General features: G+C 59.4%; 52 protein-coding genes, 6 pseudogenes and 1 riboswitch (1 of these 59 running past the window's edge). Of the genes and pseudogenes, 24 read left to right on the top strand and 34 right to left on the bottom strand.

The features are described 5' to 3' along the window. Together JWS10_RS15485 and JWS10_RS15480 are read right to left on the bottom strand one after the other, a co-directional pair. A protein-coding gene (locus tag JWS10_RS15485) for a MarR family winged helix-turn-helix transcriptional regulator (protein ID WP_299508767.1) crosses the window boundary here: on the bottom strand, positions 1–376 show its 5' portion. The gene continues 65 nt to the left of window position 1, outside the view; only the first 376 of its 441 coding nucleotides appear in the window; it begins with the start codon at positions 374–376; its stop codon lies beyond the left edge, outside the window. A 183-nt stretch (positions 377–559) separates the two neighbouring features. Next, complete coding sequence (locus JWS10_RS15480) at positions 560–1531, bottom strand: zinc-binding dehydrogenase (protein ID WP_299508766.1); 972 nt, start codon at positions 1529–1531, stop codon at positions 560–562. Positions 1532–1794: 263 nt separating this feature from the next. Here JWS10_RS15480 and JWS10_RS15475 point away from each other — a divergent pair. Next, a pseudogene (locus JWS10_RS15475) lies at positions 1795–3334 on the top strand (IS3 family transposase). A gap of 160 nt (positions 3335–3494) precedes the next feature. On the opposite strand, the gene JWS10_RS15470 reads toward JWS10_RS15475, so the two are convergent. From JWS10_RS15470 to JWS10_RS15430, 9 genes are all read right to left on the bottom strand, one after another. Further along, positions 3495–3989: a DUF1097 domain-containing protein gene (locus JWS10_RS15470; protein ID WP_299508765.1), complete on the bottom strand. Its 495-nt coding sequence runs from the start codon at positions 3987–3989 to the stop codon at positions 3495–3497. Between the two features lie 206 nt (positions 3990–4195). After that, positions 4196–5239, bottom strand: coding sequence for an NAD(P)-dependent alcohol dehydrogenase (locus JWS10_RS15465; RefSeq protein WP_299508764.1), 1044 nt, complete (start codon positions 5237–5239; stop codon positions 4196–4198). A 35-nt stretch (positions 5240–5274) separates the two neighbouring features. Further along, the gene (locus JWS10_RS15460; protein WP_299508763.1) at positions 5275–6906 is read right to left on the bottom strand and encodes a molecular chaperone GroEL; all 1632 of its coding nucleotides are present in this window, start codon (positions 6904–6906) and stop codon (positions 5275–5277) included. A 51-nt stretch (positions 6907–6957) separates the two neighbouring features. Next, on the bottom strand, positions 6958–7779 hold the full coding sequence (locus JWS10_RS15455; RefSeq protein WP_299508762.1) for an iron-sulfur cluster assembly protein: 822 nt from the start codon (positions 7777–7779) through the stop codon (positions 6958–6960). A gap of 4 nt (positions 7780–7783) precedes the next feature. Further along, complete coding sequence (locus JWS10_RS15450; protein ID WP_299508761.1) at positions 7784–8809, bottom strand: amidohydrolase family protein; 1026 nt, start codon at positions 8807–8809, stop codon at positions 7784–7786. Positions 8810–8926: 117 nt separating this feature from the next. Then, complete coding sequence (locus JWS10_RS15445) at positions 8927–9295, bottom strand: MmoB/DmpM family protein (protein WP_299508760.1); 369 nt, start codon at positions 9293–9295, stop codon at positions 8927–8929. A 13-nt stretch (positions 9296–9308) separates the two neighbouring features. Further along, positions 9309–10367, bottom strand: a complete 1059-nt coding sequence (locus JWS10_RS15440) for an aromatic/alkene monooxygenase hydroxylase subunit beta (RefSeq protein ID WP_299508759.1) — start codon at positions 10365–10367, stop codon at positions 9309–9311. Positions 10368–10417: 50 nt separating this feature from the next. Further along, on the bottom strand, positions 10418–11482 hold the full coding sequence (locus tag JWS10_RS15435; RefSeq protein WP_299508758.1) for an NADH:ubiquinone reductase (Na(+)-transporting) subunit F: 1065 nt from the start codon (positions 11480–11482) through the stop codon (positions 10418–10420). 100 nt (positions 11483–11582) lie between these two features. Continuing rightward, positions 11583–13250: an aromatic/alkene/methane monooxygenase hydroxylase/oxygenase subunit alpha gene (locus JWS10_RS15430; protein ID WP_299508757.1), complete on the bottom strand. Its 1668-nt coding sequence runs from the start codon at positions 13248–13250 to the stop codon at positions 11583–11585. 370 nt (positions 13251–13620) lie between these two features. On the opposite strand from JWS10_RS15430, the gene JWS10_RS15425 reads away from it, so the two are divergent. The 6 genes from JWS10_RS15425 (at position 13621) to JWS10_RS15400 (ending at position 18855) form a co-directional block, all read left to right on the top strand. Then, positions 13621–13944 carry a hypothetical protein gene (locus JWS10_RS15425; protein WP_299508756.1) on the top strand — a complete coding sequence of 108 codons (324 nt, stop codon included), beginning with the start codon at positions 13621–13623 and terminating at the stop codon, positions 13942–13944. Between the two features lie 12 nt (positions 13945–13956). Continuing rightward, a complete protein-coding gene (locus JWS10_RS15420) occupies positions 13957–15063 on the top strand; it encodes a hypothetical protein (protein WP_299508755.1) in 1107 nt (368 codons plus the stop codon). Positions 15064–15087: 24 nt separating this feature from the next. Next, complete coding sequence (locus JWS10_RS15415) at positions 15088–15294, top strand: hypothetical protein (RefSeq protein WP_299508754.1); 207 nt, start codon at positions 15088–15090, stop codon at positions 15292–15294. A 140-nt stretch (positions 15295–15434) separates the two neighbouring features. Continuing rightward, a complete protein-coding gene (locus tag JWS10_RS15410) occupies positions 15435–15911 on the top strand; it encodes a hypothetical protein (RefSeq protein WP_299508753.1) in 477 nt (158 codons plus the stop codon). Positions 15912–16001: 90 nt separating this feature from the next. Continuing rightward, complete coding sequence (locus tag JWS10_RS15405) at positions 16002–17993, top strand: sigma 54-interacting transcriptional regulator (protein WP_299508752.1); 1992 nt, start codon at positions 16002–16004, stop codon at positions 17991–17993. A gap of 628 nt (positions 17994–18621) precedes the next feature. Next, on the top strand, positions 18622–18855 hold the full coding sequence (locus JWS10_RS15400) for a hypothetical protein (protein WP_299508751.1): 234 nt from the start codon (positions 18622–18624) through the stop codon (positions 18853–18855). Between the two features lie 102 nt (positions 18856–18957). On the opposite strand, the gene JWS10_RS15395 is transcribed toward JWS10_RS15400, so the two are convergent. Both JWS10_RS15395 and JWS10_RS15390 read right to left on the bottom strand, forming a co-directional pair. Beyond that, a complete protein-coding gene (locus JWS10_RS15395; RefSeq protein ID WP_299508750.1) occupies positions 18958–19164 on the bottom strand; it encodes a hypothetical protein in 207 nt (68 codons plus the stop codon). 165 nt (positions 19165–19329) lie between these two features. Continuing rightward, positions 19330–19554: a hypothetical protein gene (locus tag JWS10_RS15390; protein WP_299508749.1), complete on the bottom strand. Its 225-nt coding sequence runs from the start codon at positions 19552–19554 to the stop codon at positions 19330–19332. 578 nt (positions 19555–20132) lie between these two features. Between JWS10_RS15390 and JWS10_RS15385 the strand changes: the two genes are divergently transcribed. The 11 genes and pseudogenes from JWS10_RS15385 to JWS10_RS15335 form a co-directional block, all read left to right on the top strand. Continuing rightward, complete coding sequence (locus JWS10_RS15385; RefSeq protein WP_299508748.1) at positions 20133–20345, top strand: helix-turn-helix domain-containing protein; 213 nt, start codon at positions 20133–20135, stop codon at positions 20343–20345. Between the two features lie 158 nt (positions 20346–20503). After that, positions 20504–21247, top strand: a complete 744-nt coding sequence (locus JWS10_RS15380; protein WP_299508747.1) for a hypothetical protein — start codon at positions 20504–20506, stop codon at positions 21245–21247. A gap of 353 nt (positions 21248–21600) precedes the next feature. Continuing rightward, on the top strand, positions 21601–22149 hold the full coding sequence (locus JWS10_RS15375) for a site-specific integrase (protein ID WP_299508746.1): 549 nt from the start codon (positions 21601–21603) through the stop codon (positions 22147–22149). Further along, a complete protein-coding gene (locus JWS10_RS15370; RefSeq protein WP_299508745.1) occupies positions 22139–22414 on the top strand; it encodes a hypothetical protein in 276 nt (91 codons plus the stop codon). The genes JWS10_RS15375 and JWS10_RS15370 overlap by 11 nt, the downstream gene beginning before the upstream one ends. A gap of 49 nt (positions 22415–22463) precedes the next feature. Continuing rightward, positions 22464–22718 (top strand): annotated as a pseudogene (locus JWS10_RS15365) (transposase); the annotation flags it as partial. A gap of 229 nt (positions 22719–22947) precedes the next feature. After that, entirely contained in the window at positions 22948–24309 is a 1362-nt protein-coding gene (locus JWS10_RS15360; protein ID WP_299508744.1) for an IS110 family transposase, read from the top strand. 3 nt (positions 24310–24312) lie between these two features. Further along, positions 24313–25221 (top strand): annotated as a pseudogene (locus JWS10_RS15355) (IS3 family transposase); the annotation flags it as partial. 23 nt (positions 25222–25244) lie between these two features. Continuing rightward, positions 25245–26090, top strand: coding sequence for a tyrosine-type recombinase/integrase (locus JWS10_RS15350; RefSeq protein ID WP_299508743.1), 846 nt, complete (start codon positions 25245–25247; stop codon positions 26088–26090). A gap of 8 nt (positions 26091–26098) precedes the next feature. Then, positions 26099–27760, top strand: a complete 1662-nt coding sequence (locus tag JWS10_RS15345) for a recombinase family protein (protein WP_299508742.1) — start codon at positions 26099–26101, stop codon at positions 27758–27760. Between the two features lie 180 nt (positions 27761–27940). Beyond that, positions 27941–28957 carry a site-specific integrase gene (locus tag JWS10_RS15340; RefSeq protein WP_299508741.1) on the top strand — a complete coding sequence of 339 codons (1017 nt, stop codon included), beginning with the start codon at positions 27941–27943 and terminating at the stop codon, positions 28955–28957. 351 nt (positions 28958–29308) lie between these two features. Continuing rightward, positions 29309–29734: pseudogene (locus tag JWS10_RS15335) on the top strand (class I SAM-dependent methyltransferase); the annotation flags it as partial. Positions 29735–29958: 224 nt separating this feature from the next. On the opposite strand, the gene JWS10_RS15330 reads toward JWS10_RS15335, so the two are convergent. From JWS10_RS15330 to thiC, 12 genes are all read right to left on the bottom strand, one after another. Then, entirely contained in the window at positions 29959–31611 is a 1653-nt protein-coding gene (locus JWS10_RS15330; RefSeq protein ID WP_299508740.1) for a LysR substrate-binding domain-containing protein, read from the bottom strand. Positions 31612–31936: 325 nt separating this feature from the next. Next, complete coding sequence (queF, locus tag JWS10_RS15325) at positions 31937–32398, bottom strand: preQ(1) synthase (RefSeq protein ID WP_299508739.1); 462 nt, start codon at positions 32396–32398, stop codon at positions 31937–31939. 17 nt (positions 32399–32415) lie between these two features. Further along, a complete protein-coding gene (gene queE, locus JWS10_RS15320; protein WP_299508738.1) occupies positions 32416–33150 on the bottom strand; it encodes a 7-carboxy-7-deazaguanine synthase QueE in 735 nt (244 codons plus the stop codon). Beyond that, positions 33147–33503, bottom strand: coding sequence for a 6-pyruvoyl tetrahydropterin synthase family protein (locus JWS10_RS15315; protein ID WP_299508737.1), 357 nt, complete (start codon positions 33501–33503; stop codon positions 33147–33149). Before JWS10_RS15315 ends, queE begins: the two co-directional genes overlap by 4 nt. After that, positions 33503–34201 carry a 7-cyano-7-deazaguanine synthase QueC gene (queC, locus tag JWS10_RS15310; protein WP_299508736.1) on the bottom strand — a complete coding sequence of 233 codons (699 nt, stop codon included), beginning with the start codon at positions 34199–34201 and terminating at the stop codon, positions 33503–33505. The genes JWS10_RS15315 and queC overlap by 1 nt, the downstream gene beginning before the upstream one ends. 108 nt (positions 34202–34309) lie before the next feature. After that, on the bottom strand, positions 34310–35008 hold the full coding sequence (locus JWS10_RS15305) for a hydroxymethylpyrimidine/phosphomethylpyrimidine kinase (protein WP_299508735.1): 699 nt from the start codon (positions 35006–35008) through the stop codon (positions 34310–34312). After that, complete coding sequence (locus JWS10_RS15300; RefSeq protein ID WP_299508734.1) at positions 35005–35955, bottom strand: HesA/MoeB/ThiF family protein; 951 nt, start codon at positions 35953–35955, stop codon at positions 35005–35007. Before JWS10_RS15300 ends, JWS10_RS15305 begins: the two co-directional genes overlap by 4 nt. Next, the gene (locus tag JWS10_RS15295; protein WP_299508733.1) at positions 35952–36554 is read right to left on the bottom strand and encodes a thiamine phosphate synthase; all 603 of its coding nucleotides are present in this window, start codon (positions 36552–36554) and stop codon (positions 35952–35954) included. The genes JWS10_RS15300 and JWS10_RS15295 overlap by 4 nt, the downstream gene beginning before the upstream one ends. Beyond that, the gene (locus tag JWS10_RS15290; RefSeq protein WP_299508732.1) at positions 36551–37336 is read right to left on the bottom strand and encodes a thiazole synthase; all 786 of its coding nucleotides are present in this window, start codon (positions 37334–37336) and stop codon (positions 36551–36553) included. Before JWS10_RS15290 ends, JWS10_RS15295 begins: the two co-directional genes overlap by 4 nt. Position 37337: 1 nt before the next feature. Beyond that, on the bottom strand, positions 37338–37535 hold the full coding sequence (gene thiS / locus JWS10_RS15285; RefSeq protein ID WP_299508731.1) for a sulfur carrier protein ThiS: 198 nt from the start codon (positions 37533–37535) through the stop codon (positions 37338–37340). Continuing rightward, on the bottom strand, positions 37525–38487 hold the full coding sequence (locus tag JWS10_RS15280) for an FAD-dependent oxidoreductase (protein ID WP_299508730.1): 963 nt from the start codon (positions 38485–38487) through the stop codon (positions 37525–37527). The genes thiS and JWS10_RS15280 overlap by 11 nt, the downstream gene beginning before the upstream one ends. Continuing rightward, entirely contained in the window at positions 38484–40325 is a 1842-nt protein-coding gene (thiC, locus tag JWS10_RS15275; protein WP_299508729.1) for a phosphomethylpyrimidine synthase ThiC, read from the bottom strand. Before thiC ends, JWS10_RS15280 begins: the two co-directional genes overlap by 4 nt. Positions 40326–40406: 81 nt before the next feature. Further along, positions 40407–40544, bottom strand: a riboswitch (TPP riboswitch). 145 nt (positions 40545–40689) lie between these two features. On the opposite strand from thiC, the gene bioB reads away from it, so the two are divergent. The 6 genes from bioB to JWS10_RS15245 are packed head-to-tail and all read left to right on the top strand — an operon-like array spanning position 40690 to position 46118. Continuing rightward, positions 40690–41673 carry a biotin synthase BioB gene (gene bioB / locus JWS10_RS15270; protein WP_366943548.1) on the top strand — a complete coding sequence of 328 codons (984 nt, stop codon included), beginning with the start codon at positions 40690–40692 and terminating at the stop codon, positions 41671–41673. Further along, positions 41670–42794 carry an 8-amino-7-oxononanoate synthase gene (locus JWS10_RS15265; protein ID WP_299508727.1) on the top strand — a complete coding sequence of 375 codons (1125 nt, stop codon included), beginning with the start codon at positions 41670–41672 and terminating at the stop codon, positions 42792–42794. The genes bioB and JWS10_RS15265 overlap by 4 nt, the downstream gene beginning before the upstream one ends. After that, entirely contained in the window at positions 42791–43420 is a 630-nt protein-coding gene (gene bioD / locus JWS10_RS15260; protein ID WP_299508726.1) for a dethiobiotin synthase, read from the top strand. Before JWS10_RS15265 ends, bioD begins: the two co-directional genes overlap by 4 nt. Continuing rightward, the gene (bioA, locus tag JWS10_RS15255) at positions 43417–44700 is read left to right on the top strand and encodes an adenosylmethionine--8-amino-7-oxononanoate transaminase (RefSeq protein ID WP_299508725.1); all 1284 of its coding nucleotides are present in this window, start codon (positions 43417–43419) and stop codon (positions 44698–44700) included. The genes bioD and bioA overlap by 4 nt, the downstream gene beginning before the upstream one ends. A gap of 6 nt (positions 44701–44706) precedes the next feature. Further along, positions 44707–45330, top strand: coding sequence for a pimeloyl-ACP methyl esterase BioG family protein (locus JWS10_RS15250; RefSeq protein WP_299508724.1), 624 nt, complete (start codon positions 44707–44709; stop codon positions 45328–45330). Beyond that, entirely contained in the window at positions 45327–46118 is a 792-nt protein-coding gene (locus tag JWS10_RS15245) for a methyltransferase domain-containing protein (protein WP_299508723.1), read from the top strand. Before JWS10_RS15250 ends, JWS10_RS15245 begins: the two co-directional genes overlap by 4 nt. Here JWS10_RS15245 and JWS10_RS15240 read toward each other — a convergent pair. The 9 genes and pseudogenes from JWS10_RS15240 to JWS10_RS15200 form a co-directional block, all read right to left on the bottom strand. Next, entirely contained in the window at positions 46115–46726 is a 612-nt protein-coding gene (locus JWS10_RS15240; protein WP_299508722.1) for a GntR family transcriptional regulator, read from the bottom strand. The two genes, JWS10_RS15245 and JWS10_RS15240, sit on opposite strands and share 4 nt — an antisense overlap. A gap of 325 nt (positions 46727–47051) precedes the next feature. Continuing rightward, positions 47052–49799, bottom strand: a pseudogene (locus JWS10_RS15235) (CusA/CzcA family heavy metal efflux RND transporter). Then, positions 49796–50119, bottom strand: a complete 324-nt coding sequence (locus JWS10_RS15230) for an efflux RND transporter permease subunit (protein WP_299508721.1) — start codon at positions 50117–50119, stop codon at positions 49796–49798. The pseudogene JWS10_RS15235 and the gene JWS10_RS15230 overlap by 4 nt, the downstream one beginning before the upstream one ends. Positions 50120–50180: 61 nt before the next feature. After that, a pseudogene (locus JWS10_RS21270) lies at positions 50181–50827 on the bottom strand (efflux RND transporter periplasmic adaptor subunit). A 566-nt stretch (positions 50828–51393) separates the two neighbouring features. Further along, positions 51394–51795 (bottom strand): FixH family protein, encoded by a 402-nt coding sequence (locus tag JWS10_RS15220; RefSeq protein ID WP_299508719.1) that lies wholly within the window; start codon positions 51793–51795, stop codon positions 51394–51396. 121 nt (positions 51796–51916) lie between these two features. Continuing rightward, on the bottom strand, positions 51917–52246 hold the full coding sequence (locus JWS10_RS15215; protein ID WP_299508718.1) for a hypothetical protein: 330 nt from the start codon (positions 52244–52246) through the stop codon (positions 51917–51919). A 410-nt stretch (positions 52247–52656) separates the two neighbouring features. Continuing rightward, the gene (terL, locus tag JWS10_RS15210) at positions 52657–54117 is read right to left on the bottom strand and encodes a phage terminase large subunit (RefSeq protein WP_299508717.1); all 1461 of its coding nucleotides are present in this window, start codon (positions 54115–54117) and stop codon (positions 52657–52659) included. Next, complete coding sequence (locus JWS10_RS15205) at positions 54114–54551, bottom strand: DUF5681 domain-containing protein (RefSeq protein ID WP_299508716.1); 438 nt, start codon at positions 54549–54551, stop codon at positions 54114–54116. Before JWS10_RS15205 ends, terL begins: the two co-directional genes overlap by 4 nt. Further along, entirely contained in the window at positions 54538–55983 is a 1446-nt protein-coding gene (locus JWS10_RS15200) for a site-specific DNA-methyltransferase (RefSeq protein WP_299508715.1), read from the bottom strand. Before JWS10_RS15200 ends, JWS10_RS15205 begins: the two co-directional genes overlap by 14 nt. Between the last annotated feature and the right edge of the window lie 474 nt (positions 55984–56457).

The following is a 56457-nucleotide window of genomic DNA, read 5'->3' as shown; positions in this document are numbered from 1 at the left end:
CCATCTTGCATGCGCTTTTGATCTGGCCTGCAACGTTCCAAACCTCCTCTTTGATCGCCTCGCCGGTCGGCGTCAGATTGATGATGACCCGGCGCTCATCACTTGGATCTCGAAGGCGGCTGATCATGCCGCAGACTTCGAGACGCTTGAGGAGTGGCGTAATCGTGCCGGTATCCATACCAAGGCTTGTCCCCAGGTCGCCCACATAACGAGGGGTTCCGGCATAAAGCTCAAGCATGACAAGATATTGTGGAAAAGTGAGCCCGAGCGGGTCGAGGAAAGGTTTGTGCATACGCGCTACCCGACCTGCGACGCCATAAATGGCGAAGGGCAACTGCGTAGCCAAGCGATGGGCACTGATGATTTTGTTCGGCATGGAGTCCTTATTGCCATTGTGGCATAACTCGTTGGCAATTGTCTCGTGAGCAAGTTACTAGAGAGGAAACTTCGCGTCAAGCAGACCCTAGCGATAGTGAGCCATTCGAAAAATGCATGTCTCAGGCCCAAGTGGAGATGTAGGCTGGGACAAGCTGCAGGCGCTTGTCCTAGATAGAATCAATCACGCGCCGCGAATGGCCACCTTCCCCTTGCGACCGGGTTCCGCGCTTGCCCGGGCCGCTTCTGCCACGTGCTCGATGTCATAAGCCGCCTCAATAGGAAAAATAAGCTTCTGCGCAGCCGCCGCCTGAAGGAGTTCGCCAATGAATTGGCCGATGCGCTCCGGCGTTACGTGAGGCTTGGCGCCCCAAAAGCCCTTGACCGTGATGCCGCGGAACAGCAGATCCTGCGCTGCAATCTTGAGCGGCTGCTCCGTCATTGCGCCGAAACTCACCAAGACCGCATCATTGCTCGCAACCTTGAGCACCTGAGCAGCACCGTCGCCACCCAGCGAGTCTACTGCGCGAAGTACCGGCGCGCCACCGGTTAGCTCTTTGGCCTTGTCTGCCCATCCCTCAACGTCAGTCGCTATAACCTTGTCGATCCCGAGCGCTCTCAGCTCCGCCACTGCTTCCTTGCGACGCACTAGCCCAAGCACTTTGATGCCGCGTTCGGCGCCAAAGCGCGCGACGAGCTTGCCGACGAGACCGTTGGCGGCGTTCTGGACTATCCAGTCGCCCGGCTTCACATCCAGCGTGTCGAGCAATACCTTGGCACTCAACGGCATAGCAATCAGCTGGCAGGCCGTTTCGTCACTGACACAGTCCGGTACCGGCACCAGCCCAGCTGCATCGGCAAGATAAAACGTCGCCCAGGTCTGGCTGGCGCCACCGGCGACCCTCTGCCCGACCACAAGGTTATCGACGCCTTCGCCCAGAGCCTCAACCACGCCAACGGCCTCGGTACCTGGAAATGCAGGCAAATCCGGCATTGATCCATATTGACCGGCGATGATCATTAGGTCGTGGTTGTGCACGGGCGACAGAACCATCCTGACCAGAACTTGACCCTGGCTAGGTGTTGGCGTGTCAGCTTCTTCGCTGGAAAGAACATCTTGGGGCGATCCAAATTGAGAATGTGTGGCGCGTTGCATGCGAGCTCCTGAAATCAGCAGGCGGCTAACATGGACCTTAACGCTCGATTGCACAATACCTATTTGGCGAGTATCTAGTAAACCAGTTAGTGAGCGAGTCGAGAGGAAGTCCAGTGAGAAAAATGAAGGCATTGCGCGCAGATTCATTTGGCAAGCCAAGAGACGTTCTGAAGCTGGTGGACGTTGACATCTGTCAAATGGCGCGCAAAACTAACCCCCCGTGGGGGTGCTGACGAAAAGTTAGACTATCTGGGAGATAGTTCATGTATTCCTACGAAGAGCGCATGCGCGCAGTGGAGTTGTATATAAAGCTCGGCAAGCGCGCGGGCACGATTTACCAGCTGGGTTACCCCAGTAAGAACGCTCTGAAGGGCTGCTGCCGTGAATATGAGTGTCGGCAGGATTTGCGGTCAGGATTTGCGCCACGGCCCCCTAAATTCTCTGAAGCACAAAAGCAGATCTCGTTGCAGCACTTTGCCGCTCATGGTCGTTGCATTTCGTGGACGATGCGGGCCATAGGCTTCCCTGGCCGGGCAACGTTGACGGCCTGGGTGCGCGACGCTTTTCGCGAAACCAAACGGTTACGGTCGGTGCCCGTGGCCGTGGAACATACTCTGACGCTGTGAAGCAGGCCGGAGTGGTCGGACTCTATAGTCGCCGAGAAAGTGCACCGACTTTGGCCGAAAAGTTCGGGGTCAGCAGGCCAACGCTGTATAACTGGAAAAATCAGTTACTTAGCCCGGAGGCTCCTGCCACCATGAAACGCAAGAACACTGCTCCTTCAGTATCTGCGCCAGAGCGCGAAAAATTGGAGAGCCAGCTCGAAACCCTGCAGCGCGACATCCGCCAGCTTCAGATCGAGCATGATCTGCTGAAGAAGGCGAATGAACTGATAAAAAAGGATCTTGGCGCCGATCTGCAGTCCCTGAGCAATCGGGAAAAGACCATGCTGATCGACGCCCTGAAAAATCTTCATAAGGTCTCGGAGCTACTGGCCCGGTTACGCCTCGCTTGCAGCTCATACTTTTACCACCGCGCCCGTATCGCCCTAGAAGACAAGTATCTTGCCGTTCGGCGCGCCATGGCGGACATCTTCGCAAGAAACCATTGCCGTTACGGCTACCGTCGGCTGAGAGCCTCTCTGACACGGCAATCTATCTCAATCTCGGAAAATGTTGTGCAGCGCCTGATGAAGCAAGAGGCATTGGTCATCTCAAAGCCGAAACGGCGGCGTTACAGCTCATACCTCGGCGAGGTTAGTCCGGCGCCTGAGAATATCATCAATCGAGAGTTCCAGGCTACCGCTCCGAATGAGAAATGGCTGACCGACATCACCGAATTCCACATCCGAGCGGGTAAAGTTTATCTTTCGCCCATCATCGACTGCTTCGACGGCCTCGTCATCAGCTGGGCAATAGGGTCCAAACCTGATGCCGATTTAGTAAACACGATGCTCGATGCGGCGATCGAGACGATCGTGAACAGCGGCGAGCAGCCCATTATCCTTAGCGACCGCGGAGCCCATTATCGCTGGCCAGGCTGGCTTAAAAGGGTCAGTGAAGCAAAGCTCGTCCGCTCCATGTCAAGAAAGGCCTGTTCGCAAGACAATGCGGCTTGCGAAGGCTTCTTCGGGCGCCTGAAGACGGAGTTTTTCTATCCTCGGGATTGGCGGGCTTCACGGCTGAACAGTTCATCAATGAGGTTGATGGCTACATCCGCTGGTATAACGAAACACGTATCAAGATGTCTCTTGGCGGCCGGAGCCCTATCGAATACCGTAAAAGCCTTGGCCTTACTACGTAAACAAGTCAAACTTTTTGTCCGCACCTTCCCGTCATAGCGTGGATCAGTTTTTACATTGCTGTTGCTCCGCGACGCCGGGTGTTGACTGAGAGGGGGTAAACAGATTGGTCACACCAACCTACTTACCCCCGCGGTGGCTTAAACCTTTGATGCCTATGTGTCAGGAAGATTTCATCATAGCGGCGAAGCGTTCAGACACCAGCCCGAGTAGGCCGCCAATCACCAGGGAAACCGCGACGCAAATCAGTGGATTGGCCGCCGTCAGCGTGGTCAGCGACGCGCCCGACAACAAGCCATAACCTGCGGTCGAGGCATAGCCGTAGACGGTGGCGGGAATGATGTTTAGGGCCTCAATCTTCGCCCCCATCACAAGAATACCTGCCGTCACCCCAACCACCAGCGATGGCCAGAGCACGCCGGGCAAGCCAGAGTTGACTTGGGTGATCAACAGCAACGCGACATATGCCATCACCACGCCCCAAAGATTGGCGCAGACAGATTTGCGCAAACCCACGACGCCGCCGCCGCAATGGTAAAAACTTGCCCAACCAATGAATCCCACCCAAATCTGGATGGTGCCGATGGTCAGGAACAGATAGGTCGCCACCGCCCCCAATAGGCCAATAGAGACCGCCAATGTTGTTATGATATCCACTTCACTCTCTCCCTCTTGCCAGATTTCTGGCTGTTCTTCTTATCCGCTGGCCGTTGCAGGAACCGGGAAAATGCCAGCGCTGGGCAAGATTGCCCTCCCCGGTTTCGTTCAAACGGCCCGCTCTTGATGCGCCGTGTTTGTGCACATGCGCGGCCGCGAGTTGCGACGGCCGCCCTGGGATGTGCTGCGGTTGGCGGCGTTTTACGCTATGGCACGATCACCCCACGGCCCGCGAAGCGGCGGTGTTTGAAATCATCGAGGGCTTGGTTGATGTTATCCAGGCTGTATTCGGCGTAGTGCATCTTGACCTTGCCGTCGGCGTTCAGCTCCATCAGCTCTACCAGTTCGGTGTAGTTGCCGACCAAGCTGCCGCCGATGTTGATCTCGTTGATCACCAGATGCGCGGTGGGGACCTCGATCTTGCCGCCGTAGCCGATCATGATCAATTCACCACCGGGGCGGACCATCTTCCAGCATAGGTTTTCGACGCCGAGTTCGCCGACAAAATCCATCACCACCTGCGCGCCGCCGCCGGTGATTTGCTTGATTTCCTCGACAATATTCGGGCCGCCATCCAGCACAAAATCCGCGCCGAGGTCTTTGCAGAGCTGGCGGGCGGCGGGTTCACGGTCGACCGCGATGATGCGGCAGCCAGAGATTTCATGCAGGCATTGCAGGGCGATATGGCCGAGGCCTCCTACTCCGACGATCACGCAATAGGCACCGGGGCGCAGGGCTTTCGCGGCTTTTTTCGCGGCGCGGTAGGCGGTGATCCCGGCATCGGCCATTGGCGCTACGTCCAAGGGTGTGATGTTGGGGTTTAGCTTGATCAGGCTGCGTTCCGAGGTCAGGAAGTATTCGGCAAAGCCGCCGTCCAGACCCAGCCCCGGAAACAGGCTATGTTCGCAGTGCATATCGTCGCCATAGCGGCAGGACAGGCAAATGCCACAGGTGCGGTGCGGGTGGCAGATCACGGTATCGCCGGGTTTGACTGAGGTGACGCCGGAGCCGACATCCTCGACCCAACCGGCGTTCTCATGCCCCATGATATAGGGCAGCAGGTTGCCGCCCTGATCCATGATGTCTTTCCACACGCCTTCGATGATGTGCAGATCGGTGCGGCAGAGGCCGGCAGCGCCGACTTTGACGATCACATCCGTGGGCCCCATGATGGTGGGGGCTTTGACGGTTTCGATCTTCAGTTGCACGTTCATCGCGGGGTCGTATTCGTATAGTCTTGCGGCTTTCATGGCGCAGCCCTTTCCTGATTTTGATGGTCAACCAATCACTTACGGCCCAACTTTTCGGCACCGCCACCCAAGGCAGCGCCTGCGGTCGGGTCTTCATCCTCGGCCAGATCGGCGATCAGGGTTTCGGTGGTCAGGATCAGCGTGGCGACGGAGGCGGCGTTCATTAGCGCCGAATAGGTCACACGCACCGGATCGATCACGCCGGATTTCATCAGATCTTCGTAAGCGCCAGAGGCGGCGTTATAGCCGTGATCGCCGTGCAGCGCGCAGACCTTGCGCACCACATCATTGGGTTCGGCACCTGCGTTGAACGCTATACGGGCGAGCGGCAGGGTCAGCACCGATTGCACCAATTCGATGCCGCGGCGCACATCGCCCTGCTCGGCCAGCGCAAGTTCGGCGAGCGAGGGCGCAATCCGCGCCAGCGCCACGCCGCCGCCGACCAAGACGCCTTCGTCTGAGGCGGCGCGAACTGCGTTCAGCGAATCTTCGATCAGTTGGATGGTGCGTTTTTGCTCCACTGGCGTCACGCCGCCCGCGAAGATTGTGGCGGTGCCACCGCAGAGTTTGGCGAGGCGTTCTTGCAGCTTGTCTTTGTCGATATTGGGCGGGGCGACTTCGTACAGCCGTTGCACTTGGGCGCGGCGGGCAGCGATGGCTTGCGGGGCGCCATTGCCGCGAATGATCATGGTGTCGGAATTGGTGGCCTCTACCCGCTCGGCGCTGCCCATATCCAGACGGGTAATGTTTTCCAGACTGTCACCCAGATCGCGCGCCAGCACCTTGCCGCCGGTCAGGATCGCCAGATCCTCCATCATGTTGCGGCGCCAGTGGCCAAATTCCGGCGGATGCACCACAAGGAATTTGCCGGGGCCGTCTTTGCCCAGCAGGGTCAGCAGCACCTCGGGCGAGGTTTCTTCCGAGATGATCACCAAGGGGCGGCCATCCTCAGCGGCAATCGCCTTGGCCGCGTCGAGCTGGCTGGCGGTTTTCATCTTGATATCGGTCAGCACGATATAGGGGTTCAGCACCACGGCGCGCATCGCATCGAGATCGGTGACCATGTGATGCGAGATATAGCCGCGATCAAACGCCATGCCATCAACCACTTGCAGGGTCGAGGTGTTTCCCGTGCCGTATTCGGTGGAAATCACCCCCTGCGCGCCAACGCGGCGGAAGGCTTCGGCAACGAGTTCGCCCAATTCGGTGCTGGAGGCCGAGATTTTGGCAACCGCCGACAGCACCGCGTGATCTTTCACCGGCTTGGCGGCGGCGCGCAAAGCGTGGGTGGTGGCCTCAACCGCCATCGCGATGCCACGGCAGAGATCAACTGGCTTTGCGCCCTTGTCGATCAGCACCACGCCGGATTGGATCATCCCATTGGCCAGCACGATCGAAGTGGTGGTGCCGTCGCCCGCCACGTCATTGGTCTGCATCGAAACCTCGCGCACCACCTGCGCGCCCATGTTTTCAAAACGGTCGAACAGCTCGATTTCCGAAGCAATCGACACGCCGTCGCGGCTGATCAGCGGCGTGCCCATCGGGCGGTCGATCATCGCGTTCATGCCCATCGGGCCGAGTGTGGCTTCAACCGCCGCCGACAGTTTCTGCACCCCATGCGCCAAAGCGCGGCGGGCGTCGTTACCGTGGATCATGATCTTGGGCATAGTTCCTCCTTCGGCCTAAGCCGGATTTTGCAGTGTTTTTGGGATCGCCTGTCAGCGGCAGGCGTGTGTCGGGGTGCGGGTGGTAAAATCGACCAGAACGGGCACATCGCCGGAAAGATCGGCCTCTTGGTAGCGACTGCGTTTCAGTCCCCGGCATAGTGAGCCGGAGAATTCCATATTGATCCTGACCGAGCGGAGCAGGCCCATATAGGTGGCATAATCGTCAATCTGTGCGCCCTGATAAGTCGGGAACGCCAGATCGCGCGGGCTGGGGGCGAGGTGTTTTTCGTCAAGGATCGCCAGATAGCGGGCTTTCTGGCGGATGGTTTCGGGGTCGGTAAATTCGGAGATTTCAACCAGAGCGCGCGGCATGGTCAGGATTTCAGCGGTCAGAAAGCCCATGGTGAGCATGGCTTTGATCACCACTTCTTGACGGCGCTGGAAGGCTTTGATGTCGAATTTTTCCCGCAGTGCGCCAAGGTCTTCATCGGGGTGGAGTTCGGCAAAGACCGAACCAAAACTGGCCCCGGCGTTGATCGCGGCGTTCATTTCCTCGGCGGCCATGTGGTCTTGCAGCGTCACCACTGCTTGATTGACCCAAGGCAGGGTTTCGATCTGGCGCTTGATGCCTTCGGCCATCAGGAAGGCGAAATTTGGCGAGCACCAATAGGTTGGCAACCGAAAGCTGACATGCACCGTGCTGGTGTTTTGGTCGGGGGGGCTGGTGATCGACACCGCCTCGATGAAACCCATATCGGTGACGGGCTCATCAAGTTCGGGGTCCATCACCAGATCAAGCCGCGCCCACACCTGTTCCAATGGGGCTTGGTTTAACCGGGCGTCATTCAAGACGAAAGGTGTGGGCGCGTTCATCTGATCATTCCGCCGCGAGCGACATCGGATGGGCGGAAAACTCGGCCTTCCGGGCTGCCACGTCGATGTTGTAAAGCTTCGCCATATTCAGGCCGAGGATCTTTTCCTTGATCTCATCGGTCAGTTGCACGCCACCGCGTTCCGCCGAAATATCCTCGGGGATCTGGAACGCCCACAGCTTTTCGACCAGCCATTTCGGCGTCCAGATCGCGTAATCCGAGCCGAACAAGATCTTCTCTGGCCCGATCCAGAACAACAACTCGGCGATGATTTCGCCGAAATAGCGCGGACGCGAATGGATGAACGGCAGCGCCACGGCAAGACCGCCATAAACATTGGTCTCCTGCGTCGCGATCCAGCAGAAATCGTCCAGACGCGGCAGGCCGCAATGCTCGATGATCCAGTTCAGGCCTTGGAAATCGGTGGCGGCGTAATCGACATCATGCACATCGAAGGCGTCTTTGTTCAGCGGCAGGATGGTCGGGCCTTTGTGGACATGGATGTTCTTAATGCCGAGCTTGTCGCAGAGCTCGAAGCATTTGTAGGCGGCGGGGTCGTTCAGCCGCCAGCCTTTGGACTCCCCATTCCACTCGGCGGTGTACATTTTCACCCCCTTGATGTCGTAACTTTCTTTCATGAAGTGGATGTATTCCAAGGCTTTTTGGCCGTCGCGCGGATCAAACGCGCCGTTGACGATAAAACGGCTGGGGAATTTCTTCGCCACCGACATATTGCGTTCGATGTTGTTGAAGCCGTCTTTGTAGAAATCCGACAGATAGGTCGAATTCAGGATCGCCATATCGTCCGGCCCGTCGATGAACAGGTCTTGGTAGAGGTCATCAGCGCTGTATTTCTCAAATTTCTTCTTGTCCCACAGCTCTTCCTTCGGGGAGAGGCCGGTGTGATAGGCGTAGAAGCAATCAATGAACTGCTTGCCGTGGATGTTCTTCTGGTTTTCGGGGCTGCCGTCCCAGAAATGGGCGTGGCCATCCAGAACGAAAATCTCTTTGCCTTCGGGGGTTACATACATCTTCGTCGCCTTTGGGAATGGGGTGAGTGGGGGCGCGGGGTTTGCCCCCGCGCCGCGAAGCAAATCAGGGAAAAGTGTGAAGCGGTTTTCCCGCCCGATTTGCGAAAATCGAAGATGTCAGATGTATTCGAGCATCTCGTTCATATCGCCGAACAGGATCACCGTGTTGTCGTCGGTGCGCACCATGCGGCCGTAGTGGGTCGAGGAATTGACCTCGAACAATTCGGCGGTCATTTCGCGGCCCAAAAACTCTCCGATCTCATCCATTTTGAAGATCAACTTGCCGGAGCCATCAATGCGGATCAGCGCCGGGTTATACGTTACCGTCACCCCCGGCTTGGCATCCATGAATTCGGCGATGGCGCGGGCCTCGACCGAATCCGACATCGTGACACCGCATTGATGAGAAATGGTTTTCTCAAAGGTGATGTCTTTCATCGCCTTGAAGATGTTGTCGTGCGAATTGTCGCGTGCAACGGTTGACATGGGGGACTTCCTTTCAGCGGGACAGGGAAACTTCGCCAAGGATCTTGGCAAAGCGCTCTTCGGAAACGGCGCGCGCTTCTTCAAAGCTGACAGGCTTGGAATGCGGCTTCGACCAGATCGGTTGCAACTGGCGGGCGGCCTTGTCGGCCAGCGCGCTGTGCTTCTGGGCCCAGGATTGAAACAACGTGCGGTTTTGCGCGCCGAACTTTTCGTCATGGGTGAGAAGCCAGATCAGGTCGATGGCATTGGCGAGGTTACGCTCGTAATCGCCCTCTGCCGCAGCAATCACCGAAGGCGTCATAAAGTCGTTGTTGGCCGCGCCAAACTGCATCAGGAAGCCTGAGCGGAACAGCTCTCCGACCAGCGGCTCGAACACCAGATTGATCGCGAAATACTGTTCGAGATAATCTTCGGTGCCCATGATGGTTTCAACGGCTTCGCGGGTGCCTTGCCACATCGGGTCTTCCAGCCAGCCGGTTTTGCCGGCCTCGTCATCCCAGCCCGCAATATCCATGCCGATCTCGGCCAGATACAGCGTGATGTCCTGTGACAGCCGCAGCTTATACGACGAGTTGGTCAGCGTCGCATTGTTGATCATCTGGGTGTAGCCGCCGCGCTGCGCCTGCATCAGCGCACAGCCCAAGCCAAATTCAGCGTGTTTCCAAGCGCCCAGATGCTTCTGTAAGGTCTTGCCCCAGGCCGCGTCAAAGGCCATCTGCGCGCCGGATTTGCGACCATTGGCGATCACCGCCTGCACCATCACCTCGATACGCGACTGGCGCTGGTAATGCGTGCGCTCCCATTCCTGATCGGGGGCGCGAAAGGCGTGCCAGTTGCTGCTTTGCGCCTTGGTGAAGTTTTTCTCATAGGCACCGCGACCATCTGGAAACGAGATGATCCAATCCTGGATCAAATAGCGCTCCGGGTCGGGCTGCACGTCGACGGTGACATCTTCGTAATGGGTGGCGCGCTTGGCGCGGGGTTCAAAGTAGCGATATTTGCGGCTTTCGCTGTCGGCGAAAATCGCGGCCCCTGCGGCGCCTGAGCCAACCGAGCTTGATGTGGCAACCATGTCTCTCTCCCTTGTGGTGGGGGGTTAACCCCCCGGATCTAAATCAGAAATCAATGCGCTTTGATTGGCGCGGGTGCGGTCGACGGAGTAAACTTGTCGTAAAAGGTGCGCTCGGGGTCGAAATCGAGCATGAACAGAACCGGGCTAAGCGCGTCGATCATCGGCGGTGGACCGCAAGCATAGGCATCGCCGCCCTCGACATTCAGGCGTTTCAATTCGCTGCCAACCACCTGATGCACAAAGCCTTGTGCGCCGTGCCAATCGGGATCATCGCTGGCGTGTGACAGAACCGGGGTGAACGTTATTTCGGGGTGGGCTGCGGTGATGGCTGCGATCTGCGGCAGGTAGAACAGATCGGTCTGTGTGCGCGCGCCGTAGAAGAAATGCACCGGGCGGCTTTCGCCGCTGGCGACGTGGTCGTGCAGGATCGACCAGATTGGCGACATCCCCGAGCCCGCGGCGACCAGCACTATCGGCCCTTCGCGTCCTTCACGGCGGAAGCAGGTGCCGTACGGTCCGCGGACGGTGACGGAGGCTCCGATTTCGATACCGCCTGCGTCGAGTTCGCGGCTGAACTTTCCGTCGGGGTATTTTTTGATGATGAACCGAAGTTTTTGGGTTTGGTCCGGCGTATTTGCCATGGAGAACGAGCGCGTAATCTCCTCCCCATCTTTGGTTCTGACGGTGATGTCGACATATTGCCCGGCCCAAAATTTGATCGGCGTTTCGATATCAATTTCGATGGCCCGTATGTCATGCGTCAGGTTGGATTTGGCCGTGATCTTACCCTTGAAGTCTTTGACCGCGATGGATTTCGACAGCAGTTCTTCGTCGAAATTCAGCAGCTCGATAGTCAGATCGTCTTGTGGGAGGGATCGGCACAGCAAGATACCGCCCTGCTCACGCTCGCCATCCGACAGCGCGAAGGTAGAGTATTTCAGCAGCTCGACCTCGCCTTCGACAAGGTTGCATTTGCAGGCCGAACATTGGCCCTCTTTGCAGCCATGTGGCAGCGAAATGCCCTGACGGAAGGCGGCGTCCAGCACGGTCTCGCCGGATTCAACTTCGAATTCGACCCCGACGGGTTCCAATCGAACGGTGAAGGTTTCTGACATCTGATGCGCCTTTTGCAGAGTGCAGGTTTCAATCCCCTACCCAAAGCGGGCAGCGGTGTGGGGTGGTATGGGCCGGAGTTTCCGGCCCATAATCATCGGGTTAGTTGCAGGGGTTGATGGTGAAACCCTTGGCGTAATCGGCGAGATGCGCCTTACGGGTTGCCTCATCCATGCCGCGCAGCGCGTTCAGCGGTGATCCGAGCGTGTGGCCGCGCACATGGTCCAGCGTCCACATGTCTTTGTCGTCAAAGCGCAAATGCGGTTGCGGGATCAGGGTTTTGCCGTCGGAGCGGACAAAGTTAAGATCGACAATCGCATCGGCCAGATCAACGCCATCATACAGCGTCTCCCATTCGCGTTTGCCCGAGAACCGGCCCATCGCTGGCGTCGGACGACCTTGGAATTCGTCGGCGAAAGCCTCCACCGCCGTCCAGCGATCGATTTCATGCGCAAACGTGTGCAATTGGCCGTTCAGCTCGCCTACAACCATATCCTCACGGATGACGCAAGGCACAAGGCTTGACCAGCAGCGGTGCGGATAAACGTAGCCAACTTCCTCGTTGAACGTGATCACCTTCTGGCCGGGCTTCGACAACTTGGCATACCATTTCCAGAAGTCGCCGAATTCGGCATACCAACCGGGATACTTATGCTCGAACCATTCAAAATCTTTCTCGGTCTGCGCTTCGATCCGCCAGAAGTTCACCGGCCAGCCCACCGCAAAGAATTGCCCAATCTTGTGAACGTAATTCTTCTTGGTGATCCGCTCCCACGCCAGGGTCACGTCATCGTGGTGAATTTTGATGCCGTATTTTTCCATCGGCAGCATGTAGGTGCGGTAGTAATCTTCATAGACCCAGCGATGCCACATCTCGGCATAGCTTTCTTTGTTCTTGTCGCGGTCGGTGGTGCCGTATTCGATGAACGTGCCGATGGCAGCATCAACGATGGCATGGTTTTGCCAGAAGGCATATTTCATGTCGCGCTCAATGAGCAGGTGGTTTTCCGGCTCTTTCAGCGCGGCCATCATCAGCGAGTGGCCGTTACCGATGTGACGGCTCTCGTCCGACTGCACCGACAGGAACACCGTGGGCAAAGCATAGTCGCCATTGCGCGCGGCTTCCGAAGGCATCGCCACAAACAGCGTGTTGGTGAACGCGGTCTCTGCCACAACGGTCAGATACATACAGGCCGAGGTCATTGCATCGCCGGTGATGAAACCTTCGCCGAACTGCCGCCCAATGGTGGTGGCATAGCATTTGCCGAAGGCTTCTTCGGTGATATCAAAACCCGCCGGGTCGATGTAGTTCTCCATATACCACTTCTTCAGGTTCATCTGAATCGTGGAGTGGCGGAATTCATCGACCATCTGCATGGTGAAACCGGTGCGCAGGTCTTCACCGGGCGCCAGACGGCTGACCATCGCCATTGAGCGGGCGGCGCTGATTTCCGGGAACGGGATGATCGCCAGGAACAGCTTCATCCATTCGACCCAGCGCGGTTCGACATTGCGGAACATGTCGCCACGCAAAGCCGCATCCAAGGCACCGTAAACCCGGTTGTCCTTTTCTTCCTGCATGGAGAAGTACGACCGCAGCACCTGCTTCATCGGATCGCGGGGGGCTTTGGTGATCTTATAGTCGGAGGGGTAGGTCATCGCTTCCCGCACGTAGGAAGGATTCCACCCCAGATCGGCGCATTTGCGGGTAGCATCGGCCACCGAAATGCCCTTTTGCGCGGTAATTTTGTTGAGTGTCAGAGTCGACATTGTTGCTCACCTTTTTGGTTGGTGTTGATGTGGGCAGGACCGTCGGCAAAGGTCAGAGAACTGCGCATCGCAGCCATCCAAGACGTCGGATCAGTTTCACGGGATGTGAATTTCATTCGCAACGCAGGCCTCCCTTCCTTCGTTCTTTGAGCCACCTTGAGTTGTCGCAGCGGCCGTTCTTTTTCTTCGGTGAGGCCATGTAGGGGCCAAAATCGGCTGCGACCAAACAGATAATTTTCTGTAACGAACGGCTACGGTTTGTAATGAATGGTTACGGATTCAGAATGTGTCGCAATGTTAGCGGCGACAGATATGCTGCGGGCTGCGAAGGAAAAATCGGGACGTTCCGGTTTGGGCGCGAGGCAAGCATATGTCTGATATAGAACAGATTTCTGACAAAATGGCCGAGCTGCAAAAGCTGCGGGTCGCGGTGGTCGGATTGCTGTGCCAAGAGAATTGCAAGCTGCTGAGCAAGCGTCAACGGGTGGCTGGCAAAGAGATTGAAGTCATGTGTGCTGAGCGTGATCTGACGGGGTCTGCTGATCAAACCGCTGCGCAAGCGGCGCTGGATCAACTCTACCTAGAGCAGAGTGTCGCCCAGCAAGCCTTGACTGACACCGAGCATGAAACTGAGAAGCTGGAAGCGCTACTGGCCCGGATTGCGACTGATATTTCCGCGCTGTGCCAATCATAACCGGGGGGAAGTATGAAAGACGAACGCGCCCATTTGCAGCTTTTTGACCTGATCGCGCGCGATTGGCAGCTGGCCTCGCCCGTGCGGCAGATCAGCTTTAACGCTGATATATCCGCCGTCGCCTTCGCCTGCGCCGATGGCTCGGTGCACCTGGCGGCGACGGCGGATAAAGCCTCGCCCGCCCTGCGCACACGGCGGGCGATTGACACCGGGCGACTGACGATTGCGGCGCGGGAAAAGCCGTTCCTGCCGTTGAAAGCGGCGGAGTTCACCGAGGGGCGCAGCTCGGATGTGGTGGCGTTTGGCGCGCAGGGTTTTGCCTTTGCCAAAACCAGCGGGCGGATCAACGCGCTGTCGGCGGGGGGGATCGCCTATCATATCCCGCCGCGGTCGCAGGCGGGGATTCAGGTCTTGGCGGCGTCGGCGGATGGCAAGGTGTTGGCCTATGCGAGTGGGGCGCAGCTTTATATCGCCATGGCCGACACAACCGAGCCGCAAACCGTTGCGCTTCCCGCTGAGATCACCGCATTGGCGTTCTCGGGCGATGGGCTGACGTTGGCCGTGGCGCAGCGCAATGCGCTGTGGCGTTTGCCGCTACAAGATCTGAACAGCGAACCCGTTGTGACAGAGCTTGCCGAACCCGCCACCGCCTTGCACTGGCACCCAGACGGCGCTTGGCTGCTGGCCCAAGTGGCGGCGGATGGGTTTTATGTGATCGACACCGCCCGCAACCATGCCCTGCACCGGAGCAAATTCCCCGCGACCGTGCGCAGCCTTGGCTTTGAGCAAAACACCAATACCGTTGTGGCCTCTGGCGCGTTCCGGGCTGCCGCTTGGACGCTGGAGGATGGGCGCGATGTGGTGACGGGCAAGGCAGGGCTGGTGCTGGTCAATGCCGTGGCCACCTGCCCCAATCGCAATCTGGTGGCGGTGGGCTATGCCAACGGGCTGCTCAGCCTTGCCGAGATCGGCCAACCTTCGGAGATTTTGCTACGCGAGGATACCGGAGCCGGGATCACCGCAATGGTTTGGTCGCAGGATGGCCGCTTCCTTGCCCTCGCCGGAACCGATGGCTCTGTCGCTTTGGTCGAATTCCCCGACGCGATGTTCAAATCTTGACCCCTGTTCACAGAAAGCACTCCGATGTCCGCAGAACTCACCGCAGAAGAAAAAAGCAAAGACGCGTTCTTTCAGCGCATAGCCCTGATTGGCGAGGAAATGATTGCAGCCCATGGTCGTGATTTCGCGACAGGCGGCTTTGTGCTCGCAGCCCGCTGGATCAGCGAGGGCCGTTTGGGCGCAAAGATCCAAAGCAAAGCCGAGCCGGGTGGCGAGCAGAGGCCAAACTAGGCGCATAGCAACGCCTACGTGTAACGCATCGTTACAGCAGATTGGGTTTTTCGCCCGGTTTCGATGCAATGCAGGAAAAACCGCAGGCTGTGTTAGCCTGCGACAAAATGACACCCATCGCACACCAAGGAGTGAGTCGGATGGATATCCATTCTAGACTTAGCGCGACAAGGCCGGAAGACAAGCGCGCCAAGGAATATCTGCAGCGCAACTGGGGAACCATCGAAAAGCTGGCCGATACCCTGAGCGGTGGCAAGTATTCTCAGGACAAGGCCCGCAAAGCAGCGCCACCGCCGCAGGCGCAGGGCTTGATTATTGTCGATCAGGCACCCCCGCGCCGGCCTGAGGAAGCCGTGCCCTATCTGCGCATCAGCCTGAACGGGCGGGTAGTGCTGGCAGATACCAATACCGGGGTGCAACTGGCATTTTTGGGCCAGATCAAGCGGTTAAACGGCGAGAAATGCTTTTTCATCGCAACGGCAGAGAATGGCTTCATCACCCCACTCGAGCCTGAAACTGTTGAGAAAATCACCGATCTGGCGCAAAGGGTGATCAATCGCGCCTATACGGAAGACCAACTTGCCTGCGACATCAAAGCGCGACTTGAGATCGCATAACGATGCCGACACAAACTTCGGCGGAAGCAGGAGCGATCACCATAAGATTGCCCTGTGCCGAAGGTTAAGTCTACGGGAGGAGACTTAATGATGACATCTGACCAACGCAGCGCGGTGAAGACCGCACGTCCGGGCATTGATTTCACCGATGTAGACCCACGGGAAACCTCGCGGGCCTGGAATAAGTTTCTGTCGAACCGCAATGCGCCGAGCCTGCCGATGACCGGGGTGCGCTCGTTGATCTATCAATCCTGGGTGCGCTCGAACACCACCGGCATCAAACCCGATCTCTTCGCAGCACCCTCATTGGAACGTTCGGGAATGGTGGCAAAATCAAGCCATGATCAGGCTGAGTTGCGCCGGGCGGCGCGGACCTCAATGCTGCGGATCGGCGATTTGCTGTCGGGCGCCGAGGCGATGCTGCTCCTGACCGATCGGGACGGGCTTATCCTAGAGGCTGTTGGCGACAATTCGACCTTGAGCAAAGCCAGCAAGATCAATCTGTCAGTCGGCGGGTTGTGGAGTGAACATGCCTCGGGCACCAATGGCATCGGCACGGCGCTTTGGACCGGGCAGCCGGTATATGTGCATGGCGAGGAACATTTCTGCGAGGGCATGAAAGCGTGGAGTTGTGCCGCCGCGCCGATCCGCGATCCGATTGATCTAAGCATCATCGGTGTGGTCAATCTGTCCGGGCTGACCCGGATTTTTCAGAAACACAACGCGGCCTTTGCCGCTACCGCTGCCCGCGATATCGAATTGGTGCTGCAACAAGAGCAATCTTTGCTGAACATCCGGCTGATGGAGGCGACAATGGGCAGCCTGCCCGGTCGGGGGATGGACAACGCCGACGGGCTGGCGATCATCGACCGCTTTGGCAGGCTGATTTTCAGCCGCAACAGTGGTGTGGATACCGGACGGGCGGATCAGGATTTGGGACTGGGGGCGCATTTTTTGGAACTGCCTGATGGGATTTCCGAGGCGAAAATCGCCGCCGCCTTGCCCAGCACGCATTGCTGCGATGACATCCGGCTGATCGAGATTGACGGCATGATCAAGGGGGCGGCGCTGGCGTTCCGACAGCGCCCGCATGTGCCGCAGACCGCACCGATGCGGCAGCCCTCGGCGCCTGCCTTGCCGGGGGTGTTGATCGGCACGACAGGGTTTAAGATTGTGGGCAAAAGCGAGGCGATCCTTGAGGCGTTGGACACCGCCCAGCGCATCGCTTCGGCCAATCAGCCGACCTTGATTGAGGGCCAGACCGGGGTTGGCAAGGAACTGTTTGCTCGGCTGATCCATGCACGGATGTCGCCCGAAAATGGCGATTGCTTTCGCACTGTCAACTGTGGGGCGATGAACCCGAAAATGTTTGGCGATGCGCTGCTGCACCCGCTGGAGGCGGGGGGCACTGCGCCGCTGTGTCTGGATGAGATCGGCGAAACCTCGGCTGAGACGCAGCTTTACCTGCTGCGCATTCTGGAGGAACACAGCGCGCGCCTAAACGGCCCGCATCCGCCTGCTCAAGCCTTGCGCGTGTTGTCGCTGACCAACCGCGCCATGCGCGACGAGGTCGAAGCCGGGCGGTTCCGCCGCGATCTGTTCTATCGGCTGAGCACTTTGGTGCTGACGATCCCGCCGCTGCACGCGCGTGGCGAGGATATTCTGTTGATCGCTGAGCATTATATCCGCAAAATTTGTATTGAGACCGGACGCGATCGGCTGATCTTTAGCCCCGCAGTGCAGGATGCGTTAATGGCGCATGTCTGGCCCGGCAATGTGCGGGAGTTGCGCAATGTGGTGCTGGGGCTGCATAGCCTTGCGAAATCGCGCATGGTGACACTCGCCGATCTGCCCGCAGAAATCACCACCCCCGCCGTGGCCAAAACCGGGTTGACGGAAGTGTTTGCCGTGCAACAGCCGACCCTTGCGCGGGACGCTTCGCTGAAACATGCCGAAGTGCGGCTGATTGAAGACGCGCTGAAGCAGCACCACGGTAATCTTAGTAAGGCGGCGCTTGCGCTGGGGATTTCGCGACCTACTTTGTATCGCAAAATTGAGGCCTATGGGATCAGAACGTCGTAACCTTTGGTTTCAGTTAACATCGCCACAAGCCTAGGATGACCGGATGCAACAGCAGAGACAGAATTGCTCGCCTTTATTCGGCATGAGTTGAGGGATACCGCGATCCTTTGCGTGTCCCATCGCCCACCCCCTGCCCTCGCACCTTATGATCTGCTGCGGATCGGTCGACTCAACGAGATCAATCGAAAACTGGCATGAGGTGGCTCTTACATTTAGGTTGCGCTTAGTCGGCTTAGACAGATTGGTTTTTGCATCACTTCTGTCTCGCTCGCAGAGAACCTTTCGCGACCTGAAAGTAAAAGGCTGGTGCCTTGGCAACGCTATTGCCAACGGCTGTCAACAAACTCTTCCCCAAGAAGTCCGCTTTTATGACCGTGGACCCCCTTGTGTCTTGACCCATTTTGCATCGGACGAGACACTTTGCCGGACCGGACATATGGCACCGACGGCAAAGGATTCAAACCGTGACGACAGATCTTCATGTGGTACCTGCACGACGTGGCCGGGCAGTCCGGATATCATCGGTAATTACCCATCACACTTGCGCACTGAATTTACAGGGGCGCTGCGGCAGGTGACGCGTATCAATCTAAAGCCTTCGAGCCTAGACGGACGTGCTGGAAATATCATGCTCATCGAAGACGTGGCGACCGATCTGACGCTTGAACAGCACCCGATGGTCGTCGAAGTCCGCCACTATCTCGCGCGCGGCTATCTGCTGCGCGGCTCGCGTGGTTTTGGGCAAAGGAATGGCTATCACAGCATCGACATGTTCACGCTCGGGCCAAATGGCACTCTACAAAACCTCATAACGATAAAGCTTGATGGCGCTTGCAAACACGGGTGGCCAATTCCCGCTTAAATCACCGATAAGATTGGTCACGAAGCCGTTTCTGGCCCATATATCCCACTAGTAACTAATCTGTCGCTTTTTGCACTAGGAGCCTTCACGGCATCCCATTACCTATCGCCAAAATGCCAGAGCGACTGCCAATATGGCGGCAAACATTAAACCACTGCCAAAAAAGCTGAGAAAAACGAGGGGCCACCAAAGGCGCTGCCGGGCCCTCATCTTGACCCGTTGAAGTTCCAGTTCATCAGCAAGTGAGATCACGTTCTGCTGCGAGATTTCGATAGCCACCAGTATTTCTTCTTGCGTCTTCGGTTCCATGGCCCACGCTCCGACAATCATTTGCCCTCTGGCTGAGCCAGAGTGTAACTTTTGCTTCTCAATTCATTTAACCCACTGATATAACGAAGAAATATAGCTTACATTTTTTTACCTGCGCTAGACGTTAATGAGCATCCCTCGTGAGCAGTTCGCGCAGAAAGCGCGTCATCGTAAGCTTGGCCTTTTGAAGCCGTTTTGAGATAGCGCAAGAATGATGAAGCTGGAGATGATACCGCTATCAACCCAAGACTTTTCAGACAGTTGCAGTGACCACCCAACGATGTCTTCCCAAGTCTCACAACTCGTCAACGGCACATAATACTGCCCGCCGCCGAATATTATGTTTCCGTTTTCCACCGTGATGAAAGCAGGTGAATTGGATGATGACATGATAATCTCTCCTCTGATGCTAGTGCGCTGGCTCCCCGTGCCTCCCGACATCGTCGCCCTCAGAATTCCCTTGGAGAGGTACTGGGAGCGTGCGCTCGTTGGTACGAGGCGATCGGCGGTGTACAGGTAACGCCCATGACGCGATAAAGTCAACTCTATTCACAGTAATTATATAATGATATCAGTGACTTACACTTGAAGCTTTCATTTTTACCTGCATTAGACGTTGCGCATCTTCTGCCAGCTTGTCATGCTCGAGGCCTACGTAACCACCAGCCTGAGTGCTGGGCCGCTGCAGGCAGCACCGCATTGACGGAGCATTCTGCGATGATGAACAGTCTGCCCCACTTGGGGTATGCTGGTCGTTGTCGGGGTGCCTGTCGCAAGCCCCCGCATCTTCATCATCGTTTGCGGTTCCTTTTAAGGAACACCGATGATGTCTTGTCCTGCGCCCACCCCGCCTCCACAGCCGCACCCACAATTCCCCGAAGCCCTGCTCGCGCTTGTGCGCCTTCTCGCCCGCGAAGCGGCTCGGGAGGCATTTGCAACGGGTTGCAATACTACCGGGGAGGCATGAGATGGTCGATCTCCCCTTCCCTGCTGATGCGACGTACCTGCGGGTCCGCGAAATCGCGACCTATCTGCGTATCGATGTGAAGACTGTCCGCCGCTGGATTATTGCGAAGGCCCTGCCCGCGACTCGTGTAGGGCGCGACTGGCGGGTGCACCGTGCAGACCTGAAGGCATACCTTCTGGCCAATGGCGGTGAGGCTATTGCCCATGTCCTATAACGTACTGACTACGTTCAGTTATTTTGGCTGTCGTGCGAACGCGGCTGTCAACTTTGGTCTCAAATTGACAGCCGCAATCGCACGAATGTCCGCCCGTGCCCCGCCTGCCCGCCTTGTCCTGCATGCCCCAAAAGTCACGCAAAACAAGGAATAGAATGATGAGTGAACCAACCGACGCCACCCTCGCCCAAGTTCTCGATCAACTCAAAGCCGACGCGGTGCTGCCCCGCCAGCGCAAGCACGATTTGATCTCATCGATCAATCGCATCAGCCACTATCTCGCCCGCCCACCAGAGGACATTACCGTCCTGCCGCAGCACCCGCGGCAAATGCTTTCGCGTTTGCATTCGGCCCAACTTGGGATTTCCACCCGGTCTCTGGCGAACGTAAAATCCAGCTTGCAAGCGGCATTGATCCATACGGGACATCTACTAACATCTGGGCGTCGCCCGCAATCGCAGGCATGGGCAGAGTTTCTGAATAAAGCCACTGCCCGGCATCAGGTTTTGGGCATTTCGCGTTTCGTAAACTTCTGCGGCATGCGCCGCATCGAACCGCAAGATGTTACGGACGAGACGATGGCATCGTTTCGGAGTTACATGGACGCACGGCTTTTGGTGAAAGACCCCGCAGACCTTTGCAGTGAGATCATCACAACTTGGAACTGTATCGCGCGCCAACAAGCTATTGCGCACGCCAAGCTGCAGCAAAAACAGCGCACCCGCCATATGTGCCCACCTCTTACGACCTATCCGCAACCACTTCAGGACGAGTTGCAGGTCTATATCTACCGGGTTTCCCGCGGACATTTTCGCAGAAGGCGGTCCAGACAAGCCTCTGAAGCCGATGACGCTGCGCAATATTTCGGCATGTGTCCGGCAGTATCTTGCCGCGCTAGGTGAGGCAGGACGTGATCCGGCACTTTTTGTTTCTCTGAAGGCGGTCATTACTGCCGAGAACATAAAATTGGCCGGGCAAACAATCGATGCGCGCAGCGACAGCGCGCATGTGCGCGCCACAATCCACAATATCGTCGCGGTGCTAATCGCGATTGCGCGCCATCATCTAAAACTTCCGAGGTCGAACTCCTGAGGATTAAAAAGCTTAAAGTGCTAACCAAACCCGACAGCATCGGCATGACGACCAAGAACCGTGCGCGTCTTGATCAATTCAGCGACGCTCATAATGTCATACGTTTGCTGGGGCTGCCCGAGGTGCTGATGGGGATCGCCACATCGAAGCCAGGAGCGCCAACTTGTATGCGGCGGCGATCACCATTCTGCTGTCTTGCCCGATGCGGATGAAGAACCTCGCCAGCTTGGACATCGACAAACACCTAACATCGCATGGTCATGGCGCAGGCCTCCGGTACTCAATTCGGGTCGATGCCAATGAGGTCAAAAACCATAGCCACGTCGAAGTGCAACTCAATGCCAAAAACTCCCGCCTTTTGGACAAATACATCATGCAGTGGCGGCACCACATCTCCCCGATAGCCAGCACCGCACTGTTCCCAAACCGGGGGAACGGGACGGCACGCCCGAGCAGCAATTTTGGCCAAACGCTTACCGCAGAGATTTATCGCCAAACCGGAATAGGGATGAACCCCCACCTCTTTCGCCACTTTGCGGCCTATCTTTACCTGCAAGAGCGCCCCGGCGATTTCGAGACGGTGCGTCGCTTCTTGGGCCACAAGAAGCTCGAGACGACTATGACGTTCTATGCCGAACTGTCGAACAAGTGGGCGCATGAGCATTATGACGATGTGGTGCTGAAGAAATGGGGTGGCAGTGATGGCAAATGAACGCATCCCCCTTGTTCTTAAACATGACGACTGGCCCAATCAGGATCGCCAACTTTGGGAAAGCTTGCTGACGGAAGGCGGTTTCATGGAGGAATGCGGCCTCGGTGCGAGCTGGTCGGCTGGGACGCGCGTGTTTAGACAGCAGGGCTACGGCCAATGGCTGTCCTTCGTAACGCGCCATGAGCCGGTGGCGTTGTTGGAACCTCCCTATCAACGCATCACTGAAGCACGGGTGCGCGTGTATCTAAAAGTGAGGTGCCCCTAGATTTGTAGACGCTTTGCTTGGTAATTTTAGAACCAAGGAGAGACGCAAGATGGGTAAGCAAGATCGGTTTACGGACGAGTTCAAGCAGGACGCAGTGGCACAGGTTGTTGAGCGCGGGCATTCGGTCAGCGAGGTTGCTGATCGGCTTGGGATCAGCACCAAGTCGCTGTACACTTGGAAGGCGCTGTTTTCGAAGCCTGTTGCGGTTCGCAACAGCGAGGACGACCTAGCGACAGAACTGCGGCGGGTGAAGAAGGAACTGGTCCGCGTCACCGAGGAGCGTGACATTTTAAAAAAAAACCGTCCCGGGCCTTTGTCCGCCTGTGCGCGTTAAAAACAGCCTGTGCTATGGTCGACGGCAGGAGGGTAGTTGCCGTTAGCTTATTGGAGGCTTCGACCCCGTTAAAAAACGTGGCACATGGGCTGATGCGCACTTGAGAGTGGTGACACTGCCTTGGCAGTGATCCCGGTTAGGAAGATGACGGATTAGCATGGCCCAGACCCTCCGCTGCAACTGATCGGAGGAAGGGATTATGACCAAAAAGGCGACGGGTGGCGGCTCACAGTTGAAGCCGGTTAACCCAGGCGCCGCTGCAATCGACATCGGATCGACGATGCACATGGCAGCGGTGAATCCTGACAGCTCGGACACGCCGATACGGGCGTTCGGGACATTTACCCATGATCTGCACGATCTGGCGCAGTGGTTCAAATCCTGTGGCGTCACGTCCGTCGCGATGGAATCGACAGGTGTCTATTGGATCCCGGCTTTTGAGATCCTTGAGCAGCACGGGCTGGAGGTTATACTTGTGAATGCCCGTTACGCCAAGAACGTGCCAGGCCGGAAGACTGATGTCAGCGATGCCGGGTGGCTGCGCCAGCTACATTCCTACGGCCTGTTGCGAGGAAGCTTCCGCCCAGAGGCAGAGATTGCCACCCTCCGCGCCTATCTTCGCCAGCGTGAACGACTGGTCGAATATGCAGCGGCCCATATCCAGCATATGCAAAAGGCGCTGATGGAGATGAACCTGCAGCTGCATCATGTCGTCTCGGATATCACCGGGGCCACCGGCATGCGGATCATACGTGCCATCGTCGCGGGGGAGCGTGACCCCGACGTTCTGGCGGCACACCGCGACATCCGCTGCCATTCATCAACCGAGACGATCCGGTCCTCCTTGGTAGGCAATGATCGTGATGAACATATCTTCGCCCTGACGCAGTCACTGGACCTCTACGATTTTTATCAGGCCAAGATGGTGGAATGTGATCGCAAACTTGAAACGGCAATCGCAAAACTCGAAATCAAAGCGACCGCGCCCGTCGGCCTGCCGCCTAAAGCACGGGTCAAAACACGCGAAGTCAATGCGCCGTCTTTCGATGTTCGTGCCGCCCTCTACGGCGTGATTGGCGTCGATCTGACCCAAATCCACGGCCTAGGTCCATCCTTGGCACTGAAGCTGGTCGGCGAATGCGGCACTGATCTTCGCGCATGGCCGAGCGCCAAACACTTCACATCTTGGCTCTGCCTTGCTCCGGGCAACAAGATATCCGGCGGCAAGCTGCTCTCTTCTCGGACCCGACGATCCTCCAGTCGGGCAGCAGCGCTATTGCGGCTGGCTGCCACCACGATCGGGCGAAGCGACACGGCACTTGGTGCCTTTTATCGTCGACTGTCGTCGCGGATAGGCAAGCAAAAGGCCGTCACGGCCACCGCCCGCAAGATCGCCGTCCTGTTCTACAATACACTACGCTTTGGGATGACCTATCGCGACCCCGGTGCAGCCGCCTACGAAGAACGCCACCGCTCTCGCGTCGTAGCCAATCTCCACCGTCGCGCCAAATCGCTCGGATTTACTCTTGCCCCAATGCCCGACGCAGAGGCTGTTTCTTAGGAAGGCCGCCACGTACTTCGCGCGCGAGTCCCGGTGAAGTACGGGTTCATCAAGGATCATCGGTCTACGTTTTCCGTGCACGCGATGTGTCGGGTGCTGATGCTGCATGTCAGCGGCTTTTACGCATGGCTTAAGGAACCGCTAAGCCTGCGTGCGCAGGAAGATTTGCGCCAAACTGCGTTGATCCGACAAGCCTGGACGGACTGCGGCAAGGTTTATGGCTACCGCAAACTGCACGATGATCTGCGCGATCAAGGCGAGACATGCTCAGAGAACCGTGTGGCAAGGTTGGCTGGATTGGCGGGCATTGCAGCACAGATCGGCTACAAGCGCCGCCCGGGGCGATATGGCGGTAAACCGGCGGTGACGGTCGAGAACACTCTGGACCGACAGTTCGAAGTTGGTGCGCCCGATACAGTTTGGGTGACAGACATCACCTACATCAAGACGCTGGAGGGCTGGCTCTATCTGGCGGTCGTCATCGATCTGTTTTCACGCCGGGTTGTGGGCTGGTCAATGCAATCGCGCATAACAACCGATCTCGCCTTGCAGGCCCTCCTCATGGCAGTCTGGCGGCGCAAGCCAAAGCATCGCGTGATGATCCATTCTGACCAAGGCTCACAATTCACCAGCCGCGAATGGCAATCGTTCCTCCGCCAGCACAATCTCGATGCCAGCATGAGCCGTCGTGGGAATTGCCATGATAACGCCGTCGCCGAAAGCTTCTTTCAGCTGCTGAAACGCGAGCGGATCAGGCGGCGGACATACCCCACACGCGCTGCCGCGCGGCAGGACGTGTTTCACTACATCGAGATGTTCTACAACCCGAAACGCAAGCACACGAACAACGGCCTGCTGTCGCCCGTTGACTTCGAAACCAGACAGCAGAAACTTAACGTGGCAGGTGTCTAGGAAACTAGGGGCACCTCAAAGAGATGAAGTTGCGCCTGAAGCCGAGCTCGCAGGCCAACCTTATCCTGTCTCTGCTGGTCATCGCGAAGGCCTCTGCACCGGAAGAGAATTGGGCATGGTTGGAGCGCGGCACCAACCGCCTGATCGGTGCTCAGAGCAGTATTTCTCTGCCCGCCGCCAAGCCGATTTCGGCGCAGCGTATATTTCGGGAAAGCTTGAAGCGTCTGAATGCTCTCGATGAGAAAGCGGCAAAGATCGACGTCATTCCTTTGCGCATGGCTACTCATTTCCTGCAATCGCTGCTGATCGCTTTTTTGATAGCCCGCCCAGTGCGCCGCCGCGCTTTGCTGGCGATGCAGGTCAATCAGCATCTCGTTCAGCACGGAGACGGTTTCCAGCTTTGTTTTGATGCAGCAGACATGAAGGACAAAAAGCAACGGGCTTTCCCCTTGCCAAAAGATCTAGTGCGATCCATGCAGGCCTACCTCGACCGATACCGTCCGGTGCTGCTGTGCGGCAAACAATCTAGTGGATTGTGGATCAGCCAATACGGTGAGCCCCTCACCAAGGATGGGTTGTCGCGCGAGTTGCCGAAAGTAGTCCAGCGTCACTTCAGCATTGCTATGCGACCTCATGCCTTTCGGCACATCGCGGCCACCTCGATTGCCGAGGTTGATCCTGAGCATGTGAACATCATCAAAGACATTCTTGGCCATGCGACTTTGGCCATGTCCGAGAAGCATTACAACCGCGCATCAGGCATTTCCTGTTGCAACGGGTTGCAATCGATAGTGGAAGACATCCGCAAAAATGTGCCTAAGATAGGGAGGGTCAACCGGGGCCATCGTGATCTCGGAACAAGTAAATGAGGCCCGATATGCGCGCAGCCATCTACGCCCGCTATTCCACCGACATGCAAAGCCATGCCTCCATTGAGGATCAGGTTCGGCTTTGCCAGCGCCTCGCCAGCCAGCATAGTTGGTCGGTCATCCAAATCTACACCGATGCTGGGATCAGCGGCTCTTCCCTGTTGCGTCCGGGCTATCAGCAGATGGTCAGCGATGCGCGCCAAAGACAAGTCGATGTGGTGCTCTCAGAGGGGCTTGACCGCATCAGCCGCGACCAAGAGCATATCGCGGCCTTCTACAAGCAGATGTCTTTTAACGGTGTCACAATCGTAACCGTGGCCGAGGGCGAGATCAGCGATCTGCACATTGGCCTGAAGGGCACGATGAGCAGCTTGTTCCTGAAGGATTTGGCGCAAAAGACACGGCGCGGTCTCGAAGGTCGGGTTCGTAAAGGCAAGTCCGCAGGTGGGCTGACCTACGGTTACAGCATCCAACGGGGCTATCATCCTGATGGGACTGCCATCACGGGAGAACGGGCGGTCAATGCCGTAGAGGCAGAGACTGTCCAGCGCATCTTCCGAGATTACAGCCACGGCCTCAGCCCGCGCGCTATTGCGGCAGGGTTGAACGCGGAAGCCATCCCCGGCCCGCGTGGAACGGGGGGGTCATCGACCATCTACGGCAACCATGAGCGCGGCACCGGGATTTTGAACAATGAACTCTATGTTGGTCGTCTCGTTTGGAACCGGCAGCGCTTTTTGAAAGACCCAATGACGGGAAAGCGCGTGGCGCGGATGAATCCCGTGGCAGACTGGGTGATCGAAGATGTCCCCGCCCTGCGCATCGTTGAAGACACGCTCTGGCATGCCGTCAAAACGCGGCAAGGGCTGACCCGGAACGATGCGATCCGCGATGGCATTCGCCATGTCGGACGGACCAAACGCCCGGTGCATCTGTTCTCGGGCAAATTGGTTTGCGGCTGTTGCGGTGGTGGTGTGATCTTGCTCGGCAAAACCTATTACGGCTGCTCTGCGGTGCGTAACAAAGGAACCTGCGACAACCGCTTGACCATTCGGCGGGATGAACTAGAGGATCGCGTTCTATCGGGGCTGCGCGACAATTTACTTCATCCAAATCAAATCGCAGAGTTCGTACGCGAGTGGCACGAGGAGTTCAACCGGCTGGCCTTTAGCCGCCAACATGATCATAGGCGCATCACGCAAGAGCTTGCCAAGATTGAACGGCAGATTGCCCAGATCATCAATGCCATCGCAGATGGAATGTATCATTCGTCGATGAAGGCGAAGATGACAGACTTGGAAACGCGCAAAACCGCGCTCACGAGCGCGCGCGATCAGATACCGCAGGAACAGCCAGTATTCCTGCATCCCGGCCTTGCTGAGACCTACCGGCAAAAGGTGGCGCTGCTGATCGATGCGTTGCACGATGTTTCGGCGCAGGCGGAAGCGGCGAGCCTGATCCGCAGTCTTCTGACTGAGATTCGTTTGCTGCCGGTGGAAGGCCGCGTCGTGCTGGAACTGGTCGGCGCGCTGGCGGGCCTACTGGCGCTTAGAGATCAAAGTGTTAGCACCCAAAATGCAAAAAACCGCACTTTTGGCGCGGATGTTTTGGTTGGTTCGACGGTAATGGTTGCGGGGACAGGATTTGAACCTGTGAGCTTCAGGTTATGAGACAGCTCAGGGTTGTGCTATGGACTGCGCTGGAAAACGCCTGAATACCCTATCTTATTGATACCTATCATTATTCCTTGACCTCGTGCACGCCCACTCTCTACCCATTGCGCCATGATTTTCTCTCGTTTGCTTCCACAGTGCTTCCATGGATGCAGGCCAAAATGGGGACCGCGCGCCATGCCGAAACTAACCAAACGCAGCGTTGAATTGCTTGAACCTAAGGCCGAAGGCTACTTCGTTTGGGATAGCGAGATTAAGGGCTTTGGCGTGCGAGTGCTGCCCTCTGGGGCGAAGACCTATCAAATCCAATACCGCAAGGGCGGACGCACCCGGCGCGCGGCGATTGGGCGTCATGGCAATGTTACTGCAGAGATTGCGCGGGCCAAGGCTAAGGAGTTGATGGGCGAGGTTTCCAAGGGCGAGAACCCGATTGAAGATATTGCGCAACACCGCCGCGCGCCAAACATCGCGGCCCTCTGCGAACGCTTCCATGAAGCGCATGTGTTGCAACGCTGTAAGGCGAGCACCCAAGCCGAATATCGGCGCATGATCGACATGCTTATCATTCCGGCAATAGGCACCTTCAAAGTGCAGGACGTCGAACGCAAAGACATTGCCGAGATGCACCACAAATCCCGCGACAAACCCTATCAGGCAAACCGAACGCTCGGCGTCTTATCCAAGATGTTCAATCTTGCCGAAGTCTGGGGCTTGCGTCCGGATGGCTCGAACCCGTGCCGCCATGTGCCGAAGTTTCGCGAACATAAGCGCGAACGCTACCTAAGCCAGCATGAGTTGCAAAATCTTGGCGCGGTCTTGGCAAACGCGGAACGCGACGGCAGCGAAACGCCGTTTGTGATCGCCGCCTTCCGCTTGTTGCTTTTGACCGGATGCCGCCTTGGCGAAATCCAAACCTTGCAATGGGCTTTCCTGACCGATGCCGGAATGGAGTTGCCGGATACCAAGACAGGCGCGCGGCGCATTCCCCTGCCCCATGCCGCACGGGCTGTGATCGCGTCCCTGCCCCGGTTGCCTGACAACCCTTACATCATCGCGGGCAAGGTAGCAGGTCGCTACGCCACAGACTTGCAGCACCCTTGGCGGCGCATCCGGGCCTTAGCAGGTCTGGACAATGTGCGCATTCACGATCTGCGCCACACCTACGCATCGCGAACTAGCCGTAAGGTTCACTGATACGGAAAAGTATTATGTGTCAGAGGCTTCAGTTTACCGCCTGCTCAAATCCCACGACCTCATCACCAGCCCCGCCTACGCATTGTGCCGGGAAAGGCTGCACGTGCCGGACGCTGGCGGGTTTCGCCATCGCACAGTGAAAGCCCAACGTTTGTTGACACTAAGATCGTTTGGCGTATGCTTTGGAGCATAATTTCAAGCTGGTTGCTGTCAGACGGGGTTTGACCGCCGCATCCAAGCCTGCATCGGTAGTCTTTGTGACGGCAGTTTGTCGGGACCGCAATAGCTGTCGCGATACCGTTAGTGCTGTGCGCAATGCATTTTTCATAATGGTTATCATGGGAGGTTTGCATGCCAATTCTCGCACATAATGAAAAGGCCGGGTCCACTTGGGGATCGGGCGGTGCTGCTTATGACAAGATCAGTGACTCGATCGCAGATGCGATCAGTCATACGGTCAACCGGGTTTGGCCGGTCGGGGGCGAGAGGTATCTTGATGTGGCCACTGGCACCGGATGGACTGCGCGGCAAATCGCCAAACGCGGTGCAACGGTCACTGGTATTGATTTTGGGGCCGGTGTGATCTCGGCGGCCAAACAACTGGCCCCCGAGATCGACTTTCGGGTGGGTGATGCCGAGGCGCTGGAATTCGGCGACGCCGCCTTCGATGCAGTCACCTCGACCTTTGGGGTGATGTTCGTTGCCAGACCCGAAGTTGCGGCGGCCGAACTGGCGCGGGTGGTGCGCCCCGGCGGACGTCTGGCGCTGGCGACCTGGCGCCCTGACAGCACGATCTTCGATCTGTTCAAGACGATGAAACCCTATATGCCGCCACCGCCGTCGACCCCGCCGCCTACCCCGCCGCCTTCGCCCTTTGCCTGGGGCAGTGAAGATCGTCTCACCGAACTGTTGGGCGGGGCGTTCGATCTGAGCTTTGAATCTGGCACCTCGATGTTGCGCATGCCTTCCGGCGAGGCGGTCTGGGATGTGTTCGTCGGCGGCTATGGGCCAACGAAGGCGTTGGCCAACAGTCTCGATCCGGAGCGTGCCGCCGGTCTGAAGCGGGACTTCATCGCAATGCACGAGCAATATCGCGCCCCTAATGGCCTGGCCATGCCGCGCGAATATGTGGTGACGCTCGGGGTCCGGCGGTAACGCCGCCTCACCCCGGCCAGGCAAAGCTTTTGGGCCCGCACAAAGGCCGCGACGGCGGGGGAATGGGGGCGCCCCCGTACAGTGATCAGGGCGATGCTGCGCTGCACCACCGGATCGACCAGCGGGCGCTGCAACAGGCCGGACAGCGAAACCGAATTTTCCGGCATAAAGGCAAAGCCGATCCGCGCCAGCACCATCGCCTGCACCCAATCCTCGCGGTCCGAGCGGAACCGGGCGTACAGGGCGACCTGCTTTTCCGCGCAGACCGCCATCACGGTTTCGCGCAATTCGCAGGCCAGCCGGTCAACATAAGGCTCGCCCGACAGATCGGTCAGCTTGACCGCGTTCAGATGGCCCAGTCGATGCTCGAGCGGGAAGATCACGATGTAGCGTTCGGTATAAAGCGGGTGGGCGTGGAACGCTTCGCCCAGACCATCCATCGGGTTCAGCACGGCTGCACCCAGGTCTGTATTCTTGCTCTTCAAGAATGAACCGGGGCGCTTACTTTTGGCTTCGGCTAAAGTGTACCCCGTCAACCGTTCGAAAGCATCATTCACATATTCGGTACGCTGCTCGGTGTCAGTTACGATTACCAAGTTGATTGTTCGGCGAGCCACCTCACTCAGTCTGTCGAGGGTATTTAGTTGCAATATTTCTGAAGTCACATTGCGGCTTACGAACAGGTATGATGGCCTTGCGTCCGCGCCGTCGCGTCGGGCAGCACGCAAGCTGTACCAACGTTGCCCTGTGATAGTGTCAATCTTGTATGTCCGGTCCTCGGGGCTGATGCCGCGATCCAATTCCGCCATCATCGCGCGGCGCTGCAAAGCCACTTCTGGCGGCAACACGTCTTCCAGCCGGTGCCGCAACATTTCCTCACGCGGCCTGACCAAATCTTCCGGATTTATGGCATGCACGTAAATGAACGTTCCATCAGCATCTACTTCAAGGACGATATCCGGCATCGCTTCTAACAAAGTCTGAAAGCTTCGATCCTCACGGTCATCGGAACTATCCGTTTGCCCTGACCCGGCATTTGGCCATCCCATAGTGACAAGAATCCCCTCCGTGACAGGTGTGATTACGCCGAGTTCAGTCACAGAAAGGCGATTTCCGCCTTGCGGGGCGTGCAACACTAAAATCGTAGCACCAGCTTTCCCATCTCCCAAGGGCAGGATCGCCAGATTTCCACCAGCCCAGTCCACACAGGCCGGAAGATCAGCAACATGGTCCCGCAGAAGCAAGTTGGAGCCAAGAAGGATTGGGGCTGGTTTAGAAAGCGATCTGGTCGCAGCGTCTTGCAGATCCCGCACAAGCCCCGCAAGATCAGGCATGTCCGTAGACCGCTCGGCCGCCGCCCAAGAACTCGACAGCACGGGTGCGCCGGTGGCTTTCAGTCCTAAAATTTGGATGGAACTAGCGTTGAAGTATCGTCCCAGCAAACCCAGAGCTGACGCGACGGCAGGTCCGGATCCTGTTGTTGGAGCTTTCAGGAGCATGCTAAGAACATCTATTGTCAGCGATTGAACAGAGGAATTTCGCTTCATGGCAATCCAAACCTTGACCAGTCCGCGCTTGTTGGCGGTCTCTTTGATCCTAAGATTTATTGAACGCTTTCCGCAAGATGTACTGCACACTTAGGGGATGCCACTGGCATTCACCTAGCTTTGTGAACAGCGGGTTGGCTTTCTTGCTGGCTGAGACGCGTCCGACATCGAATAGCGCAGATGGCGAACAGCTATGCCGACGGTTCAGACCCGCTTCCTTTCTCCAGATACCATGTCTTCTCGACTAAGATGTTGGTTTTGCGGTCGGTTTGGGGGCTTAACCGCGTCCACGGTAGGACGGCACGCCTTGATCCGGAATCCACAGGGTCTGTGGCGCAGGTCCGGTCTGGTAGAACACGTCAATTGGGATGCCGCCGCGCGGATACCAATAGCCGCCGATGCGCAGCCACGCGGGGTCAAGCAGTTCGACCAGCCGCTTGCCGATCGAAACCGTACAATCCTCGTGAAACGCGCCGTGATTTCGAAAAGAGCCAAGATAAAGCTTCAGCGATTTGCTTTCGACCAGCCAGTGCTGCGGCACATAGTCGATTACCAGATGCGCGAAATCCGGCTGGCCAGTCATCGGGCAAAGCGAGGTGAACTCCGGCGCGGTGAAGCGCACGCAATAGGCGGTGCCCGCTTGTGGGTTCGCCACCTTTTCCAGCACCGCCTCTTCAGGGCTTTGCGGCAGCGGGCTGGCAGTGCCAAGCTGTTTCAGATCCTTGTAGATATCAGTCATGTCGATCTCCATCGCGGTCAGACCCCGCGTTTGTTGCCCCAAAGCAGAACGTGAAGTTGCGGCAGCACATGGGCGGCAAACCAGCGGTCGGCAATCACGCTGTCCACCAGCCAACCCATCCGCTGCATGATCCCGTCGATGTCGATCAAGGCGTCGTCATCCTGTGGCCCCGGCGGGGTGTGATTGCCCGGTTGCAGATAGACCGGCAGGCCGGGAAACCGTGCGGCGGCGTCACGGGCATAGGTATAATCTGCCTCGTCGAAGACCACGAATTTCAGCACGATGCGCGGCCCGGACGCGGCGGCGTCCACACAAGCCCTCAGCGCATCCCAGTCGGTTGTCATCGCACTGGAGGGCGGCTTCGGGCTAAGAACCAGCACATCCAGATCGGCAAACCAGTCGCGGCTGACCGAGCCCTGGGTTTCCAGCGCAAAGCGGTAGCCCTCGGCGTGGCCCTGACGGATCAGCGGCCCCAACGGCTGTATGGCCGGGTTGCCTCCTGACAGCGACACCATCAAGGGCTGGCCCGCCGACAAAGCCCGCACGTCATTCAGCACCCCGTCAGTGGTCATCGCGCGCCAATCGGCGCGAAAACGGGTGTCCACCGCATGCAGACTGTCGCACCACGTACAGCGATAATCGCAGCCCCCTGTGCGCACGAACACGGTGGGCTGACCGATCAGCGCGCCTTCTCCCTGAATGGTTGGCCCGAAAATCTCGGATATGCGGATGACGCTGCTGTCATCGGTCATGGCCGGTATTCCGCCCATGTCTTGGGCGTCTCGCTGACCCGCACCGCCACGGTTTCGGGCAAAAGCGCCTTGCACCAGTCATGGAAATGCTGCGCCAGAACTTCTGACGTCACCCCATCATGGCCCAGCACGTCATTCAGGTGGCGGTGATCAAAGTGATCGTCGAGGTAGCGCTTCAGCGGGGCCAGATCGTGGTAATCGCGCACGAAGCCGAACGCGTTCAGCGTGGCCGCAGCAAGTTCCACTACCACGACATAGTTATGCCCATGCAGCCGGGCGCATTGATGATTGGCAGGCAGTTGGCACAGCTGATGCGAGGCGGAAAAGTGGAATTCCTTAGTGATGCGGAACATCAGACCGCCCCCCGCTTGACCGCTTCGCGCCAGAAATCGGCATCGGTATATTCGGTGGGATCGGCAACCCCCGCCAGATCAAAGGCCTCGCGCCGTTCGACACAGGTGCCGCAACGCCCGCAATGGGCATCACCGCCCTTGTAGCAAGACCAGGTTTGCGCAAAGGGCGTGTCGTGCCGCGCCCCATCGGTGACAATGGCCGATTTCGGCAGGTTCACATAGGGGGCGTAAAGCGCGATGTTGGCATAGCCCTCAAGGGCATGGCGCTGCATGGTCTGGAAGGCGTCGATAAAGCCGGGACGGCAATCGGGATAGATGAAGTGATCGCCGCCATGCACGGCGGTGGCGACGGCATCGGCACCCCGGGCGGCGGCCACGCCAAAGGCAATGGCCAGCATGATGGCGTTGCGGTTCGGCACCACAGTGATGCGCATGGTTTCTTCGGCATAATGCCCGTCCGGCACCGCCAGATCATCGGTCAGCGCCGAGCCAGACAGGCTGCGGCCGATATCGCGGATGTCGATGGTCTGATGCGGCACCTGCAACCGTTCGGCGCAGGCCGCCGCAAAAGTGACTTCCTTGCGGTGACGCTGGCCGTAATCAAACGATAACAGGCCCAGCAACGCATGCTCGACGGCGACCTTGTGGGCCAATGAAACAGAGTCCAGTCCGCCGGAGCAGATGACGATGGTTTTCATGCGGTGTCCTTGTTTTGACCGGGTAGGCTGCGACCGGTATTCTGAATGCAGGCCTATACTGCGCAGATGGCAGAATGTGAAGCCGAAAGCGGCGCGTCGGGTTTCGGATCACCACCAGCCATTCAGATAGTGTTTTGCCTCTGCGCAGGCCGTGGCCAGATCGTCCCCCCGCGCCAGGCGGGCGGCGATGGCGCTGGCCAGCGTGCAGCCCGTGCCGCGCCGGGTGCCGGGTTTGCGCAATGCGGCGAGCCGCAGGGGGTCGCCGTCGGGGCGCAGCAGCCAATCGACTGCCTCCGGCCCGCTGGCATGACCGCCCTTCAGCAGCACCGCTTTCGCGCCCAAGGCGAAAAAGGCGGCTGCGATGCTGTCCAGTCCGGTATCGGGCGCAAGGCCGGTCAGAATAACCGCCTCGGGCAGGTTCGGGGTGATCAGGGCCGCACGGGGGATCAGGCGGGTGATCATCGCGGCACGTCCGGCGGCATCCATCAGCGGCACCCCGGCGCTGGTGGCCAGAACCGGGTCCAGCACGAAGGGCACGTTGGGCAGGGCCGCTGCAATGGCCTCGACGATGCTGGCGTTGGTCAGCATCCCCAGATTGGCCGCGCGCACTGGACCTGCGGCGCGGATCTGGGCGGCCACCATCGCCGCGGGCACCGGATGAATGATGCAGCCGCCCGTCGCATCCTGTGCTGTCACCGCCGTGGCCGCCACCCGCGCCGTGATGCCATGATCGGCCATCACCGCCAGATCGCGCGCAAGGCCAGCCCCGGTGGAACTGTCCAGGCCCGCGATGATCAGCACGCTCATTGCCCGTCCGCCAGCAAGGCCAAAGCCGTGGCCCCGCGCCCCCCCAGAACCTGCGCGCCGCGCCACGCCCGCAGGCCGGTAGAGCAGCACAGCACGACCCGGCCCATTGGGATCGGCCAATCGGCCAGATCGCCCGGTGCCACCACTTGCGCGCCGGGCAGGTTGCGCACCGTGCCATCCGGGCGCAGGTCGATCACTGTATCTTCGCTGCCGATCTGTGTGGCGGCAACAAAGCCGAAACCGGGTGCCTCGGCGGCCCCATCAAATCCAAACCCGCCAAAACGCCAACTTGCCATGTCCAGCGTGACGATCCGGCCCAAAGGCGACGGCTCCAGCCCGATCAGCACCGAAAGCGCCATCTGCGCCTGCAACGCCCCAAGCACCGCCACGGCTGGCCCCATCACCCCGGCACTGGCACAACTGGCGGCCTGCGCGGGCAAATCGGGGAACACGGCGCGATAGCCGGGGGCCGTTCCACAGAACCCGCCCGCATAGCCCGCCCGCCCGATGACCGAGGCCGAAATCAATGGCTTGTCCGCCGCAAGGCACAAATCGGACAGGGTGTAGGTCACGGCAAAGCTGTCGGCGGCGTCCACGACCAGATCGGCGGCGGCAATCAGACCGGGGGCATTGGCCGGATCGAGCCGGTCAACAATCGCGGTGGCCTGACCGTTGGGGTTCAGTCCGCGCGCGCGGGCCGCCGCAGCCACGGCCTTGGGCTGGCCGATGTCGTCGGCGGTATAAAGCGTCTGGCGGTGCAGGTTGGTCACCTCGACTATATCGGGGTCGATGATCGTCAGCCACCCGACCCCCGCCGCTGCAAGCGCCGGGATCACCGTGCAGCCCAACCCCCCCGCTCCGACGATCAGCAAATGCGCCGCCGCCAGCCGCGCCTGCCCGATGGCCCCGACACCCGGCACCTGCATCTGGCGCGCATAACGGCTCATGCGATGCCACCGGTGGCCTGAACCCACAGGCGGGTCTGCGCCTCGGGGTCCGCAGCCGTCACCAGATCGGTAACCACCGCCGCCACATCGGCCCCGGCGGCAAACACTCCGGACAAACGCGGCAGGGTCAGGCCACCGATGGCCACCAGCGGAATATCCCCGATCCGCGATTTCCAGCGCGCCAGCTTCTCCGATCCCTGCGGCCGCCATGGCATCTGCTTCAGCAGCGTCGGCCAGATCGGACCCAGCGCAATATAGGCGGGGTTCAAGGCAAGGGCCCGATCCAGTTCCGCCCGGTCATGGGTTGATACCCCCAGCCGCATCCCGGCGCGGGCGATGGCGGCGGTGTCGGCACTATTCAGATCCTCTTGCCCCAGATGGATGAAATCCGCCCCGTGGTCCAGCGCCGCCTGCCAGTGATCATTGACGACCAGTTGCGCGCCGTGGCGGGCACAGATGGCCAGCGCCGTCGCAATCTGCGCGGGAACCTCGGCCAGATCGCCCTTGAACCGCAACTGCACCAGCCGCACGCCCACAGGCAGCAGCCGCGCGATCATCGCGGCATCGGGCAGCACCGGGTAAAAGCGGGGCAGGATCATCGCAGCCCCCCCAGCCCCAGATTAGCCATGCCCAGAACCGGGGTCGATGGCACCGCCATATCACGCGGTGGCATCAGCCCCGCCTCAAACGCCGCCCGCCCCGCCGCAACTGCCTGACCGAAGGCGCGCGCCATGGCCACCGGGTCACCCGCCTTGGCAACGGCGGTGTTCAGCAGAACCGCATCAAACCCCATTTCCATCGCCTGTGCTGCCTGACTGGGCGCACCGATCCCGGCATCGACAATCAGTGGGACGCCGGGGAAATGCCCCCGCATCGAGGCCAGCGCGTCGACATGGCGCAACCCCCGGCCCGACCCAATCGGTGCCCCCCAAGGCATCAGCACCCGGCAGCCCGCATCCAGCAGGCGCTCGGCCACGATCAGGTCTTCGGTGGTATAAGGGAACACCGCAAAGCCATCGGCGCACAGCACCCGCGCCGCCTCGACCAGCGCAAAGGGGTCAGGTTGCAGGGTGTCGGCATTGCCGATCACCTCCAGTTTGATCCAGTTGGTGCCGAAGACCTCACGCGCCATCTGCGCCGTGGTGATCGCCTCGCGCGCCGAATGGCATCCGGCGGTGTTGGGCAGAATGCGCGCGTCGGTGGCCTGCAACAGCGGCCAAAAGCCGTTTGTACCGCCGCCATTTGCGGTTTCCCGGCGCAAAGATACTGTGATCACACCGCAGCCAGAGGCCGCAATCGCCTCGGTCAGCACCAGCGGTGAGGGGTATTGCGCCGTTCCCAACAGCAGGCGTGATGACAAGTCAACATCATAAAGCCGCATCTCAGCCTCCCTGCATCGGGGCCAGAACCTCGACCCGGTCACCGTCATGCAGCAGGGTTGTGGCGCGGGCGGCGGCGGATATGAAAACGCCATTCAATGCCGTGGCAAGGGCGGTGCTGCCGTAGCCAAGGGCCATCAGCGCATCGCCCAGATTTGCGGCGGCAACCTCGGTCGGGATGCCGTTCAGATCAATCCGCAAGGGCGGCCTCCTGTGGTGCAAGTGCGAGTTGGTCAGCCAGTTGTTCAGCCAGCGCCGGGGCGGTCAGAAAGCCGTGGCGATAGAGCCCGTTCAGATGCCAGCGCCCGCCCGCCTGTGTCAGGCGCGGCACATTATCGGCAAAGGCGGGGCGCAGGCCGCTGCCCATCTCGACAATCGCCGCCTCGGCAAAGCCGGGATGCAGCGCGAAGGCCGCCGACATCAATTCGCTGGCGCTGCGCAGGGTGACCGGTCCGGTCGCATAGGTTTCGATCATGGTGGCACCGATCATGTAAAGACCGTTGCCGCGCGGCAAGACATAGACTGGAAAGCGCGGATGCAGCAGGCGGACCGGACGCGACAACGCCACCTCCGAACAATGCAGCAGCAGCATTTCGCCCCGCACTGCCCGCAGGCCCGGCAAGAGATCACGCGCTGCGATGCCCCGGCAGTCGATATCGGCATGATCGGCCGCAAACTGCGTGTCATGGCGGATCGTTACCCCGCGACGGCGCAAGCCATCCGCTAGCGCCCGCAGAGCCACGCGCGGGTCGAGATGCGCCTCGGCCTCATAGTAAAGTGCAGCGGCAAAGCGGTCCGCCAGATCAGGCTCAAGCTCTGCAATCCGGTCCGCACCGATGCGCGCGTGGCCCGTGGTGCGGATGGCGAACCGGTCAAGTTCCGCCCGGTCGCGGCACGGGGCCACGACCAGCGTGCCGCGCCGCATCATGCCGGGCACCCGCGCCGCCCACCATTCGGCGGCGCTTGCACCAAGGCGCGCCACCTCAGGTGGAGCACTTTCGCCCTCGACAAACGGGGCCAGCATCCCCCCCGCCAGCCAGCTTGCGCCCGCACCCTCGGGGCCGCTGTCCACCACCTGCACAGACAGACCGCGTTCGGCCAGCACGGTCGCGGCGCACAGCCCCGCGACCCCGGCCCCCAGAATGGTGATCATTCCGCGACCTCTGCGGCAGGCAGATAAACCTCGCCTTTCTCGCGGAATTTGGCCGCCATCGCCGCCATGCCGTCCTTCTGCGCCTCGGCCCTTATGTCATGGCTGATCCGCATCGAGCAGAACTTCGGCCCGCACATCGAACAGAAATGCGCGGTCTTGTGCGCCTCTTTCGGCAGCGTCTCGTCATGCATGCTGCGCGCGGTTTCGGGATCGAGCGACAGGTTGAACTGATCCTCCCAGCGGAATTCGAACCGGGCGCGGGACAGCGCATCATCGCGGGCCTGCGCCCCCGGCAGACCCTTGGCCAGATCGGCGGCATGGGCGGCGATCTTGTAGGTGATCACGCCCATCTTCACATCGGCGCGGTCGGGCAGGCCAAGATGTTCCTTGGGGGTCACATAGCACAGCATCGCAGTGCCAAACCAACCGATCATCGCCGCGCCAATGGCGCTGGTGATATGGTCATAGCCGGGGGCGATATCGGTGGTCAGCGGCCCCAGCGTATAGAACGGTGCCTCGCCACAAGTGGCCAGTTGCTTGTCCATATTGGCCTTGATCTTGTGCATCGCAACATGACCCGGCCCTTCGATCATCACCTGGCAATCCTTGGCCCAGGCGATTTTCGTCAGCTCGCCCAGCGTCTCCAACTCGGCAAACTGCGCCGCGTCATTGGCATCGGCAATCGAGCCGGGGCGCAGCCCGTCGCCTAGGCTGAACGACACGTCATAGGCGCGCATGATGTCGCAAATTTCATCGAAATGGGTGTAGAGAAAGCTTTCGCGGTGGTGGTGCAGGCACCATTTCGCCATGATCGACCCGCCGCGCGAAACGATGCCCGTCACCCGGTTCACCGTCAGCGGGATATAGTGCAGCCGCACACCCGCATGAATGGTGAAGTAATCCACCCCCTGTTCGGCTTGTTCAATCAGCGTGTCGCGGTAAATCTCCCAGGTCAGGTTTTCGGCCACGCCATCGACCTTTTCCAGCGCCTGATACAAGGGCACCGTGCCGATCGGCACTGGGGCGTTGCGCAGGATCCATTCGCGGGTGTTGTGAATGTTGCGCCCGGTCGACAGGTCCATCACGGTATCGGCCCCCCAGCGGATCGACCAGACCATCTTGTCGACCTCCTCCGCCATCGATGAGGTGACCGCACTGGTGCCCATGTTGGCGTTGATCTTCACCGCGAAATTGCGGCCGATGATCATCGGTTCCAGTTCGGGGTGGTTAATATTGGCCGGGATGATCGCCCGCCCGGCGGCGATTTGCTGACGGACGAATTCGGGAGTCACATAATCCGGGATCGACGCACCGAAATCCTCGCCATCGCGAGGGCTGGGCAGGGCGGCGGCGCGGCCCAAATTCTCTCGGATCGCCACATATTCCATCTCGGCGGTGATGATGCCCGCGCGGGCATAGGCCAGTTGCGTGACCGCCTTGCCGCCCATGGCGCGCAGCGGGTTGATCTGCACCGGAAAGCCGGGCACCAGCCGCGTGCCGGTTGCAAAGCCGTTGTCGGCGGGCTGGACGCAGCGCGCCGTATAGGCCTCGCAGTCGCCCCGCGCTGCGACCCATGCGCTGCGAACCGGGGCGAGACCTCGGGCAATATCCGTTTGCACTGCTGGGTCGGTATAGGGGCCGGAGGCGTCATAGACAGTGACTGGCGGCTCTCCCGCCGAAGGATGCACGGCAATCTGGCGCATTGGCACGCGGATGCCGGGATGGATCACCCCCGCTACCTGCCGCTTGGACGAGGCAGGCAAAGGGCCGGTGGTCACAGAAGGCAGCGCGGACGCAACCGGGATGGTGTGTGTGGTGGTCTGGTCAATCTGGTTCATCAAAGCCTCTTTGCGTTGATGACCCGTCATAAAGGGAAAGAAGCCGGGACTATCCCGTCGGCACCCCGCCCGAAACACGGAAAGAGCGACCTCTTGTGCTTCCTACGCCAGTATCAACTGGGTCAGGTTCAAAGGGTCGCTTCACCGGAGGCTAGATTTTGCAATCCACCCCACATTCAGCCTCTCAGTCCCTTGGGCGGGACTCCCCTGACAGTTCGGTTGGTGTAGGGGCTGGGACGCAGCGCGTCAAGCTAATCGGTGCGGCACGTGATCTGGACCGCTTGTCAAAGGGTGGCTTTCGTAATAATCAATAATTTATCCGATCCCTCGGGAAGGCCGGATAAATTATCTATAAAGTGAGGACATGATGCCGCAACCCCTCTCACTCCGCCACGACTGGACTCGCGCAGAGGCCGAGGCGATCTATGCCGCACCTCTGATGGACCTGTTGTTTCAGGCGCAAACCGTGCACCGCGCCCATTTTGACCCCAATCAGCTGCAGCTCAGCAAATTGCTGTCCATCAAGACTGGCGGTTGCGCCGAAGATTGCACTTATTGCTCGCAATCGGCGGTGAACGGCTCGCAATTATCGGCCTCCAAGCTGATGGAAGTGGAACGTGTGCTGGCCGAGGCGCGCAAAGCCAAAGCTGGCGGCGCGACTCGCTATTGCATGGGCGCCGCGTGGCGGTCGCCCAAAGACCGCGATATGACAGCGCTGGCTGCTATGATTGGCGGGGTCAAGGCGATGGGTATGGAAACCTGCATGACGCTGGGCATGCTGGACGATACCCAAGTGTTGCGGCTGCGCGATGCGGGGCTGGATTACTACAACCACAACATCGACACGTCAGAACGCTACTATTCCGAAGTGATCACCACCCGCACCTTTGCGGACCGGCTTGAAACTTTGGCGCGGGTTCGCGACGCTGGGATCAAGGTCTGCGCGGGCGGCATTGTCGGCATGGGCGAGACGCGGATGGACCGCATCGACATGCTGCTGACGCTTGCCAATCTGCCCGCCCACCCCGAAAGCGTGCCGGTCAACATGCTGATCCCGATGCCCGATACCCCATTGGCGGGTACGCCACCACTGGATCCGATCGAATTTGTCCGCACCATCGCTCTTGCCCGTATTTTGATGCCGCAAAGCCATGTGCGCCTGTCTGCGGGCCGCACCGCGATGAGCGATGAGATGCAGGCAATGTGCGTCTTTGCCGGGGCAAATTCGATCTTTGTCGGTGACACGTTGCTGACAGCCGATAACCCCTGCGAGGACAAGGATGACGCCCTGTTTGCAAAACTGGGCCTTGTGGCGATGGACGAGGCAAAGGCAGTCGCTGCGGAATGACCGGCTTTGCCCGCCACGCAACGGCGCTTGACGCGTTGGCGGCGCGGGGCCGGTTGCGCAGACTTGCGCCGCGTGTGGGGCATGATTTCGCCTCGAATGATTATCTGGGGCTGGCGGGGTCTGACGTGTTGCGCGCAGCCGCCCATGCGGCACTGGACCGGGGAGTGGATGTAGGGGCCGGAGGATCGCGGCTGTTGCGGGGCAATGATGCCGAACACATGGCTTTAGAAGCCATGGCCGCCCAGCATTTCGGCACCGAACGCGCCTTGTTCATGGGCGGTGGTTTTACCGCAAACCAAGCGATTTTCGCCTGCCTGCCTATGCCAGAGGATCTGGTGCTATACGACGCGTTAATCCACGCTTCGGCCCATGACGGGATGCGTCTTGGCCGGACCGAAACACTGGCGTTTGCCCATAACGACCCTGCGGACGCGCAGGCGCAGGTCATGGTCTGGCGCGGCCGTGGCGGCAAGGGTCGGGTCTGGCTGGCCATTGAAAGTCTGTATTCCATGGGCGGCGATTTTGCGCCCTTGGCCGATTTCGCGGCGCTTGCCGTCGCCGAAGACGCCGTGCTTGTGGTCGATGAGGCGCATGCCACCGGGCTTTACGGTGCAAACGGGGGCGGGCTGACGCAAGGCTTGGACCACGGCCCCAACCTGCTGACGCTGCACACCTGCGGCAAGGCGTTGGGGGTATCCGGCGCGCTGATTTGCGGCGCTGCGGTGCTGATCGACACGCTGATCACCAAGGCACGCGGGTTCATCTATGCCACGGCACCCTCGCCCCTGAACGCCGCCCTTGTGGCCGCAGCCTTGCAGCATGTGCAGGCCAACCCCAAGCTGCGCCATGATGCCTTGGCACTTGTAGGTCATGCTAACGCCCAAGCCGCCATGCAGGGCTTTGTAGGCCATCAGTCGCAGATCCTGCCCATTTTGTTGGGAACCGATCAGCGGGTGATGCAGGTGGCGGCCGCACTTCAAGCGCGTGGTTATGATGTGCGTGGCATCCGCCCGCCTACCGTGCCGCGCGGCACCGCAAGGTTGCGCATCTCGATCACGCAGAACACCTCGGCCGCTGTGATCACCGCGCTGTTTGCCTACCTGGGACAGGTCGCCGCATGACCGCTGTGATCATCACCGGCACCGATACGGACATCGGAAAAACCGTGTTCGCGGCGGGCCTGACCCACGCGTTGCAGGCGCAATACTGGAAGCCCGTGCAAGCCGGGTTAAGCGGCGAGACGGACAGTCGAACCGTCGCCCGCCTGTCCGGCAGCCCCACCCTGCCCGAGGCATACCGCCTGATCCTGCCCGCCTCGCCCCATCTGGCCGCCGAGGCCGAGGGCATTGAAATCGACCCGACCCACCTAATCCCACCCCAAACCACCGGCACTTTGGTGATCGAGGCGGCTGGCGGCCTGATGGTGCCGTTGAACCGCCGGACCCTGTTTCTGGACGTTATTGCGGGCTGGCAGGCCCCGGTCATCCTGTGCGCCCGCACAGCCCTTGGCACCATCAACCACAGCCTTTTGTCACTGGCGGCTCTGCGGCAGGCGGGCTGCACTATGCTGGGCATCGCCTTCATCGGCCCGACCAACCCTGCTGTGGAGCGCACAATCTGCGACTTTGGCACGGTGGCGCATCTGGGCTGCCTACCGCATTTGCCCAGCCTGACGCCCGCGACCCTTGCTGAGGCCTTTGCCACGCATGTTGACACGGCCTCCATTCGCAAAGGTATTGCGCTTTGACCCCGCACGACTTTGACCGCGCCCATCTGTGGCACCCCTATTCCAATATCACGCGGCCCGGCCCCACCCATATCGTCGCATCGGCGGAAGGTGTCTGGCTGACGCTGGACGATGGCACCCGGATGATTGACGCCATGTCATCATGGTGGTCGGTGATCCACGGTCACCGCCACCCCGCGCTGATACAGGCCGCCCATGACCAGTTGGACCGCCTGCCGCATGTGATGTTCGGCGGGCTGACCCACGCCCCTGCGATAGATTTGGGCAAACGCCTGATCACCATGCTGCCTACCGGGCTTGACCGCATCTTTTACGCCGATTCAGGGTCGGTTGCGGTGGAGGTGGCGCTGAAAATGGCCGTGCAATACCAAAACGCCATGGGTCTCCCAGACCGCACTCAGTTTGCCACCATCCGATCAGGCTATCACGGTGACACTTGGAAAGCGATGAGCGTGTGTGACCCTGACACCGGCATGCATCATCTGTTCCGGGGTGCAGTATCGGTGCAGCATTTCGCTGACCGCCCGCCCTTGCGCTTTGGCGATGTCTGGAGCGATGACACCGCGCTGAACGGGCTGGTCGCGCTGCGCGAGGTACTGGCAGACAACCAAGCCCAAATCGCAGCGCTGATCTTGGAACCCGTGGTGCAAGGCGCGGGGGGGATGTATTTCTACCACCCCGAATACCTTAACCAAGCCCGCGCGCTGTGCGACGATCATGACATCTTGCTGATCTTCGACGAGATTGCCACCGGCTTTGGCCGCACCGGGCACATGTTCGCCACCGAACTTTGCACCGTGACGCCCGATATCATCTGCCTTGGCAAGGCGCTGACCGGTGGCACGATGTCCTTCGCCGCCACCATCGCAACCCAAGCCGTCGCCGATGCAATCGGCCACGCCACCCCCGGCGCCTTCATGCACGGGCCGACGTTCATGGCCAACCCTTTGGCCTGTTCCGTGGCGCGAGCTAGCCTCGATCTGCTGGCCACCGGCGCTTGGAAGGCGCAGGTTGCTGCCATTCAAGCGCAGCTGACGGACGATCTTTGCCCCGCCCGCGCCCTGCCCGGTGTGGCCGATGTGCGGGTGCTAGGTGCTATTGGCGTCATTGAAATGGATCACAATGTCAGCGCCGACACTGCCCATGGCTATGCCCGCGACACCGGCGTTTACCTGCGCCCGTTTGGCCGCAACATCTATACGATGCCACCCTTTGTAACCTCCGCCGCCGAGCTGTCGCAAATCACCGCCGCGATGCTGCGGCTGGCCCGCGTGGTGTGAGGGCATATGCAGGTCGAATGGCTGCACCGTACAGGCAATACCGAGGTGATCGTGGTCTTTGGCGGCTGGGCTATCGGGTCTGCGTGTTTTGCGCATTTGGCTGGTGGGCGAGACATCTTGTTTTTAAGCGACTACCGTGACGTGGACACCAATCTGCCAGACCTGCGCGGCTATGCCACGCGCAGGTTGGTGGCGTGGTCCTTTGGGGTGGCAGCGTTTGGCCATTGGCAAGTTGGGCGGGATCAGGCGTTTGACAGCCGCACCGCCATAAATGGCAGCCTGACCCCGGTGCATGCCAAAACCGGCATCCCGCCCCGCGTGTTTCGCCACACCGAAGCCACCCTGACCGAGGCCAGCTTTCAGGATTTCCTAAGCCACAGTTACGATGCCCCCCAGCCGTGGCGGGCGTTTGACCCCGCCCCGAACCACGCCGAACTGTTGGCGGTGCAACTACGGGGGGCCGCGCCAGATTGCGCATGGGACCGCACTTGGATTTCCGCCCGCGACCGGATTTTCCCACCCCAGAATCTTGAACTGGCTTGGGCGGGTCAACCGCAAGCCATCCGCCGCTTCGACGCCCCGCATGTGCCGTTTACGGCGTGGTCAGACTGGGCGCAGGTTTGGCAATGACGCAAATCCTGCTGCCAGCCAGTGTCCAAAACCGCGTGCGCCAAAGTTTTCGGCGCGGTCTGCCCAGCTATCACCAGGCCGCCGTGGCGCAGGCGCAGATTGCCGCCACGCTGGTACAGGCGCTGCGGACAGCGGGCGCGCCGGCACGGTTTGGCCAAGTGCTGGAGTTTGGCTGCGGCACCGGGCACCTGACCACCCAACTTTTGCAGCATTTCACCCTTGATCACCTGACGCTGAATGATCTGGTGCCGGATTGTGCCGCCGCCTTGCACCCGATCCTGAAACAACATTCCCCTAGCGTCACCTTTCAGGTCGGGCCGATCGAAACGCTGGCCCTGCCACCTGCACTTGATCTGATCGTTTCGGCATCTACCGTGCAGTGGGTTCAACAGCCCGCAGACCTAATCGGCCGCCTGACCCAACATCTGGCCCCCAGTGGCTGGCTTGCGCTTAGCGGGTTTGGCCGCGCCCATTTCTCCGAACTGCAAGCCTTGGGCGGCATGGCCACAGCGCCGTCTTATCTTGACCCGCACGACTGGCGGCACATCCTGCCCGCCGGTCTGCACATCGGGGCGCTATACAGCAAAACCATAATACTGCAATTCACCGATACGCTTAATTTGCTGCGCCACCTGCGGCTCACTGGGGTCAATGTCAGTGCGCGCAACCACTGGGCCCGCGCCAGCCTGGCCAGTTTCGATCTGCGCCTGCGGGCGGGTTTGCCGCAGGGTGCCCCGCTGACCCTTAGCTATCAGCCCGTGTTCCTGATTGCCTGCAAAACTGGTTAGGCAAACCGCGCCAAGTGCCGTTGCAACAGCGAAACCGCCAAGGCGATATCCTTGCGCGCAATCGCCACCATGATGGCGCGGTGATCCCGATCCACCCGCATCACCCAGCTTTTGCGCCAGCTGGCGAGCAAATGCCGCGCGGCCAGTGCCTGCAGGTCATCAATTTCGGCCAGCATCCGGGGCATGGCGCAACCAGCAAGGATCGCATGATGAAAACGGCGGTTCTCATACTCCCAAGTCAGAATGTCGTCCGCCGCGTCACAGGCTAAGAGCGCGGCCTCGGCTGTCTGCACCTGTTCCGACGTCAGGTTTGGCACCGAATGGCGCAACGCTACCTGTTCCAGCGCCAGCCGCATTTCCAGGATTTCGCGCATGTCCGAGGCCGCAAGCGGTGCCACCCGCACCCCCCTGCGCGGCACATTGACCACCAACCCGCGCGCTTGTAGCCGCAACAGCGCCTCGCGCACAGGGACGTGGCTGACTTCGAACGTCCGGGCGATGTGGTCCTGCCGCAGCTTTTCATCCGGCAGCAACGTACCTTGAATGATCTGCTCCGTCAGGTTTTGGGAAATGACATCAGCGATGGTAAGTTTGGTCTGGCTAGTCATAATAGATGAATTTCCCGGCAAAATCATTTCGGCGTGTCTATTCTTGGTCGATAGTTCAGCGGATTCTAAAGCCATGCCATCCCGCTGAAAAGGGGGGGGGGTGGCGATGAAGTGAACCAGTGAGTCCCGGGCCCACCCTTCACTCACCTCTAGCAGGCTCGATTTGCGGGGCGAAAGCCATTCGCGCCCCAGCCTAAGCGACCCGCTGTTCCCGGCGCAATTGCGCCAGTTTTGGCAGCTTGCTGCAAGACCGTTAGCCGTGAAGTTCCTGCGTCACGGGAAAACGGATGGCGGGCTGTCCGCACGACAGCCCCCAGCCTTTCACCTACGAATAAACCGCCGGGATCACCACCAGCGTCAATACCGTCGAGCTGACCATGCCCCCAATCATCGGCACCGCGATGCGTTGCATCACCTCGGACCCCGTGCCATGCGCCCACAGGATCGGCATCAACCCGCCCATGATCGCCACCACGGTCATCATTTTGGGACGCACACGTTCGACCGCGCCGACCATGATTGCGGCATTTAGATCGACGCGGGTGAATGGGCGTGTTTCCTCAGTGGCCTTGGCGCGCGCCTCCAGCAGGGCATGGTCTAAATAGATCAGCATGATTACCCCAGTTTCTGCGGCCACCCCTGCCTAGGCGATGAACCCCACCGCCACGGCAACCGAGGTGTTGAAGCCAAGAAACCACATCAACCAGATGCCGCCCACCAGCGCGAAGGGCAGCGACAGCATCACGATCAGGGTTTCCGTCAGCCTGCGGAAGTTGAGAAACAGCATTAGGAAGATCAGCGCCAGCGTCACCGGCACCACGATCTTCAGCCGCGCGGTTGCCCGTTCGAGATATTCGAACTGCCCGCTCCAGGCCACCGAATAGCCGGTTGGCAATGCCACCTGCGCGTCAACCGCCGCCTTGGCATCGGCAACGTAACCGCCCAGATCGCGGCCCGCGATATCGACAAAGGTATAGACCGCCAACTGACCGTTTTCGGTGCGAACGGTGGTGGCCCCCCGGGTCAATTCCACCGTTGCGACGGCCCCCAGAGGCACTGACCCACCGCCCGGCAAGGCCACTTGCACGTCGCGGGCAATCGACTGCGGGTCGGATCGCTGATCCCGCGGGTAGCGTACGGCGACGCCGTAACGTTCGCGGCCCTCAACTGTCTGCGTGATCACCTCGGACCCCAAGGCCATCGCAATCACCTCCTGCACCGCCGCGACCGATAGGCCATAGCGGCCCAAGGCGGCGCGGTCGGGCGTGATGTCCAGGAAATAGCCGCCGATCACCCGTTCCGCATAGGCGCTGGAGGTGCCCGGCACGCGGCGTACCACGGCCTCGATTTCACGCGCAACGCCCTCCATTTTCGCCAAATCGGTGCCGTAAATCTTGATGCCAACCGGGGTGCGGATGCCGGTGGACAGCATATCAGTGCGTGCCCGGATCGGCATGGTCCAGGCGTTCGACACACCGGGAAACTGCAAGGCGGCGTCCATTTCATCCTTCAGGCTTTCCGAAGTGACCCCCGCCCGCCAATCCGATTTCGGTTTCAGGTTGATGATGGTTTCAAACATTTCTGTGGGGGCCGGGTCAGTGGCCGTCTGCGCCCGGCCAGATTTGCCGAACACCGATTCCACTTAGGGAAAGCTTATGATGATGCGGTCCTGCATCTGCATAAGTTTCGCCGCCTTAGTGACCGAAATGCCGGGCAGCGTTGTCGGCATATACATCAGCGTGCCTTCGTCCAGTGATGGCATAAATTCGCTGCCCAACTGGCGCGCGGGCCAGATCGTGGCCACCAAAGCCGCCAGGGCCACGATGATAGTCAGACCCAGCGCCTTCAGAACGGCGCGGATGATCGGACGATAGAAGGCGATGAGCAGTCGGTTCACCGGGTTTTTGTGTTCCGGCACGATATGGCCGCGCACGAATATCACCATCAGAGCAGGCACCAGCGTCACCGACAGGATCGCCGCCGCCGCCATCGAAAAGGTCTTGGTAAAGGCCAAGGGCCCGAACAAGCGGCCCTCCTGGTTTTCCAGCGTGAAGATCGGCAGGAACGACACGGTGATGATCAACAGGCTGAAGAACAGCGCCGGACCGACCTCTGCCGCAGCGTCGATCAGGATCTCCAGCCTTGGTTTGCCGGGTTCGGCGCGTTCCAGATGTTTATGCGCGTTCTCGATCATCACAATCGCCGCGTCGATCATCGCACCGATCGCAATGGCGATGCCGCCAAGGCTCATTATGTTGGAGCCAAGGCCAAGGAATTTCATCGCCGAAAACGCCATCAGGATGGCAACCGGCAGCATGATGATGGCCACCAAGGCGCTGCGCAGATGCAGCAGGAAAATGATCGTGACGGCAGCCACAACCAAACTTTCCTCGAACAACGTGCCTTTCAGCGTCTCAATAGCCGAATTGATCAGGGTTGACCGATCATAGACCGGCACGATTTCCGTGCCCTCGGGCAGCGATTTCTGCACATCGGCCAGCGCTTCCTTGGCATTGTCGATCACCGTCAGCGCGTTGGAGCCGACCCGTTGCAGCACGATGCCGCTGGCAACTTCGCCGTCGCCGTTCAATTCGGTGATACCGCGCCGTTCATCCGGCACGATTTCCACCTGCGCCACGTCCGACAGCCGCAAAGGCACGTCGGATTTGGTCATCAGCGTGATGGCTTCAATGTCAGCGGTGCCCTTCAGATAGCCGCGCCCGCGCACCATGAATTCAAACTCGGATATTTCAACCGTGCGTCCGCCAGTGTCCATGTTGCTGTCGCGCACCGCTTGGCCAATATCGGCCAGCGTCACGCCTTGCGCCCGCATCCGGGGCGGATCGACGACGATGGAATACTGCTTCACAAACCCGCCAACACTGGCAACCTCGGACACGCCATCGGCCTTTGAGACCCCAAAGCGCACCACCCAATCCTGCAACGACCGCAGTTCGGCCAACGACAATTCCTTGCCAACCAGCGCGTATTGATAGACCCAGCCGACCCCGGTGGCATCCGGGCCAAGCGCGGGCGTCACGCCATCAGGCAAGCGGCTGGCGGCGGCATTCAGGTATTCCAGAACGCGGCTCCGTGCCCAATAGGGATCGACGCCATCCTCAAAAAGCCAAAGAACGAAAAGCCGCGCACCACCTTGGACTTGGGCACCGTCAGCATGGCCGTGGTCAGCGGATAGGTCACCTGATCCTCGACTACTTGCGGCGCCTGACCGGGGTAATCTGTCAGCACGATCACCTGCACATCCGAAAGGTCCGGGATGGCATCCAGTGGTAAGGTGCGAATGGCATAGATGCCGCCTGCCACGGCAACAGCGGCAGCAAACAGGATCAGCACCAGATTGTGAGCCGACCAGCCGATCAGTTTGGCGATCATCGCAGCACCTCTGCCGGAGTCAGCGCTGACAATGCCGCCTTGAGGTTGCTTTCGGCGTCGATCAGGAAATTGGCCGACACCACCACCGTCTCACCAGCCGCCACACCTTGCCTGATCTCGCGCCGTCGAGATTTGGCAATTCAATGCGGATTTTTGCTGTGCGGGTTTCGGCCTGAATTTCCGGGTAAATCTCATCAACTTTGCCGGTGAACTCCCGCCCCGGCAGGCTGCGGAACCGCACGATCGCCGCAGCGCCGCGCTGCACCTGCGCCAGTTCAAATTCCGGCACATCCGCAATGATCCAGACCGTCGAGGTGTCGGCGATCGAAACAGCGTCTCGCCCGCTTCGGCCATCATCCCGTCCACCGCCATCCGCTCCAGCACCACCCCGCTTTGCGGGGCCATCAACGTGACCGAGATTGGCGGCTTTCCCGTTTTCTCGATGTCTGCGATCATCTCGGCGGGCACACCAAGGTTTAGCAGGCGTTGCAGACTGCCCGCAGCCCTTGCTTTGCCGCCGTTGCCAATATCCGCCGCATACTGCGCCCCGGCCGAGGCAAATTCCTTGGCATACAGCGTGACCAGGGGTTGCCCTGCCCTGATCGGGGCCCCGGTCGTTACATCGGCAACCTTTTCGACAAAGGCCTCTGTGCGCAGGGAAATCACGCTGACTCTACGTTCATCGTGCTCGACCACGCTTGGCACCATGATCGGTTGACTGATCGAGGACCGGGTGGCCCGCGTGGTTTTCACCCCCGACCGCTGAATCTTGCCCGCCGACACCGTGACAGTCGAACCATCCGCTTCGTCGCCATCATAGACCGGCAGATAATCCATCCCCATCGAGTCTTTCTTCGGCGTAGGCGAGGTATCGGGCAGCCCCATCGGATTGCGATAGTTAAGAATGCGCTTTTCGGCATCCGCCGCGACCGGAGCCGTTGCAGCGGGCTTTGCTGCGGGATCAAAACTGACATCCTGACTGGCCAGAACGGCCTGATAGTCGCGTCCATCCGGAGCTTTCATCAGCGTTGCCGAATAGGCGGCCTGATCCGGATGACGATAGTATATGACCGCCCCTTTCGGGACAGCCATCGACACTGTTTCAAGGCTGGTGGATGCCATTGCTTCGGCATCGCCGCCAAAAAGTCGGGCCACCGAAGCCTTCACCAATGCTGAAATGTCCGCTGGTGCTACCCTTTGATCCCCAGCCCAAATCCCGGCAAAACCCGCAGACCCGGCGATAAGCCCCACCATCAGGGTTTTGCCGAGAATCCTCATGGCTTCACGCCAAGGATCAGCTCACCCTGCACCGTTTCCGCCTCGCCTTGAACCTTGGCGGCGATCTGAAACCGCCAGTCCCCGGCCATCGCCAGGTCGGCCTTGAACTGGTATTGGCCCGGGATGCCAGACGCCACCGCCTCAACTGGAGTTGTCATGCCCTCCATCCCTTCGGGGGCCATGTCCAGCCGCGTGGTGAAAATGACGGCGTCGGACGCCGGCGCATTGGTCCGCAGGTCGGTCGGTGATACCGTGATCGCAGCACCCGCCCCTTGGTGCAGTTCGCTGCCGATGATCTTGAACGTATAGTCTTCAGGAGCGGCCAAAGCGCCAAAGGTTGCCGCGAGGGTCAAAGCTTGCGCCAGCACGAAGCTACGCGCCGGATGTTTGATGTTCATGTCATTTTTCCGACTGTCAGAACCGCGCATCAGCGCGTTTTCAACCCGGCAAAGGCCAAGCTGCGCTCACCGCCCGGCCATGTGCCACGCGGATTCCGGGCGCACACGGCACCCCTGACAGTTAAAGTTTGGGCGGCCGTCGCAGCCCAAAGCTATCCAAGGATGGTAGGAGAGACTCTGTCGAAAAGGCAAAGCGGACGGCTTGTGCTGCGGGCTGGAATACAAGCCCCGTCGATGGTGCTCCAACCGCCGCAGACACTGACAAACCGGCAAATGCAACCGGGCAATCCGGCATTTTGGCACAGCTTTGCCGTGGGCAAGGCGCACCATCGGCCATTTGCATAGTCGGAGAGGTCACGGCCGTCACGGTGGCATTGGCCTCTTGCGCCGGGGCAACGATCATCGTTGCCAGCGTCAGAACCAACCCCAAGATGCCAAGTATCTTGCTCATCCTTCAGTGTTTGCCTGGATCAAGACCATCACACAAGACACAATTTGCTGATCTCGGCCGGGAAAAGGCCTATGTGTCGCAGGTCGTTCAACGCGAAAGGACGCTACCACCTTGATCTTGCGCATTGCGCAGCTTGGCCTCGGCCAGATCGCCAATTTGATTCCCGAGTACCGTTCGGCGCGCTTGATCCTACATTCCAAAATGCAAAAAGCGCCCGTTTTTCAGGGGGGACTGGTCAAACGTTGACACAGCGTTGACACGTTTTTCAAACGACAAAGCCTGACTGTTTAGGTCAGGCCCTAAGTGTTTGATATGTTGTGATAATTTGGTTGCGGAGCCAGATTTGAACCTGTGACCTTCAGGTTATGAGCATGAGTGCTGGGCGCTGCGTTCGGTCGTGCCAACAAGACCTAACGCCGCCACTCGTCGTCTTTACCTTCCTTGCGCATTTGCCCTCTATACGTCCGCCGAAAGCCATTCCCGACCGCCCAGTTCAAGAATTGGCTGACACTGTCCACCTGATCATCATGCTTCGCGCGCGGAAAACCCATCAACTCCCTGCGGAAGTCGGACAGCCAGATCGCATCTCGAGGCAGAAGCACTTGGCCCGCTTCGATTGGAGCGCAGGCCGCGTTAAACCGCACCACCTTGTCGACGCTCGGCCTGACCTCTCGGAAGCGCGACGGCATTTGAGAGTGGCACTCCTGCAAGAGCGGGATTCCCGTTGCTGCCTTTTCGATCAGAACCAAGTCTGCCTTGCATTCTTCGCCGAGTCGCAAAACGGTACGCTTCAGATCCGGATAGTCCAGCCTATCTCGAAACACCGACAGCAAATACCAGCAATTTTCACGATACCCCCAGGTGGTTGCCACGGAATAGTCGCTCTTGGGATCGGACGACATTCCGGTATCCCAACTCATCACCACCATTTGGAACCGGTTCCGTTCCGGGTGTTCGTCATAGATTCCAAACCATTCCCACCGCAATTGCGACCCGTCTGGGGAAATTGGGTTTTGTTGGTACTGCATGGTGAAGGCGGCCGAGCCCATTTCGCGGCGCAGACGCTCCAAAGTTGGAAGATCGAAGCGTTGCGGGAACAATGCCGAGCCCTTTGTCCTTTGAAAGAACTTGCCTGACCCAGTGGCGACCCCTTCGTCCTCTTCGGCAATCGCCGGTAGATTGAGATGCCGGTACATGCCCTTGGACAGTAGATAGCCGGCAGGGTCATCCTCGTGGAGGCGTTGCTGGATCGCAATAATGCGGCCCTGGTCGGGATTGTTAAGTCGAGTCAGAAGCGAGCTATCGAGATAGGTTTTGGCGCGCTCACGCTCGGTGTCCGAAGCGGCATCTTGCGCTTTGAGTAAATCATCAACGATCACGTAATCCGCGCCGAAGCCGGTCACAGCCCCGCCTGTGGAGACAGCCTTGCGAACACCGCCAGCAGTCGTTCGGATTTCCTCGCCTCGCGTACCGCGTGGATTGATCCGGGCCTGCGGAAACAACCGGCGATACCAGTCGCATTCCAGGATTGTGCGGAAGTCGTCGGAATGCTTACGTGCAAGATCAAGCGAATAGCTGGCGACGAGAACCTTGCAGCCCGGTTGGCGCCCGATCAGGAAGGCGGGATAGGCCACCGCTGTGGCAATGGACTTCAGATGGCGGGGCGGTACCGTGATCACGAGGCGCCGGGTGGGTCCGATCCGCACATCTTCCAGAGCATGGCACATCGCCTCGACATGCCAGTTTGGAATGAACGCATCTGCGGGGTCTGGGTGAAGCGTCTGGAACACTTTCCAAGTAAAAGCAAAGAACGAGCCGCGTGCCAAAGCATCTACGACTTGGCGATCACTGAACGGAAGTTGAGCGTTCATACCTCCCCGCTTTCCGGTTCAGCCGACCAGTTTCCGTTGCGGGCCTGCTCAGAGAAATGGCGCAGGATTTCCTCATCCCCAGACTCGGTCACAACTGACGTCCCCTCCCCTTGCGCCAATTTAATACGGGATTCGACTTTCTCTGCAAAGTTGCGGTCAGTCTCGGCCACATACCGCAGAGCGGGCATATCTCCCTTCAGCGCCTTTTCAACCAGCCGCTTTGCCGCAGCTTCACCTTTCGACATGGTCGTGCGGGCCCCACCTTCCGTCACGATAATCTTGGCCTCAAGTTCACGAATAAGCGCCGCATCGAAGCCTGTCGCGCCCTTGGGACGGCCGCGCGGATTGCCAGATTGGCCGCGCTGGAATTGGCTGTGCTGCGGCGGTTTGCCAAAGCCGACCTCGTACGAGGCTTTGCCGTTACGCTTTGTCATTATCCGCCTCCTCTGCACTGCGAACGTCATCTTTCACCGAGGCGCGACCGGCAGCTTCGCGATCCAAGAAAGTCTCCCCAGTCGCAGAAAGCACGGCCGCCAGTCCGGTCAGTGCCTGCCAGCGGCGGATCGCGACATCGACATAGAGTGAATCCAGTTCGATCAGGCGTGCGCGGCGGCCCGTTTTTTCAGCCGCAAGGAGCGTAGATCCAGAACCGCCAAACGGGTCTAAAACGATGTCGCCGTGGCCACTGACATCTTTGATTGCATCCATGATGAGCGCGGTAGGTTTGACAGTCGGATGCGCGGCGAGATCGGCGGCACGGCCTTTGCGGAAGGTATTAACCCCAGCATAGTCCCACACATTGGTGCGATAGCGCCCGTGACGGCCCAATTCCACATTGTTGACATGGGTAGCCAGCCCTGACTTGAAGATGCAGACCATCTCATGCTTGGAACGATAGAGACTGCCCATGCCGCCGTTGTTTTTGTTCCAGACGCAGAGATTGATAAGGCTCAAGGTTTCGGCCTCGGCCGACGCGATGAGATCGTCGATGTGGCGCCAGTCCATACAGACCATCAGGATAGCACCGTCGACACAAGCGGCGCGGCAGGCGGCAAGGCTCGCCCCGAGAAACTGCCGGAACGCGTCAGAGGTCATCTCGCCAACGCCCATGGCAAACTCACGATGCGCCGAGTTTGTGTTGGTGCGCACATGTCCCAGGATCGGCACGGTGTAGGGCGGATCGGTGAAGACCATGCGGGCCTGCTCATCGCCCATGATCGTTGAATAGGCCGCAGGATCAAGGGCGTCACCACATAGCAGACGGTGCTGACCGAGCATCCACAGATCGCCCGGGCATGTGACGGCGCGCGCGTCATCCTCAGGCAAATCGACGGTTTCAGCCGGCTGACCCGCGTCCGCCGAAAGACCACCATCCATCAGCACATCGATTCGAGGCGTGTCAAACCCAGTTAGGCTGATATCGAAGTCTAAATCACCAGCAATCTCCAGTTCCATCAGAGAGCTGATTTCCAAACGAAGGATTTCGTCGTCCCAGTGTGACAGCTCGGCGATGCGGTTGTCGGCTATGCGATAGGCACGCACCTGAGAGGGCGTCAGATGTTCAAGCAACACCGTCGGCACGGTCGGAAGACCCAAGCGTTGCGCCGCTTCAAACCGCCCGTGCCCCGCGATGATGTTGTAGTCGGCGTCAATCAGGATGGGATTCAGGAACCCAAACTCGCGGATCGAACGCGCGATGAGGTCAATCTGGCGATCGTTGTGCCGTCGCGCATTGCGCGCAAATGGCTTGAGGGAGCCAATCGGCTGCTCGGTGAATGCAAGCGGCATCGACCGCTTGGTGTTGGTAGCAAGGGCTTGGCCTTGGGGCACGCCTCCTTGCCGCTTGGACTTGCTAAAGTCGTTCATTGTCATAGCCTTCGGTGCTTGGCGTCATGGCACGCCTAGATTGAGAAAGGGAGCGAAGGTTGACAGGCAGCAGTGAGCCGTCCCGCCATCGACGATCCAGTGAAAGAGGGGACGTGGTTCTGCCGCTCTGACCTGGCTTGAGGTCTGGATGCGGCAATCTTCGTGGTCAATTGAAGCCGTGCGCGTGCACGCGGCGTGCCGCAATCAGCGGATCTTGGATGATTTACTACGCATTAATGCTAAGAGTGTACCATGGCGGTTAATGCGCCAATTCATGATCGCAAGCGGCGAACTATCTTGATTATATCGAGCGCTTTGCGCGTGGTCTCTGACAAGGGGTTTTTTTAGTTTAGGCAACTGCGTATTTGAACTTTAGGCCATCTTGGCTGTGCATCTATGCTGACCTAACATAGGCTGCTTCATGCGCGCCCGCAATGACTATTTTGCAGCCTTTTCAATGGATTAACTTTACCT

The organism is Cypionkella sp., from assembly GCF_028290025.1.
Lineage (GTDB): Bacteria > Pseudomonadota > Alphaproteobacteria > Rhodobacterales > Rhodobacteraceae > Cypionkella.
Note: the sequence above shows the minus strand (reverse complement) of the source record. Positions and strands in the feature narration are given on the sequence as shown.

Excerpts from the sequence above, each read along its gene's own strand:
- JWS10_RS15480 (WP_299508766.1), bottom strand. The coding sequence starts at position 1,531 with ATGCAACGCGCCACACATTCTCAATTTGGATCGCCCCAAGATGTTCTT.
- JWS10_RS15465 (WP_299508764.1), bottom strand. The coding sequence starts at position 5,239 with ATGAAAGCCGCAAGACTATACGAATACGACCCCGCGATGAACGTGCAA.
- JWS10_RS15460 (WP_299508763.1), bottom strand. The coding sequence starts at position 6,906 with ATGCCCAAGATCATGATCCACGGTAACGACGCCCGCCGCGCTTTGGCG.
- JWS10_RS15455 (WP_299508762.1), bottom strand. The coding sequence starts at position 7,779 with ATGAACGCGCCCACACCTTTCGTCTTGAATGACGCCCGGTTAAACCAA.
- JWS10_RS15450 (WP_299508761.1), bottom strand. The coding sequence starts at position 8,809 with ATGTATGTAACCCCCGAAGGCAAAGAGATTTTCGTTCTGGATGGCCAC.
- JWS10_RS15445 (WP_299508760.1), bottom strand. The coding sequence starts at position 9,295 with ATGTCAACCGTTGCACGCGACAATTCGCACGACAACATCTTCAAGGCG.
- JWS10_RS15440 (WP_299508759.1), bottom strand. The coding sequence starts at position 10,367 with ATGGTTGCCACATCAAGCTCGGTTGGCTCAGGCGCCGCAGGGGCCGCG.
- JWS10_RS15435 (WP_299508758.1), bottom strand. The coding sequence starts at position 11,482 with ATGTCAGAAACCTTCACCGTTCGATTGGAACCCGTCGGGGTCGAATTC.
- JWS10_RS15430 (WP_299508757.1), bottom strand. The coding sequence starts at position 13,250 with ATGTCGACTCTGACACTCAACAAAATTACCGCGCAAAAGGGCATTTCG.
- JWS10_RS15425 (WP_299508756.1), top strand. The coding sequence starts at position 13,621 with ATGTCTGATATAGAACAGATTTCTGACAAAATGGCCGAGCTGCAAAAG.
- JWS10_RS15420 (WP_299508755.1), top strand. The coding sequence starts at position 13,957 with ATGAAAGACGAACGCGCCCATTTGCAGCTTTTTGACCTGATCGCGCGC.
- JWS10_RS15415 (WP_299508754.1), top strand. The coding sequence starts at position 15,088 with ATGTCCGCAGAACTCACCGCAGAAGAAAAAAGCAAAGACGCGTTCTTT.
- JWS10_RS15410 (WP_299508753.1), top strand. The coding sequence starts at position 15,435 with ATGGATATCCATTCTAGACTTAGCGCGACAAGGCCGGAAGACAAGCGC.
- JWS10_RS15405 (WP_299508752.1), top strand. The coding sequence starts at position 16,002 with ATGACATCTGACCAACGCAGCGCGGTGAAGACCGCACGTCCGGGCATT.
- JWS10_RS15400 (WP_299508751.1), top strand. The coding sequence starts at position 18,622 with ATGCTCATCGAAGACGTGGCGACCGATCTGACGCTTGAACAGCACCCG.
- JWS10_RS15395 (WP_299508750.1), bottom strand. The coding sequence starts at position 19,164 with ATGGAACCGAAGACGCAAGAAGAAATACTGGTGGCTATCGAAATCTCG.
- JWS10_RS15390 (WP_299508749.1), bottom strand. The coding sequence starts at position 19,554 with ATGTCATCATCCAATTCACCTGCTTTCATCACGGTGGAAAACGGAAAC.
- JWS10_RS15385 (WP_299508748.1), top strand. The coding sequence starts at position 20,133 with ATGGTCGATCTCCCCTTCCCTGCTGATGCGACGTACCTGCGGGTCCGC.
- JWS10_RS15380 (WP_299508747.1), top strand. The coding sequence starts at position 20,504 with ATGAGTGAACCAACCGACGCCACCCTCGCCCAAGTTCTCGATCAACTC.
- JWS10_RS15370 (WP_299508745.1), top strand. The coding sequence starts at position 22,139 with ATGGCAAATGAACGCATCCCCCTTGTTCTTAAACATGACGACTGGCCC.
- JWS10_RS15360 (WP_299508744.1), top strand. The coding sequence starts at position 22,948 with ATGACCAAAAAGGCGACGGGTGGCGGCTCACAGTTGAAGCCGGTTAAC.
- JWS10_RS15350 (WP_299508743.1), top strand. The coding sequence starts at position 25,245 with ATGAAGTTGCGCCTGAAGCCGAGCTCGCAGGCCAACCTTATCCTGTCT.
- JWS10_RS15345 (WP_299508742.1), top strand. The coding sequence starts at position 26,099 with ATGCGCGCAGCCATCTACGCCCGCTATTCCACCGACATGCAAAGCCAT.
- JWS10_RS15340 (WP_299508741.1), top strand. The coding sequence starts at position 27,941 with ATGCCGAAACTAACCAAACGCAGCGTTGAATTGCTTGAACCTAAGGCC.
- JWS10_RS15330 (WP_299508740.1), bottom strand. The coding sequence starts at position 31,611 with ATGCTCCTGAAAGCTCCAACAACAGGATCCGGACCTGCCGTCGCGTCA.
- queF (WP_299508739.1), bottom strand. The coding sequence starts at position 32,398 with ATGACTGATATCTACAAGGATCTGAAACAGCTTGGCACTGCCAGCCCG.
- queE (WP_299508738.1), bottom strand. The coding sequence starts at position 33,150 with ATGACCGATGACAGCAGCGTCATCCGCATATCCGAGATTTTCGGGCCA.
- JWS10_RS15315 (WP_299508737.1), bottom strand. The coding sequence starts at position 33,503 with ATGTTCCGCATCACTAAGGAATTCCACTTTTCCGCCTCGCATCAGCTG.
- queC (WP_299508736.1), bottom strand. The coding sequence starts at position 34,201 with ATGAAAACCATCGTCATCTGCTCCGGCGGACTGGACTCTGTTTCATTG.
- JWS10_RS15305 (WP_299508735.1), bottom strand. The coding sequence starts at position 35,008 with ATGAGCGTGCTGATCATCGCGGGCCTGGACAGTTCCACCGGGGCTGGC.
- JWS10_RS15300 (WP_299508734.1), bottom strand. The coding sequence starts at position 35,955 with ATGAGCCGTTATGCGCGCCAGATGCAGGTGCCGGGTGTCGGGGCCATC.
- JWS10_RS15295 (WP_299508733.1), bottom strand. The coding sequence starts at position 36,554 with ATGATCCTGCCCCGCTTTTACCCGGTGCTGCCCGATGCCGCGATGATC.
- JWS10_RS15290 (WP_299508732.1), bottom strand. The coding sequence starts at position 37,336 with ATGCGGCTTTATGATGTTGACTTGTCATCACGCCTGCTGTTGGGAACG.
- JWS10_RS15280 (WP_299508730.1), bottom strand. The coding sequence starts at position 38,487 with ATGATCACCATTCTGGGGGCCGGGGTCGCGGGGCTGTGCGCCGCGACC.
- thiC (WP_299508729.1), bottom strand. The coding sequence starts at position 40,325 with ATGAACCAGATTGACCAGACCACCACACACACCATCCCGGTTGCGTCC.
- bioB (WP_366943548.1), top strand. The coding sequence starts at position 40,690 with ATGATGCCGCAACCCCTCTCACTCCGCCACGACTGGACTCGCGCAGAG.
- JWS10_RS15265 (WP_299508727.1), top strand. The coding sequence starts at position 41,670 with ATGACCGGCTTTGCCCGCCACGCAACGGCGCTTGACGCGTTGGCGGCG.
- bioD (WP_299508726.1), top strand. The coding sequence starts at position 42,791 with ATGACCGCTGTGATCATCACCGGCACCGATACGGACATCGGAAAAACC.
- JWS10_RS15250 (WP_299508724.1), top strand. The coding sequence starts at position 44,707 with ATGCAGGTCGAATGGCTGCACCGTACAGGCAATACCGAGGTGATCGTG.
- JWS10_RS15245 (WP_299508723.1), top strand. The coding sequence starts at position 45,327 with ATGACGCAAATCCTGCTGCCAGCCAGTGTCCAAAACCGCGTGCGCCAA.
- JWS10_RS15240 (WP_299508722.1), bottom strand. The coding sequence starts at position 46,726 with ATGACTAGCCAGACCAAACTTACCATCGCTGATGTCATTTCCCAAAAC.
- JWS10_RS15230 (WP_299508721.1), bottom strand. The coding sequence starts at position 50,119 with ATGATCGCCAAACTGATCGGCTGGTCGGCTCACAATCTGGTGCTGATC.
- JWS10_RS15220 (WP_299508719.1), bottom strand. The coding sequence starts at position 51,795 with ATGAACATCAAACATCCGGCGCGTAGCTTCGTGCTGGCGCAAGCTTTG.
- JWS10_RS15215 (WP_299508718.1), bottom strand. The coding sequence starts at position 52,246 with ATGAGCAAGATACTTGGCATCTTGGGGTTGGTTCTGACGCTGGCAACG.
- terL (WP_299508717.1), bottom strand. The coding sequence starts at position 54,117 with ATGAACGCTCAACTTCCGTTCAGTGATCGCCAAGTCGTAGATGCTTTG.
- JWS10_RS15205 (WP_299508716.1), bottom strand. The coding sequence starts at position 54,551 with ATGACAAAGCGTAACGGCAAAGCCTCGTACGAGGTCGGCTTTGGCAAA.
- JWS10_RS15200 (WP_299508715.1), bottom strand. The coding sequence starts at position 55,983 with ATGAACGACTTTAGCAAGTCCAAGCGGCAAGGAGGCGTGCCCCAAGGC.